The sequence below is a fragment of the Geothrix limicola genome (assembly GCF_030268085.1).
Classification (GTDB): Bacteria; Acidobacteriota; Holophagae; order Holophagales; family Holophagaceae; genus Geothrix; species Geothrix limicola.
The window spans coordinates 507107-563991 of sequence record NZ_BSDE01000003.1 but is presented as its reverse complement, the minus strand read 5'-3'; the positions used below and the strand labels follow the sequence as shown (position 1 = coordinate 563991).

General features: G+C 67.3%; 47 protein-coding genes and 1 tRNA gene (2 of these 48 running past the window's edge). 20 read left to right on the top strand and 28 right to left on the bottom strand.

Annotated elements, in window-relative coordinates:
• Positions 1-1065: the 5' portion of a response regulator gene (locus tag QSJ34_RS10380; protein ID WP_285574815.1), read on the bottom strand. 294 nt of this gene lie to the left of the window's left edge; 1065 of the gene's 1359 nt are visible here — the first part of the coding sequence; the start codon lies at positions 1063-1065; the stop codon falls past the left edge of the window.
• Between the two features lie 132 nt (positions 1066-1197).
• Positions 1198-2541, bottom strand: a complete 1344-nt coding sequence (locus QSJ34_RS10375) for a hypothetical protein (RefSeq protein ID WP_285574813.1) — start codon at positions 2539-2541, stop codon at positions 1198-1200.
• Positions 2542-2568: 27 nt separating this feature from the next.
• Between QSJ34_RS10375 and QSJ34_RS10370 the strand changes: the two genes are divergently transcribed.
• Positions 2569-3093, top strand: coding sequence for a class IV adenylate cyclase (locus QSJ34_RS10370; RefSeq protein WP_285574810.1), 525 nt, complete (start codon positions 2569-2571; stop codon positions 3091-3093).
• A 128-nt stretch (positions 3094-3221) separates the two neighbouring features.
• Here QSJ34_RS10370 and QSJ34_RS10365 read toward each other — a convergent pair whose 3' ends face one another.
• Positions 3222-4376: a trans-sulfuration enzyme family protein gene (locus QSJ34_RS10365; protein WP_285574808.1), complete on the bottom strand. Its 1155-nt coding sequence runs from the start codon at positions 4374-4376 to the stop codon at positions 3222-3224.
• A gap of 70 nt (positions 4377-4446) precedes the next feature.
• Here QSJ34_RS10365 and QSJ34_RS10360 point away from each other — a divergent pair, with 70 nt between their 5' ends.
• A complete protein-coding gene (locus QSJ34_RS10360; protein ID WP_285574803.1) occupies positions 4447-4842 on the top strand; it encodes a hypothetical protein in 396 nt (131 codons plus the stop codon).
• Here the strand turns inward: QSJ34_RS10360 and QSJ34_RS10355 are convergent.
• The 11 genes from QSJ34_RS10355 to QSJ34_RS10305 all read right to left on the bottom strand — a co-directional run bounded on the left by QSJ34_RS10355 (position 4821) and on the right by QSJ34_RS10305 (position 16900).
• Complete coding sequence (locus QSJ34_RS10355; protein ID WP_285574800.1) at positions 4821-6383, bottom strand: serine/threonine-protein kinase; 1563 nt, start codon at positions 6381-6383, stop codon at positions 4821-4823. The two genes, QSJ34_RS10360 and QSJ34_RS10355, sit on opposite strands and share 22 nt — an antisense overlap.
• A gap of 59 nt (positions 6384-6442) precedes the next feature.
• A complete protein-coding gene (locus tag QSJ34_RS10350; RefSeq protein WP_285574798.1) occupies positions 6443-7855 on the bottom strand; it encodes a serine/threonine-protein kinase in 1413 nt (470 codons plus the stop codon).
• Between the two features lie 86 nt (positions 7856-7941).
• Positions 7942-8247, bottom strand: a complete 306-nt coding sequence (locus QSJ34_RS10345; RefSeq protein WP_285574796.1) for a BRCT domain-containing protein — start codon at positions 8245-8247, stop codon at positions 7942-7944.
• A 351-nt stretch (positions 8248-8598) separates the two neighbouring features.
• Positions 8599-10932: an NAD-dependent DNA ligase LigA gene (gene ligA / locus QSJ34_RS10340; protein ID WP_285574793.1), complete on the bottom strand. Its 2334-nt coding sequence runs from the start codon at positions 10930-10932 to the stop codon at positions 8599-8601.
• Positions 10929-12014 carry a rod shape-determining protein RodA gene (gene rodA, locus QSJ34_RS10335; RefSeq protein WP_285574791.1) on the bottom strand — a complete coding sequence of 362 codons (1086 nt, stop codon included), beginning with the start codon at positions 12012-12014 and terminating at the stop codon, positions 10929-10931. Before rodA ends, ligA begins: the two co-directional genes overlap by 4 nt.
• Entirely contained in the window at positions 12011-13912 is a 1902-nt protein-coding gene (gene mrdA, locus QSJ34_RS10330; RefSeq protein WP_285574788.1) for a penicillin-binding protein 2, read from the bottom strand. The genes rodA and mrdA overlap by 4 nt, the downstream gene beginning before the upstream one ends.
• 3 nt (positions 13913-13915) lie before the next feature.
• Positions 13916-14404, bottom strand: a complete 489-nt coding sequence (locus QSJ34_RS10325; RefSeq protein ID WP_285574785.1) for a hypothetical protein — start codon at positions 14402-14404, stop codon at positions 13916-13918.
• A complete protein-coding gene (gene mreC, locus QSJ34_RS10320; protein WP_285574782.1) occupies positions 14401-15237 on the bottom strand; it encodes a rod shape-determining protein MreC in 837 nt (278 codons plus the stop codon). Before mreC ends, QSJ34_RS10325 begins: the two co-directional genes overlap by 4 nt.
• Before the next feature lie 63 nt (positions 15238-15300).
• Positions 15301-16344 (bottom strand): rod shape-determining protein, encoded by a 1044-nt coding sequence (mreB, locus tag QSJ34_RS10315; RefSeq protein WP_285574780.1) that lies wholly within the window; start codon positions 16342-16344, stop codon positions 15301-15303.
• Positions 16345-16429: 85 nt separating this feature from the next.
• Entirely contained in the window at positions 16430-16585 is a 156-nt protein-coding gene (locus QSJ34_RS10310) for a hypothetical protein (RefSeq protein ID WP_285574778.1), read from the bottom strand.
• Positions 16586-16606: 21 nt separating this feature from the next.
• On the bottom strand, positions 16607-16900 hold the full coding sequence (locus tag QSJ34_RS10305; RefSeq protein WP_285574775.1) for a glutaredoxin family protein: 294 nt from the start codon (positions 16898-16900) through the stop codon (positions 16607-16609).
• 55 nt (positions 16901-16955) lie between these two features.
• Here QSJ34_RS10305 and QSJ34_RS10300 point away from each other — a divergent pair, with 55 nt between their 5' ends.
• Complete coding sequence (locus QSJ34_RS10300) at positions 16956-17552, top strand: hypothetical protein (protein WP_285574772.1); 597 nt, start codon at positions 16956-16958, stop codon at positions 17550-17552.
• A 73-nt stretch (positions 17553-17625) separates the two neighbouring features.
• Here QSJ34_RS10300 and QSJ34_RS10295 read toward each other — a convergent pair whose 3' ends face one another.
• From QSJ34_RS10295 to QSJ34_RS10285, 3 genes are all read right to left on the bottom strand, one after another.
• Positions 17626-18213 (bottom strand): hypothetical protein, encoded by a 588-nt coding sequence (locus tag QSJ34_RS10295; RefSeq protein WP_285574769.1) that lies wholly within the window; start codon positions 18211-18213, stop codon positions 17626-17628.
• 115 nt (positions 18214-18328) lie between these two features.
• Positions 18329-18928 (bottom strand): hypothetical protein, encoded by a 600-nt coding sequence (locus QSJ34_RS10290; RefSeq protein WP_285574766.1) that lies wholly within the window; start codon positions 18926-18928, stop codon positions 18329-18331.
• A 102-nt stretch (positions 18929-19030) separates the two neighbouring features.
• A tRNA-Phe gene (locus QSJ34_RS10285) sits at positions 19031-19106 on the bottom strand.
• Positions 19107-19211: 105 nt separating this feature from the next.
• On the opposite strand from QSJ34_RS10285, the gene QSJ34_RS10280 reads away from it, so the two are divergent.
• The 4 genes from QSJ34_RS10280 to QSJ34_RS10265 all read left to right on the top strand — a co-directional run bounded on the left by QSJ34_RS10280 (position 19212) and on the right by QSJ34_RS10265 (position 27918).
• On the top strand, positions 19212-19892 hold the full coding sequence (locus QSJ34_RS10280) for a hypothetical protein (RefSeq protein ID WP_285574765.1): 681 nt from the start codon (positions 19212-19214) through the stop codon (positions 19890-19892).
• A gap of 25 nt (positions 19893-19917) precedes the next feature.
• Complete coding sequence (locus tag QSJ34_RS10275; RefSeq protein WP_285574763.1) at positions 19918-21228, top strand: thymidine phosphorylase; 1311 nt, start codon at positions 19918-19920, stop codon at positions 21226-21228.
• A gap of 202 nt (positions 21229-21430) precedes the next feature.
• Positions 21431-24553 carry a TonB-dependent receptor gene (locus tag QSJ34_RS10270; protein ID WP_285574761.1) on the top strand — a complete coding sequence of 1041 codons (3123 nt, stop codon included), beginning with the start codon at positions 21431-21433 and terminating at the stop codon, positions 24551-24553.
• A 518-nt stretch (positions 24554-25071) separates the two neighbouring features.
• On the top strand, positions 25072-27918 hold the full coding sequence (locus QSJ34_RS10265; protein WP_285574759.1) for a TonB-dependent receptor: 2847 nt from the start codon (positions 25072-25074) through the stop codon (positions 27916-27918).
• 71 nt (positions 27919-27989) lie between these two features.
• Here the strand turns inward: QSJ34_RS10265 and QSJ34_RS10260 are convergent, their stop codons facing one another.
• The 5 genes from QSJ34_RS10260 to leuS form a co-directional block, all read right to left on the bottom strand.
• A complete protein-coding gene (locus QSJ34_RS10260; RefSeq protein ID WP_285574757.1) occupies positions 27990-28547 on the bottom strand; it encodes a cob(I)yrinic acid a,c-diamide adenosyltransferase in 558 nt (185 codons plus the stop codon).
• A gap of 162 nt (positions 28548-28709) precedes the next feature.
• The gene (pyrE, locus tag QSJ34_RS10255) at positions 28710-29351 is read right to left on the bottom strand and encodes an orotate phosphoribosyltransferase (protein ID WP_285574752.1); all 642 of its coding nucleotides are present in this window, start codon (positions 29349-29351) and stop codon (positions 28710-28712) included.
• Between the two features lie 48 nt (positions 29352-29399).
• Positions 29400-30347, bottom strand: a complete 948-nt coding sequence (locus QSJ34_RS10250; RefSeq protein WP_285574750.1) for a PLP-dependent cysteine synthase family protein — start codon at positions 30345-30347, stop codon at positions 29400-29402.
• A gap of 21 nt (positions 30348-30368) precedes the next feature.
• Positions 30369-31307 (bottom strand): formimidoylglutamase, encoded by a 939-nt coding sequence (locus QSJ34_RS10245; RefSeq protein WP_285574745.1) that lies wholly within the window; start codon positions 31305-31307, stop codon positions 30369-30371.
• A gap of 17 nt (positions 31308-31324) precedes the next feature.
• Entirely contained in the window at positions 31325-33772 is a 2448-nt protein-coding gene (gene leuS / locus QSJ34_RS10240) for a leucine--tRNA ligase (protein WP_285574739.1), read from the bottom strand.
• A 162-nt stretch (positions 33773-33934) separates the two neighbouring features.
• Between leuS and QSJ34_RS10235 the strand changes: the two genes are divergently transcribed.
• Positions 33935-36436, top strand: coding sequence for a diguanylate cyclase (locus tag QSJ34_RS10235; RefSeq protein WP_285574735.1), 2502 nt, complete (start codon positions 33935-33937; stop codon positions 36434-36436).
• 14 nt (positions 36437-36450) lie between these two features.
• On the opposite strand, the gene QSJ34_RS10230 is transcribed toward QSJ34_RS10235, so the two are convergent.
• Together QSJ34_RS10230 and QSJ34_RS10225 are read right to left on the bottom strand one after the other, a co-directional pair.
• Positions 36451-37422 (bottom strand): TonB-dependent receptor, encoded by a 972-nt coding sequence (locus tag QSJ34_RS10230; protein ID WP_285574731.1) that lies wholly within the window; start codon positions 37420-37422, stop codon positions 36451-36453.
• Between the two features lie 58 nt (positions 37423-37480).
• Positions 37481-39619 carry a serine/threonine-protein kinase gene (locus QSJ34_RS10225; protein WP_285574726.1) on the bottom strand — a complete coding sequence of 713 codons (2139 nt, stop codon included), beginning with the start codon at positions 39617-39619 and terminating at the stop codon, positions 37481-37483.
• 70 nt (positions 39620-39689) lie between these two features.
• On the opposite strand from QSJ34_RS10225, the gene QSJ34_RS10220 reads away from it, so the two are divergent.
• The gene (locus QSJ34_RS10220) at positions 39690-40376 is read left to right on the top strand and encodes a cupredoxin domain-containing protein (RefSeq protein ID WP_285574721.1); all 687 of its coding nucleotides are present in this window, start codon (positions 39690-39692) and stop codon (positions 40374-40376) included.
• A gap of 18 nt (positions 40377-40394) precedes the next feature.
• Here the strand turns inward: QSJ34_RS10220 and QSJ34_RS10215 are convergent, their stop codons facing one another.
• Positions 40395-41453, bottom strand: coding sequence for a hypothetical protein (locus QSJ34_RS10215; RefSeq protein ID WP_285574718.1), 1059 nt, complete (start codon positions 41451-41453; stop codon positions 40395-40397).
• A 218-nt stretch (positions 41454-41671) separates the two neighbouring features.
• Between QSJ34_RS10215 and QSJ34_RS10210 the strand changes: the two genes are divergently transcribed.
• From QSJ34_RS10210 to QSJ34_RS10175, 8 genes are all read left to right on the top strand, one after another.
• Entirely contained in the window at positions 41672-43153 is a 1482-nt protein-coding gene (locus QSJ34_RS10210) for an aminotransferase-like domain-containing protein (RefSeq protein WP_285574715.1), read from the top strand.
• A gap of 95 nt (positions 43154-43248) precedes the next feature.
• Positions 43249-43728 carry a c-type cytochrome gene (locus QSJ34_RS10205; RefSeq protein WP_285574713.1) on the top strand — a complete coding sequence of 160 codons (480 nt, stop codon included), beginning with the start codon at positions 43249-43251 and terminating at the stop codon, positions 43726-43728.
• 196 nt (positions 43729-43924) lie between these two features.
• The gene (locus tag QSJ34_RS10200; protein ID WP_285574711.1) at positions 43925-44116 is read left to right on the top strand and encodes a hypothetical protein; all 192 of its coding nucleotides are present in this window, start codon (positions 43925-43927) and stop codon (positions 44114-44116) included.
• Positions 44113-44205: a K(+)-transporting ATPase subunit F gene (gene kdpF / locus QSJ34_RS10195; protein ID WP_285574708.1), complete on the top strand. Its 93-nt coding sequence runs from the start codon at positions 44113-44115 to the stop codon at positions 44203-44205. The genes QSJ34_RS10200 and kdpF overlap by 4 nt, the downstream gene beginning before the upstream one ends.
• A complete protein-coding gene (kdpA, locus tag QSJ34_RS10190) occupies positions 44202-45899 on the top strand; it encodes a potassium-transporting ATPase subunit KdpA (RefSeq protein WP_285574706.1) in 1698 nt (565 codons plus the stop codon). The genes kdpF and kdpA overlap by 4 nt, the downstream gene beginning before the upstream one ends.
• A gap of 15 nt (positions 45900-45914) precedes the next feature.
• Complete coding sequence (gene kdpB, locus QSJ34_RS10185) at positions 45915-48143, top strand: potassium-transporting ATPase subunit KdpB (protein WP_285574704.1); 2229 nt, start codon at positions 45915-45917, stop codon at positions 48141-48143.
• 102 nt (positions 48144-48245) lie between these two features.
• Positions 48246-48839, top strand: a complete 594-nt coding sequence (gene kdpC / locus QSJ34_RS10180; RefSeq protein ID WP_285574702.1) for a potassium-transporting ATPase subunit KdpC — start codon at positions 48246-48248, stop codon at positions 48837-48839.
• A 150-nt stretch (positions 48840-48989) separates the two neighbouring features.
• Complete coding sequence (locus QSJ34_RS10175; protein ID WP_285574698.1) at positions 48990-49301, top strand: hypothetical protein; 312 nt, start codon at positions 48990-48992, stop codon at positions 49299-49301.
• Positions 49302-49378: 77 nt separating this feature from the next.
• On the opposite strand, the gene QSJ34_RS10170 is transcribed toward QSJ34_RS10175, so the two are convergent.
• Positions 49379-51271 carry an APC family permease gene (locus tag QSJ34_RS10170; RefSeq protein ID WP_285574694.1) on the bottom strand — a complete coding sequence of 631 codons (1893 nt, stop codon included), beginning with the start codon at positions 51269-51271 and terminating at the stop codon, positions 49379-49381.
• A gap of 186 nt (positions 51272-51457) precedes the next feature.
• Between QSJ34_RS10170 and QSJ34_RS10165 the strand changes: the two genes are divergently transcribed.
• From QSJ34_RS10165 to QSJ34_RS10155, 3 genes are all read left to right on the top strand, one after another.
• Positions 51458-54145: a sensor histidine kinase gene (locus QSJ34_RS10165; RefSeq protein ID WP_285574691.1), complete on the top strand. Its 2688-nt coding sequence runs from the start codon at positions 51458-51460 to the stop codon at positions 54143-54145.
• Positions 54142-54837 carry a response regulator gene (locus tag QSJ34_RS10160; protein WP_285574686.1) on the top strand — a complete coding sequence of 232 codons (696 nt, stop codon included), beginning with the start codon at positions 54142-54144 and terminating at the stop codon, positions 54835-54837. The genes QSJ34_RS10165 and QSJ34_RS10160 overlap by 4 nt, the downstream gene beginning before the upstream one ends.
• A 153-nt stretch (positions 54838-54990) precedes the next feature.
• The gene (locus QSJ34_RS10155; protein WP_285574684.1) at positions 54991-55698 is read left to right on the top strand and encodes a GntR family transcriptional regulator; all 708 of its coding nucleotides are present in this window, start codon (positions 54991-54993) and stop codon (positions 55696-55698) included.
• Here the strand turns inward: QSJ34_RS10155 and QSJ34_RS10150 are convergent.
• Both QSJ34_RS10150 and QSJ34_RS10145 read right to left on the bottom strand, forming a co-directional pair.
• Complete coding sequence (locus QSJ34_RS10150; RefSeq protein WP_285574680.1) at positions 55683-56636, bottom strand: ion channel; 954 nt, start codon at positions 56634-56636, stop codon at positions 55683-55685. The genes QSJ34_RS10155 and QSJ34_RS10150 overlap by 16 nt on opposite strands.
• A gap of 85 nt (positions 56637-56721) precedes the next feature.
• On the bottom strand, positions 56722-56885 hold the 3' portion of the coding sequence (locus QSJ34_RS10145; protein WP_285574678.1) for a methylglyoxal synthase. Its footprint extends 316 nt past the window's final position; 164 of the gene's 480 nt are visible here — the last part of the coding sequence; its start codon lies beyond the right edge, outside the window; it ends in the stop codon at positions 56722-56724.

Below are 56885 nucleotides of genomic sequence, written 5' to 3'. Positions count from 1 at the left end.
CACGTGGGGCGCCGGTCCGGGTTCATGGATCTCCGGAATGGCCTCCATGGTGATGAGCTCTTCCACGGCCGTCGTGCCGTCGGTACCAAGGAAATCCGAAGCCGCGGGAAGGTCCACGAACAATTCATCGGATTCCGCAGAAACCGGGAAGGGAGATTCGGCTGGAGCTTCCAGCGCGGCCGGCTTCGGCGCCGCTTCGGGAGGCGGCATGGGGAAGTCCACCGACAGGGTTTCCAGGTCTTCCAGGCCCGACAGGGTGACCAGTTCCTCTTCGTCCTCGGGCAGGACGAGGCCCGGTTCCAATTCGAGGGTCGTGTGGGAATCGGGCACCGCGGCTGGAACGACGGGGATCTCCGCGACCGGGGCCACAGGAGGCTCAGCCGTCAGGTCCTGCAGACTGTCGAGGTCCAGCTCCTCCAGTTCGAGGTGGACCTCCGGGTGGACCGCCGCAGATGCCGCCGCAGGGGCCTCGGCTTCCGGAAGGGCTGGAGCGGGCGCCTCGGACCAGAGGTCCTCGGCCGTGAGCAGGAGCAGATCCTCTTCGAGGTCGGGCAGATCCAGATCGCCGTCCAGGAGGCCCGCCGGTTCTTCTTCGGGCTCGGGCCTGAATTCGGGCAGAGCCTCCTCGGCGCGCTTCACCAGGTCGCGGGCCGGGGTCGCCGGCACCGTGCTGAAGGGGGAGGGCGTGATGACCACGGGTGTGACCAGGAGGGCCTTCACGCGGTCTCCGAGCTCGCGGAGCTCAATGGGCTTTTTCAGGAAACCCTGGATGGGCGCTTTGGCCAGCTTGGCGGGGTCCACGGGATCCAGCACACCCGCCATCAGGGCGATGGGCATCATGGCGGTGGCATCCATGGCCCGCAGGCGGCCCAGCAGGGTCCAGCCGTCCATGCCCGGCATGGCCGTGTCCACCAGGGCCACGTCGAAGCGCTCTCCGCGTCCAAGACGATCCAGGGCCTCCGCGGCGGAATCCACGCAGACGAGCTCTACATCTGTGTGTGCCAAGAGGGATTCGGCAATCCGGTGGATGCTGGGATTGTCGTCCACGAGGAGGAGACGCGGCATCGGGGACCTCGGGAAGCCGGGAGGAAGAGAGAGTGGCTGGGCACAACGCTACCAGAAATGTGCACTTCGGTAACAATGGATCAGCGAAGGGATCGGTAAGGAATCGGCAACGAGCTTGTCCGAGTCTTCGGCTCAGCGCAGCAGCTTCCTGAGTATCCTCACCCGCTCCACCTCCACGAGGCGCACGAGGAGCACCCGGTCACCCACCCAGACCCAGGCGGCGCCGTAGGGTTCCCGCAGGGCGATCTCGGGCCCCTTGGGCAGCCAGCCTTTCACGGAAGCGCGCAGACCCGTGGCCGAGCGCCATTCAGGGCGGTAGGAATCCAGCAGCGCCTGGCGCTGGCGTTCCGGCGGCAGGGCGCTTTCGTTCCAGCGTTGGTCCCAGGCGTCGAAGGCCCCTCTCCCCGCGCCATTCTCCCGCCAGGCCCAGGCCGCGTCCCAAGCGGGCCAGGGAAGGGCATCGGCGGCCACCTCGGTCCATTCGACCCTGGTCAGAGGGCTCGTCTTCCGCGCCATGCCTTCATCCGGAAGCGGCGCCACCAGGGCCATGCGCTGGGGAGGCTGGGCCGTGAGGAGCCCGCTGCCCACCGCCAGGCGGCGCCAGCGCCCGCCTTCCAGACCCCAGGCCGTCCAGCCCTGGGCGCCGCCGTGCCAGAGCCGATCGGCCCGCGGCATCCAGATGCCGTCCCCACCGTGCCAGGGGATCTCCACCCGGCTGCCCGGCAGGTCCTGGCCGTCCTCGGAAAGGGCCTCGGCCTTGGTGGCGAGCCCCTTGGGCGGCGCCGGCAGATCCGCCTCGTCCCAGCTGGCGAGGGTGGGCTCTCCCGGTTCCACCTCGCAGGGCAAGGCGCTCAGCAGGAACCTCGGTTCGGCGCGGGCTTCGGCGGGCTCGAAGAAGCCGATGAGCGCGGCCTTCCCGTCCCAGCTGAATCGGCTCCATGGGCCCGACTGGGCGGACCAAATGACGCGGCCCTCGGGGACTTCGAGCAGGCGTGTCTCAAAGCGTGCCGAACCCATCTGAAGGGTCACCAGCAGGCGGTTGCCCTTGGCGGGATCCAGGCGGGCCGAACAGATGGGCGCATCGAACCGGTAGTGCCGCCACTCGAGCCCCCGCCACAGCACGATCTCGCTGCGGCCCCCGGGCCCGTTCAGCGCCAGACCCTGATCCGCCAGGTAGGGCGAGGCGGGCTCCCAGGGCGTGCCGAAGCCGCCTTCGTAGGGCCAGGCCTCGGGCTGATCCGGATCCCGCGTGCCCTGGAAGCGCGGCGCCCAGCCGTCCTCCAGGCGGAATTCCGCCAGGGATTCGAAGCCGCCCAGACTCATGACGGCCGGCGCCCCCGCTGACGTGACGCCGCCCTCGCTGACCGGACGCGGCGCTTGCACCACCGCGAAGAGCAGCAGCATGGCGGCGATGAAGAGGGTGGCAATGATGTACCGTTGGGGGATCACGGGGTGCCCAGGACGTTGCATCATCATGCCTCATCCCCGTGGGAGACCGGCCCGATGAAACACAAATCCGCGGTGGAGACCGAACTCAAGCTGCGCATTCCGGCCACGGGCCCCTACCGCGGCCTGCTGCAGGCCCTTGGATTCCGCGAGGTCTCAGCCGCCCAGGCCGAGGTCAGCGTGCTCTGGGACCGGGAGGGCCATCTGCGCGCCGCCGGTTCGGCGCTGCGCACGCGCAGCTATGCGGGCCAGTCGCGCCTGACCTGGAAGGGCCCCAAGGTGCCCGATCCGATCCTGAAGATCCGCCCCGAACACGAGACCGGCATCGAGGACGCCACCGCCCTGGAGGCCATCCTCCGCGCCCTGGGCTACGCGCCCGTGTTGCGCATGGAGAAGGTGCGCGCCGTGTGGGAGCGCGCCGAACTGGAGGCCTGCCTCGACGAGACGCCCTTCGGCTGCTACCTGGAGCTGGAAGGCGATCCCCAGGCCATCCGCGCCGCCATGGAAGGCCTGGGCCTGGCCCCCGATCGCGCCGAGACCCGCAGCTACCCCGAGCTGTACCAGGCCCACGGGCTCGGGTAGACCGCGGAAAAGAAGAACCGCCAACCGCAGAGAACGCCGAGAACGCAGAGGAAAAGAAGAAGGCCTTCCTCTGCGCTCTCCGCGTTCTCTGCGGTGAATCAACCGTCGGGGTGGGTCGGCGCGAAGGTTCAGACCTTCAGCACGCGCTCCAGATCCTCGATCAGATCCTGCACGTCCTCCACGCCGACGCTGAGGCGCAGCAGGTTGTCGTTGATGCCCAGGCGCTGCCGGTCGGCCTCGGGCACGCTGCCGTGGGTCATGCTGGCGGGGTGGCAGACGAGGCTTTCCACACCGCCCAGACTCTCGGCGAGTGCGAACACCTTGAAGGCCGAGGCCATGCGACGGGTGCGTTCGGCGTCGCCCGTGTCAAAACTCACGATGCCCGAGAAGCCCTTCATCTGCTGCTTGGCGAGGGCGTGCTGGGGATGGGATTCGAGGCCAGGGTAGTAAACGGCCTTCAGATCCTTGCGGTTCTCCAGCCAGCGGGCGATGGTGAGCGCGCTCTGGTTGTGGCGCTCCATGCGCAGGTGCAGCGTCTTGGTGCCCCGCAGGATGAGCCAGGATTCCATGGGCGAGAGGATGCCGCCGGCGGCCTTCTGGTGGAAACGCAGGCCCTCGGCGATGTCTTCGCGGTTGGTGATGGCGATGCCGCCGATGGAGTCACTGTGGCCGTTCAGGTACTTCGTCGTGGAGTGGAAGACGAGATCGGCGCCCAGCTCCAGGGGCCGCTGGTTGAAGGGCGTGGCGAAGGTGTTGTCCACCGCAAGCACCGCCTTGCAGCCCATCTGCGTCATCACGCGCCGCGCGCCGGGGATATCGGTAATGCCGAGCATCGGATTGGTGGGCGTCTCCAGCATCACCAGCTTGGTGTTGGGCCGCAGGGCCGCCTTGAAGGCCGCCAGATCGCCCGTGTCCACCTGGGTGTAGGTGAGGCCGAAGCGGGTCATCACCTTGTCCAGCAGGCGGAAGGTGCCGCCGTAGACGTTGTCGCCCAGCACCACGTGATCGCCGCTGGAGAGCTGCTCGAAGATGGCCTGCACCGCCGCCATCCCTGAGCCGAAGGCCATGCCGTGAGCCCCGCCCTCCAGAGCCGCCAGGTTGGCCTCCACGGCGTCGCGGGTGGGGTTGCGCACACGGGCGTAGTCGAAGCCGCGGTTCTGCCCCAGCCCGTCCTGAAGGTAGGTGCTGGTGAAGTAGACCGGCGTCATGAGCGCGCCGTTGGTGGGGTCCGGCGACTGCCCGGCATGGATGCAGAGGGTGTCGAAACGGGCTTCATGATTCATGGCGCTATCCTTCCGTGATTCCACAGTGTGATGAGGTGCCGCCATGAGGAAAAGGATTGCCTGCGTTTGCGTGATCTTTGCCCTGGTGGCTTGCCGATCCGACAAGCCCGAGGACCAGGTGCGCGCGACCTTCGAGACCTGCCGCGCGGCCGTGGAGGCCGGCGACGCCGCCGGGGCCACGGCCCCCCTCGATCCCGCCTTCCAGGGGCCCGAGGGCCTGGACAAGGCCTCGCTGCGCCTCTTCCTCATGGGCACCTTCCGGCAGGAAAAGGTCGGCGTGACCGTCGTGCGCAACGAGGTCGCCGTGCGCGGCAACGAAGCCTTCCAGGAGGTCGATCTGATCCTCACGAGCCGCGGCGGCGGTCTACTACCGCAGGACGCCTCGCACCGCAGCTTCCGCCTGCGCTGGCGGAAGACCGGGAAGGACTGGCGGCTGCTGGAGGCTCAGTCCCTCGACGGGCGCTGAAACCGGGGCTGCAGGGCCCGCGCCCCCGGGCGCAAGGTGCCCACGGGCAGCTCCGCCAGGATGGACTCCCGCACGTCGGGTGGCAGGCGTCGCTCGCGGCGCTCCTCCCGCAGCATGGCCGTGAAGTGGCCGAAGGCCAGGTACTGGACCGGCTTCACGCCGTGCTCCTTGCCCGCGTCCAGCACGCCCGGCATCTCCTGGTAGCGCCCCAGGCCGTACAGCGCCGTGACCTTCAGCGCGTAGGCCCGCGGGTTCATGGGATGGTCGCGAAGCACGCGGTCGCAGAGGGCCAGGCTGCCCTGGGGCTGGTCCACCAGGCCCCGGCCGGCCTCGTTGAGCAGCTCCGCGGCCTCCTCCTCGGTCATACGGGGCGGCGCCTTGGGTGCCGGCCCCGGTTTCGGTGCAGGCTTGGGCGAGGTCGGTTCGACCCGCTCGGTTTTCGGACTGGTGCGACTTTCCGCAGGCGCCGGGGCCGTGGCTGACGGAACGACAGGGGACGAAACAGAGGTGGAGGGCGCGGCGGGTTCGGGCTCCGGCAGCGAGATCACCCGCACGGGCGCGGGCCGGTGCGCCCAGGCCCAGGCGCCCGCACCACCCGCACCGAGAAGCACCAGAGCCGCAGCCCAGGGCCAGACCTTGCGGCGGGGTGTGGCCTGGCTTCCGGACGGAACCGTGGGTCGCGCCAGAACCTTCGTCGGCGGGGTGCCGGCCAGACCCGCCCAGGCGGGATCCATCGCGTCGCGCAGGGCCTTCGCCATGGCTTCGGCGGACTGGAAGCGCTGGGCGGGATCCTTCGCCAGGGCCTTCGCCAGGAGCAGGCCCGCCTGGGGGCTGATGCCGCGGAAATCCGAAGGCGGCAGGGGCGCGGGCTCTTCGTTCACGAGCTTGTAGAGCACGGTGGCCGTCGTGTCACCGTCGAAGGGGCGGTGGCCCGCCAGGGCCTCGTAGAGGATCACGCCCACGGCGAAGAGGTCGCTGCGCGGATCCGGGCGGCCGGTCTGGAGGTACTCGGGCGCCATGTAGCCGAAGGTGCCCAGCAGGGTGCCGGTGCCCGTCATGTCCGAGCCCGCCACCCGCGCGATGCCGAAGTCCATCACCTTGGCGTGCAGGCGCTCGCCGTCGCGGCGCACGCGGATGTTGCTGGGCTTGATGTCGCGATGCAGCACGCCCTTCTGGTGGGCGTAGGCCAGGCCGTCGCAGACCTGGGCCAGGATGTCGAGGGCCTCCACCGGGGCCAGCACGCGATCCCGGAGCATCGCCTCCAGATCCGCGCCGGGCACGTACTCCATGGCCAGGTAGAGCACGCCGTCGGCTTCGCCGAATTCATGGATGGTCACCAGGTTCGGATGGTTCAGGGTGCCCGCGGCGCGGGCCTCCCGGGCGAAGCGGTCCCGCGCCTCGGCGCCCTGGGCGGCCTCGCGGTGGATGGTTTTGAGCGCCACCTCCCGCCCGATGGCGGGATCCTGGCCCAGGAACACCTCGCCCATGGCGCCCTGGCCGAGGCGCTTCAGGATGTTGAACCGGCCCAGCGTATGGAGCATGTCGTCACCTGCAACCTTGGAACCGAAACCATCCTTCTCGGTTGAAGGGGGAAAAAGCTTCAGAGCCCCAGGTATTCCATAAACTCGTTGTGGAGGTCCAGCGGCAGGCGACAGTTCTGCATCTCTTCGGTCACGACCTGTTTGCAGCGGATCACGGCCCGCAGTTCCGAAGACGGGATGCCGCGCTCACGGGCGTGGCGCAGCGTCTGCATCACGGCATCCATCCACCCCAGCCGGTAGTGCGTCACGATGAGCATGCCGTAGGTCTTGCCGTTGGTCGGATCGATCTCCAGGGCCTGAAGCAATTGCCGGCGCGTGGTCTCCAGCACGTCCTTGCGCACCTCGGTCCGGCCGCTGGCGCCCGCGCCCGAACCGATCGCCGCGCCCCGAAGGCTTGGCGCGGGCAGCGGGATGGGCCGAGGGATCGAACCCGATCCCGTCCCCATGGTCCGCAGGGGCGCGGCCCGGTTGGGTGCCGGCCTTAGTGGCGGCGCTGGGATCAGCGGAAGCGAAGCCGGCGAGGCTGGCGCGGGCACGGACGAAGCCGCCATGAAACCGCGCGGGGGCGTCGGCGCCGCTTTCAGCGGAAGGCGCTCCGCCGGGGCGAGGGGAATCTTGGTGGCCGTGGTGGGCCGCTCCTGCTCCCAGCGCCAGGAGGTGTCCTTGGCGGCGCGCAGCACGCGGGCCAGCTCCTCGGCCGTCTGGAACCGGTTGGCGGGATCCTTGGCGAGGGCGTGCTGCAGGATGCCCTGCACGTCGCGGCTGATGCCCTGGAAGACCGTCGGCGGAAGCGGCCCGGGCGTTTCATGCAGCAGGCGGTAGATCACGGAGCCCGGGCTCGGCCCGTCGAAGGGCGGAATGCCCGCCAGCGCCTCGTAGAGGATCACGCCCACGGCGAAGAGGTCGCTGCGGGAATCCGGGCGGCCGCTTTGCAGATACTCCGGCGCCATGTAGTTCACGGTGCCGAACACCGTGCCCTCGTCCGTCGTGTCGGAATTGATGATCTTGGCCACGCCGAAATCCAGGATCTTGGCCTGGAGGAGCTTCCCGTCCCACACCACGCGGATGTTCGAGGGCTTGATGTCGCGGTGCAGCACCTGGTGGCGGTGGGCCACGGCCAGGCCGTCGCAGACCTGCGCCAGCACCTCCAGCGTGTCGCGGGGCGACAGCGTCCCGGCGCGGATCAGGGTGCCGAGGTCCTCGCCCTTCACCAGCTCCATGGCCAGATAGAGCACGCCGTCTTCCTCGCCCAGTTCGTGCACGGTGACGATGTTCGGATGGTTGAGCACGGCGGCGGCGCGGGCCTCGGTGGCGAAGCGCTCCCGGGCCTTGGGGCCCATGTTGGTGGCCGTGTGGATGACCTTGATGGCCACCTCGCGCCCCAGGATCGGATCCCGGCCCACGTAGACTTCGCCCATGCTTCCCTGGGCGAGCAGTCGGATGATTTCGAACTTGCCAAGTCGCGTCAGCACGGAGGTTTCCGGACGTTGAATGTCAGATCATCCACTGGGGCCGAAGCCCCGTCCAGGCCTTTCTTGCCTGCTGGTCCCGCGCAATCTCAGCCTTCCAGCGCGCGGAGCCAGGCCTCGTCCCGCACGGGAATGCCCAGCGCCTCGGCCTTGGCGAGCTTGGAACCCGCCTTTTCACCCGCCAGCAACAGCGTCGTCTTCGCCGAGACGCTGCCCGTCACCTTCGCGCCGAGCTCCTTCAGGCGCGCTTCGGCCTCCTCCCGCGACAGGGTGGGCAGGGTACCCGTGACCGAGGCTCCGTCTCCAAGAGCGCAGACCCGAAGGGACCAGCGATTGGAAGCACGCTCCTGAGGAGCGTGCGATAGACGGAGGCCGACTCGCTCTAGGCGGATCAACCGATTCCTATGGAAGGACCACTTAATCAAGCATCACCCTTGCAAGGGCTTTCTTCCTTTTGGCGAATTCACTCTTGGCCGCCTCAAGAAGAGACTCGGCCTCGACAAGTTTCTCTAGTGCACGCTCCACATCAGTGCCGATAAACATACTGGGTAGATGGGTCAATTGGTCACCATTTCCGCTCACTAGATTCGCCACCTCACCCTTAAGGAGACTCATCCGATGCTTACACACCTGCCCCATGCCCCCCGCGCGACAGGTGCAGGTAGCAGTGAAGTTTGTTCCTTCGCGGCGAAACACTATCCGATATGGCTCTGGTTCGCTTCCTTGGACAAGAAAGGTTAAGTCATTCATAGCCCACCCTGATTCTTCATTTCCATTACCCAGGCCTCATCTCGAATGGGAACACCAAGTTTTTCCGCGTCAGACAACTTAGACCCAGCATCCTCCCCGGCGACTAAATAGCTTGTTTTCCCTGAAACAGAGCTTGCAACTTTGGCACCAAGCTTGATCAACAACTCAGTTGCCTCGGATCGGCTTAGTGTTGGCAGTGTCCCAGTAATTACCACAGTGAGGCCAGTCAGTGGCTTGGATTGATCTTCAATCATGGACATCTGCTCGCGAATCAAATTGATCTGCTTCAGATCTCTAGGAAGATTTGGATGCTCACCAATAAAGGCATATAGCGCATCTACAGCTTTTGATGGCCCTTTTTTGGTATTCCACTTAGGAAGCACCTGCAAATCTTCCTTTTTGCATTTCCAAATACTGTCGACCGTTGGGAACGAATTCAGCAATGATTCAATTTTAACTAATCCAAAATCTGGCAAGGGAAGCGACGAGAGCCACTCCCTCAGTCCAACCCCATCGGCTAAATCATCTTCTATGCTTGGCTGGACTCCATAGCCTTTTAGTTCACCGGGGAGATTGGGATGCTGCGCAATAAACTGCTTCAGAGATATGGACACTTTTTCTCCAATATCTCTGATTGCCCGAAGAGCCCACTCGTCGGCCTCCCAGAGAAGGTCCAGACTGGGAAACGCACGCGCCAGCGAACGACTCGTGGTTTCACCGACATTGGGAATTCCTAAAGCGTGAATCCAGCGCCAAAGTGGTTTTCCATGAGACTGACGAATTGCCTCGAAAAGATTTCTCGCCGATGTCTCGGCAAAACCCTCAAGCGAGCTAATGAAGGCGATTCCGAATAAAGGTTGATCAAGCAATCCCAGCAGTTCCCACGGGTGCTGGAAGCGTCTAGATTCAACCAACTGAATCGCAACGACGTCGCCAATGCCCTCAAGATCCAAAGCCGAACGGCTTGCAAAATGAAGGAAGCGTCCCTCTAGCTTGGCTGGACACTCGGGATTCTCACAAAAATGCGATACCTTCCAATTTCTTTCTTCTGAGGTCTTATTCGAAGCATCATTTCTTACTTCTTTAACCTCCCCACCACAGACCGGGCAGCGGTCGGGTGCAGAAGGTGCAGCGGAGAACTCATTCCCCTGGTCAGGAACCAAGGCGACGACTTTTGGAATGACTTCGCCCCCTTTTTCTATAAATACGCGGTGACCGACATGAATTCCTAAATTACGAATGAATTCAATGTTGTGCAGGGTGGCGCGGCGCACGATGGAACCCGCCACTTCCACCGCCTCCAGCTCCGCCACCGGCGTCAGCTTGCCCGATCTCCCCACCTGCCAGGTGATGCCCAGCACCGTCGTCGTCACCTGGGTCGCCGGGTACTTGAAGGCGATGGCCCAGCGCGGCACGCGGTCCGTGGCGCCCAGGCGCTGCTGCACCGCCGGATCGAGCACCTTCAGCACCACGCCGTCCGTATCGAAGGGCAGGCGCAGGCGGCCTTCGGCCTGCTCGGCGATGAAGGCCAGCACAGCCTCCAGATCCCCCTCGCCCTGGGCCGGCATCACGCCGAAGCCCCAGGTGCCCAGCCGCGCCATGGCGCCCGAATGATCCTCGCCCTCACCCTCCAAACCGAGGGCCTGCCAGGGCAGGAAGGAGAGGCCCCGCGCGGCGACCTCCCGGCTGTCCAACAGCTTCATGGTGCCGCTGGCGGCGTTTCGCGGATTGGCGAAGCGGGCCTCGCCCCGGTCATCCCGCTGGTGGTTCAGCTCCTCCCAGCGCTTGCGGGACAGGAAGACCTCGCCCCGTACCTCCAGCCGCTCCGGGGCCTCCGCAGGCAGCACCAGGGGGATGTCCGCGATGGTGCGCGCGTTCTCCGTCACCAGCTCGCCGGTTTCACCATCGCCTCGCGTGAGGGCCTCGACCAGGCGGCCCCGTTCGTACTTCAGCGACAGGGAAAGCCCGTCCACCTTCAGCTCGGCGGCGTAGCGCGGCGCGGCCTCGGGCGCGAGTTTGCGCCACTTGGTTTCCCAGTCACGCAGCTCGGCTTCCGAATAGGCATTGTCGAGGCTGAGCATCGGCGCGGCGTGGCGGCGCTTCTCGAAGAAGTCCACGGGTGGCGCGCCGACACGATGGGTGGGGCTGTTGGGATCGGCGAGGTCGGGGTGGGCGGCCTCGAGATCCTTCAGCTCCCGCTCCAGCGCGTCGTACTCGGCGTCGGAAAGCTGCGGCTGGTCCAGCACGTAGTAGCGGTGCCGGTGCATCCGCACCTGGTCGGCGAGATCCTTCATGCGCTGACGCAGGTGCGCCCTGTCTTCCGCGTTCATTTCACCCTCGATCGGTGGAGGATACCCATGATGAGGCCCAGCGCCAGGAAGAAGCTCAGCGTGCTGCTGCCGCCCGCGCTGAAGAAGGGCAGCACCATGCCCTTGTTGGGCAGGGCGCCCGCCACCATGCCCACGTTCACCAGCAGGTGCAGCCCGAAGATGCCCGCGGCGCCCGCGCAGAAGTAGGCCTCGGGATTGGTGTGGGCGGCCCGGGCCGCATCCAGGATGCGGCTCATCAGGAGGCCGAAGAGCCCCAGGGCCAGCAGCACGCCGAGGAAGCCGCGCTCCTCGGCCCACACGCTGAACGCGAAGTCCGTCGTCTTCACCGGGAGGAAGTTCAGCTGGGTCTGGGAGCCGCTGGTGAAGCCCTTCCCGATGAGGCCGCCCGAACCGATGGCGATCTTGCTCTGGTTGACCTGGTAGCCCTTCTTCTTCAGATCACTGGAGGGATCGAGGAAGATCATGACCCGCTGCTTCTGGTAGGGCTTCAACGCGAATTTCCACGCGCCGAAGCCGCCCGCCAGGACGAGCAGGACGAGGGCGACGATCCAGCGGGCGCGCAGCCCCTTCATCAGCGGAATGATGAGCAGGATGGGCAGGAAGCTGAGGGCCATGCCCAGGTCCGGCTGGCGCTCGATGAGCAGCATGGGAAAGACCACCAGGCCGATGGCGCCGACCAGCTCCAGGCGACCCACCGTGTCGGCGTTGCGCGATCCCAGACGCTGCGAGAGGTAGAGCAGGGTCACCCACTTCATCAGCTCCGAGGGCTGGAAGGTCTGCCCCGCGATGGAGAACCAGCGCGTGGAGCCGCCGATCTTCTTGCCCACCACGAGCACGGCGGCCAGGGCCGCGAGGCCCAACAGGTAGGCCACGAAGCTGTAGCGGAAGATGCGCCGGGGATCCATGCTCGCCAGCAGCAGCATGAGGGACAGGCCCAGCAGGTTCCACACGCTCTGCTTTAGCCAGATGGTGGCCTGCACCGTGTTCCGTCCCGCGGAATAGAGCGTCAGCGTACCCAGCGCGATGAGCGCCAGCAGCACCCAGAGGAGGCGGGGATCGAGGGCGCGGAAACGCTCCTTCATTCCGAGGCCTCCGGTTCCTGGGGCTGCTGGGGCGCGAAGGGATCCACCATCCTGCCGCGGGGCGGAGGCAGCGGGTTGGTGAGGCGGTCCACGCACCAGTACTTCACCAGCTTGGCCGCAACGGGCGCGGCGGCGGTGGAGCCGAAACCCGCGTTCTCCACCACCACGGCGAAGGCGATCTGGGGATGATCGACCGGCGCGTAACCCGCGAAGAGGGCATGGTCCTTGAGCTTCTTGGCCTGGCGGGCGTAGTGGGCCTTGTCCACGAAGGTGGCCACCTGGGCCGTGCCGGTCTTGCCCGCGAAGGGAATCTCCTTGGCGATCTCGCGAATGAACGGATTGGCCGCCGCTGTCCCGCTCTGCACCACTTCGTGAAGTCCCTCGGCCAGCACCGACCAGATCTTCGGATCGAGGGGCGTATCCTTGAAGGCGGGCACGGCCGCGGGTTCCAGCGCGTTGGTCTGGTCGTCGCGGAAGCCGTAGAACAGGTGCGGCGTGAGCATCTTGCCCCTGGTGGCGAGCAGGGCGTAGAAGCGGGCCAGGCCGAGGGGTGTGACGCCCACGGCCCCCTGCCCGATGCCCACGCTGATGGTTTCGCCGGCGTACCATTTGGGATCGCGGGGCACGGCCTTCCGCTTCCACTCCCGGCTGGGAATGCGGGTGCGCTTCTCCTGGGGCAGGTCGATGCCCGTGCGCTCGGTGAGGCCGTACTTCTCCGCCGTGGCGTAGATATCGTCGATGTCCATGCGCGAGGCCAGCTCGTAGAAGTAGACGTCGCAGCTCTGCGCGATGGCCTGCACCATGTTCAGGCTGCCGTGGCCGGTGGGCTTGTCGCAGCGGAAATCGCGGCCGTAGAAATTCTTCCGTCCGCCGCAGAAAATGGGCGTCTGCGGCGTGATGACGCCCTTCTCCAGCGCCGCGATGGCGATGAGCAGCTTGAAGGTGGATCCCGGCGCATAGATGCCCTGGATGGCCCGGTTCACCATGGGCCGCGTGACGTTGTTGGCCAGGTAGCGATCCACCATGTCCTGGCTCAGCCGGTTGAGGAAGAGGTTCGGATCGTACGAGGGGCTGGAGTACATGGCCAGCACGCCGCCATCCCGGAGATCCAGCACCACCACGGCCCCGGCCTCCTGCCCCATGGCGTCCTCGGCCACCTTCTGCAGTCCCGCGTCGAGTGTGAGGAAGAGGCTGCGGCCCGTCTGGGCGTCGGCCTGACCGAAGTTGGCGACCTCGGTGCCGAGCTGATCCACGAGGATGCGCTTCTGGCCGTCCACCCCCTTCAGCTTGTCGTTGCCGCTGGCCTCGAAGCCCTCCTTGCCGATGGTCTCGCCCAGCCGGAAGACGTCGTGCTTCTCCTTCATCATCTGCTCGTCGACCTCACCGACGTAGCCGAGCACGTGGCCCGCCAGCTCGTCGCCCAGGTAGACGCGCCGCGGCGCCACTTCCACGCTGAGGAAGGGGAAGCGCGCGCGAATGCGCTCGGCGAGGGCGATGCCCACCTCGTCGAGGTTCTCCTTCAGCACGAGAGGCCGCCCCTTGCCCGCCTGCCAGTAGCTCTGGATCTTGCGCGTGAGGGCCGCCGGATCCAGCTCCAGGGCCGCGGCGAGGGAGGCCACGACCTCGGGCTTGGTGGGCAGGTCCTCGCGCTGGATGACGAGGTGCAGGGCCCGCCGGTTGTCCACGAGGCGATTCCCGTTGCGGTCCAGCACCAGCCCACGAGGCGCCGGGATGGGGCGCACCTTCACGGCCTGCTGCAGGGCCTGCTCGCTCAGCTCGCCGTGGCGCACCAGCTGCAGGCGGGCGTAGATGAGCACGAGGAGGCCCACCAGGCTCCAGGTCATCACCCTGAGGACCTCGAGCCTTCGGCGAAGCAGGGGACGCTGCCGCGGATCCATGGCTCAGCGCCGCCCGGATCCCGCGCCCGGGTGGAGCAGCCGCCAGGCCGCCCAGCCCCAGAGCGGCGTCGTCAGCAGGACCCAGAACCAGCCCCAACCCCAGGGATGCGGTGCGGTGGCCAGGCGGACGGCGAGATGCACGAGGATCGCATGCAGCAGGCTGAGGGCCGCGAGCCGCGCCAGCCAGCCCTTCAGGCCTTCAAGGGGCCAGCGTCCGGCCATCCATCCCGCCAGCAGGGCGAGGCTCATGTCCGCCCAGGGCGTGCCTCCCAGATGGGGATAGAGGCGGAGGGAACCTTCCATCGTCCAGCCCGCCGCCAGGGCCCAGAGGGCGCCCATCAGCGGCACGCCGGCCCGCGGCGCCAGCGCAATCACCAGCATGGCGTGCAGGACGAGCTGCAGCCGCGGGAAGGGCGCGCTGAGGAAGATCAGGCCGAGCGCGACCGCGCAGACGAGGTTCTGGCGGGTGAGGGTGGGCGGGGCGATCCTCATGGCGTCCCCTTCTTCTTCTGCGGTTTCTGATCCACCGGCACGAAGGGGGGCTGCACTTCCAGGGGCGGCTGGGGCGGCAGCAGAAGCACGGTGTTCACGCGATCCAGAGGCGCCGCCAGGTTGACGATGACGCGCAGCTCGAGGTCGCCCTGGGCCACTTCGGCCACGTAGCCCACGAGCAGCCCGCGCGAGAAGACGCGGTCCAGCCCGCTGGTGAGGACGGCCTCGCCCACCTGCACGACTTCCTGGTTACTCACGTAGCGGATGAGGGCGCGGCCCGAGCCCAGGCCCTGGAGCACGCCTGTGGCGCGGCTGCGCATGAGCATGACGCCGACGGAGGCGTTGGGCGCGTCCGCGGGCAGCACCTTGGACTGGGTGGCATTGACGGACCACAGCCGGCCCACGATGCCCTCGGGCACGATCACGCCCTGATCGGGTAGCAGGCCCAGGTCCAGGCCCCGATCCAGGATGAGGCCGCCGAAGGTCGCGGGCCGCGTGCTGAAGATCACCCGCGCGGATTTGAGCTCCAGGGGGATCTGCCGCTTGAGGCCCAGCAGACGGACGGCTTCGTCGGCCTCGGCGAGCCGGGGCGCCTCCTGCGCGGCCTGGGTCTTCAGCTGGGCCAACTCCGCGGAAAGTCTGACGTTTTCAGCGCGGGTCTCGGCGAGGGTGCGGCCGGCATCGCGGCGCGCGGTGCGCCAGGCCGCCCAGCGGGAGGCGAGGCCCTGGGAGGGCCGCGAGACGACATCGGCCACGTTCGTCCAGTGCCGGCCGGGCTTGGAACCCAGGATCACCCAGGCCCCGTGGCCAAGCCAGAGGAGGACCAACGCCAAGCGCTGCCACCCCGCGCGGCTCCAACCCCACCTGGCTGCCCGGAGGGCCATGGAAGCGCTCCTCTAGTCGAGGATCTGGATGCGGCGCAGGAGCGGGATGTTCTCCAGCAGCAGCGCGGTGCCGCGCACCACCGCAGTCTGGGGATCCTCCGCGCGGAAGACCGGCAGGTGGGTCTCCTTGCGCAGGCGCTCGTCCAGGCCCTGAATGAGCGACCCGCCGCCCGTCAGGCAGATGCCGCGGTCGATGAGGTCCGCAGCCAGCTGGGGCGGCGTTTCGTTGAGGGCCTTGCGGACCAGGTCGATGATGGCGTTGATGGGCTCGGCCAGGGCTTCCCGAATTTCGGCATCGTTGAGCGTGAGCGTCTTGGGCAGGCCTTCGAACTGGTCGCGGCCACTCACTTCCATGGTGCGCGTCAGTTCCGAAGGCGAGGCGGAACCGAGGGTCCACTTCACTTCTTCCGCCGAGGCCTCGGAGATCAGCACGTTGTACTTCTCGCGGATGTACTTGATCACGGCCTCGTCCATCTCGTCGCCGGCGATGAGGATGGAATCGGAAAACACCTTGCCGTTGTAGCTGATGACGGCCACATCCGTCGTGCCGCCGCCGATGTCGACGATCATGCAGCCGCGCTTCTCGTTGATGGCGAGACCGGCGCCGATGGCGGCCACCATGGTCTGGTCCACGAGGAAGACTTCGCCGGCCTTGGCGTCGTAGCAGACCTGCTTCACGGCGCGGCGGGCCACCTGGTGGGCGCGAGGCGGCACGCTGACGACGATGCGGGTGCGCGCGATGCCGCGGTTGGGACGGGCCTTCTGGATGAAGGAGGCGAGCATCTTCTCTGCCGCGTCCACCTCGAAGATCATGCCGTCCTTCATGGGGCGGATGGTGCGCACGCCCTGGGGGGCGCGACCCAGCAGCTGCTTGGCTTCATCGCCCACGGCCTCCACCTCGTGGGTGAGGGTGTTCACGGCGACGATGGAGGGTTCGTAGATGACAATGCGCCCGGCCTGCTTGGTGTGGATCAGGGTCGAGGCCGTGCCAAGGTCGATGGCCAGGTCTGAATTGAACAAGTTGGACCAGAACTGGCTGGAAAAAATACTGGCCACAGAGGACTCCCGGAGAACCTCTTAGGGTGCCATGAACCGACCCCCCGGGCCACAGCAAGGCCGAAGCGGGCTCCAAGAGGCTAAATCAGACCCCCGCGGCCAGCAGCTCCTCCACCAGCAGGTCACCATCCAGGCGCTGGGGTAATTCCTTGTGGTAGCCCCGGACCCGCGAACCGGATGCGGGTCGCGAGCGGGCAGCCCGGTGGGCTGCACCGAGCGGGGCCCCCGCACCGGCGAGCATCCAGCGCGTGTCCGGGGCGGGTTACTTGCCCGCGGCCAGGAGCTCCTCCACCAGCAGATCGCCGTCCAGACGCTGGGGTAATTCCTTGTGGTAGCCCCGGACCCAGCGCTTTCCACCCACCAGCACGAAGGGGATGGCCCGCTTCCCGGTCTCGGCCTCGAGTTTCTCGGCGGCCCCGGGCACGGTTTCGATGTCGACCTTGGTGTGGGCGATGCCGTGTTCCGCCAACCAGCCCTCCAGGCGCCGGCAGTCCGGGCACCAGGTGGCGCTGTAGACGGCCAGATCCAGGCTCGCCAGGTCTTCAATTCGGCTCATGGGATCCTCCGGGACCTGTCATTCTGGATCCTTTGATGCTCTTCGTGGAGATTCCATGTCCAAGATGGTCCATGTCACCACCCTTCTCGCCGGATCCGCCCTCCTGCTGTCCATGGCCTGCAAGGCCAACAAGGCCGACACCAGCCGCGTGATCGCCAACGTCGGCGGCGAGAAGATCACCGAGGCCGAATTCCGGGAAGTGGTGACCACCCTGTCCCCGGATCCCAAGGAGGCCCAGACCTTCCTCAACGACCCCGCCGCCCGCGAGGATCGCGCCCAGCTGGCCAACCGCATCGCCATGTCCCGCGCCATTTCCGCCTACGCCAAGCAGACGGGCCTGGATCAGGAGCCCAGCGTGAAGCGCCAGCTGGAGCAGCAGCAGGCCAACGTCTACTTCCAGGCCCTGGCGAAGAAGCGCATGCCCACCGCCGAACCCACCGACGAGCAGCTGCTGGCCTTCTACAAGGAGCAGGTCGAGCGCATGAAGGCCCAGGGCGGCACCGCGGTCCCCCCCTTCGAAACGGTCAAGGCCCAGGTGGCCCAGGGCTACAAGCAGCAGCGCATGGCGGCCATCAGCCAGGACATCCAGAAGGAGATCAAGGCCAAGGTGCCCGTCACCCTCGCGGACGACTACCGCCCCGCGAGCGAGTAGCACTCAGGCTTTCCACTCGCATGAAGAAGGCCCCCGTCCGGGGGCCTTCTTCATGCCTTCAACGGCCCACCCCTCAGCCCTTGGCCAGCACCTGCGCGAGGTTCATGAGGTCCTTCAGGGCCTTCTTGGCGGGCTGCGCCTGGCGCTTGGCCGCGCTCTCCTGGAAGCGCTTCAGCGCGTCCTGCACGCCGACGATCGCCACCGCATGCGCGCCGTTGTCCTGTTCGATCAGGGGCTTGAAGGCCACGTCGACGTTGGGCATGGGGGCCCACAGCGCTGCGTCGACCCCGCACCAGGCCATCATCGACACGCGGCTCGCTTGCAGCAGGTCCTGCTTGCGCGAACGGCCCTGGAAACGGCTCAGGGTGGCGGAGATGCCCAGGGCCCCGATGGCCTGCTCCCGCGGCTTCATCTTCAGCATGGCCTTCAGCTGTTTATCGATGAAGGTGGCATCGGGTTCGGGCACGGTCTTCAGCAGCCCGGGTTTCGCCGCGTCCCATCCGGCCTTCGCCTTCGCCACGAGGCCCGTCATCGCGCCGCGCTTCCCCTCGATCAAGGCCTCGGGAATGGCGGTGACCAGGACCTGGACCTGATCCAGCCCCTGGGGCATCGCCGGTGTCTGGGCGACGAGGGCGGCGGGAACAAGCAACCAGAGCGGCATGGGAACTCCTGAGCGCAAAGCATCAGCTTAGCGCCCCAGCCCCCCGCCCTGACGGCAAGCGGGCCGGCCTGTGATCAGGATCCCAATCCCGGCGGCCCCAGTTCGTTCGTTGGCTTCAGTTCTGGAAGGTGATCTCGCCCGCCTTCAGACTCACCTGGAGGCTGTAGCGGCCCGGGCCCTCGCGATGGAAGCTGCGGAACAGGCCCTCCTTCCCTTCTCCGAAGGGTCCCGGCTTGATCTCGCCGGCCCAGACCGAGGCTGAGACGGGGCCGTAGGCGCGGGCATCGCCCACCTGCACGCGCACTTCGCCCGCATGCAGCCGCAAGTCCTTGTTGCCTTCCACGCCCTGGATCTTCACTTCGCCGGCGCTCATCCGCAGGGTGAGATCGATGCTCCGCGGCACCTGGATTTCGAATTCGAAATTGTTGTGCGGGGTGTGGCTCACGCGCAGTTCCGCAGGATTGCCCGCGGGATCGAAGCGCACGCGCAGCCGCGAAAGGTCGATGTCCTTGGTGCCCACGAAGCGCGTCCGCACATGGCCATCCTCGCTGGGCAGGATGCTCACGCCCGCGGCTTCCAGATCGAGGTACAACGTGTTCCCCACGGGCTGACCCAGGTCCGTCCAGGTCCGGTTCATCCCGTGGATGTCCACCCGAGCCTGCGCCGCCAGCGGCGCGCCCACCAGGCTGGCCAGAAGAACCAGGGACTTCCACATGGGAACCTCCATCGACGTGTTGTCAATCTCTACGCAGGCCTGCGGCCGACGTTTATCCGAGTGACATCCAATGGCAAAGGCCCCCGTGCGGGGGCCTTTGCTTGGTGCCTGGAGACGGAATCGAACCGCCGACACATGGATTTTCAATCCATTGCTCTACCAACTGAGCTACCCAGGCAGGAATGACCAGGATAGCAGGCGGAGCCGCATTTTCAAGTGCAGGAGGAGAGGGGATTGGTGCATCCTCAATGATTCGATTGTCGTTTCCCCGAAGAGGTTCTGCATGGCCCGCCCGACCAAAGCCCGCGAAATCCAAGTCCAGAAGCCCGCCCAAAGCCTTGCCCATTTCCAGACCAAGCTGGGCCAGGGTCAGGAAGAAGACGCCGGGCTTCTGAAGCCCATCCTGATCGGCGTCGTTTCGCTGCTGGCGCTGGGCCTCCTGTACGGCGGCTGGTCCGCCTGGCAGACCTCGGTCGCTGAAAAGCACGAAGCCGCCCTTGCGGCGCTTCAGATGGAGGTGGAAGGCGATGGCGTGACCCCGCTGCCCGCACCGGAAATCGAGAAGCGGATGCGCGAGCGCCTCGGCCGTCTCGAAGGTCTCGTCGCCGCGGCGCCGTCATCCCGGAAGGCCGCCACCCTCGGCCTGCTGAACACCTGGCGCCTCACCCTCGACGGGAAGGGCCCAAGCCCCGCCAAGGCCGAGGATGCCTGGGGCCAGATTCGGCTGGCCCAGCGGGCCCTGGCCCTGGGCCAGATCCAGGAGGCCCGCGTCCAGCTCGATCCCCTGCGCGCCAAGGCCACGCCCGGTGAAGCCTGGGCCGAGGCCTTCTGGGCCAGCCAGATGGACGCCGACCGGCTGGCCGGCGACCGTACCCAGGCCCTGAAGGACCTGGCGGACTACAAGGCCCGCTTCAAGGGCCGGGGCGACGCTTCCGCGATGGAAAACCTCATCCGGAGCATCTAGGCCCCTCAGTGCGAGGAGGCATCCCATGCGGATGTACGACCTGATCTACACCAAGAAACTGGGCGGGGCCCTGTCCCCGGAACAGATCGCCTTCTGGGTGAAGGGAGCCGCCGACGGCAGCATCCCCGACGAGCAGAGCGCCTCCCTCCTCATGGCCATCTGCTGGCGCGGCATGAGCACCGAGGAGACCCTCGCCCTCACCCTGGCCATGCGGGATTCGGGTAAGCGGCTCGACCTCTCGTCCGTGCCCGGCCTCAAGGTCGACAAGCACAGCACCGGTGGCGTGGGCGACAAGACCACCCTCATCCTCGGCCCCATCGTCGCGGCCTGTGGCGTGCCCTGCCCCATGTTCAGCGGACGCGGCCTGGGGCATACCGGCGGCACCGTGGACAAGTTCGCGGCCATTCCGGGCCTGAAGGTCGAACTCAGCGAGGCCGAATTCGTACGAAGCCTCGCCGAGACCCGCTTCGCCAATTCCGCGCAGACGGCCGACATCGCCCCGGCGGACAAGAAGCTCTACGCCCTTCGCGACGTCACCGCCACGGTGGAAAGCATCCCCCTCATCACCGCCAGCATCATGTCCAAGAAGCTGGCGGGCGGAGCCGATGCGCTCGTGCTCGACGTGAAATGTGGGCCCACGGCCTTCATGAAGACCCTGGAAGATGCCCGGGCCCTGGCCCAGAGCATGGTGGACGTGGGCACCGCCCACGGCATGCAGATCCGCGCCCTCATCACCCGCATGGACGCGCCCCTCGGCTGGGCCATCGGCAATGCCCTCGAGGTGATGGAGTCCGTCGAGATCCTCCGCGGCGAACACGGCGATTCCGAGTTGGCCCAGATGAGTTTCCGCCTTGCCGCCGAAATGCTGATCATGGGCGGTGCGGCGAAGACCCTGACCGAGGCCCAGGCCAAGGTCCAGGCCTGCATCCAGGACGGGTCCGCCCTGGAAACGCTGCGGCGCTTCGTCACGCTCAACGGCGGCGATGCCCGGGCCCTCGACGATTTCACCCGATTGCCCCAGGCCGGCCAGGTGGTGGAGATCCGGGCCGAGCAGGCCGGCACCCTCGCCGCCATCGACGGAAGGGCCCTGGGCATCCTGGCCATGGACCTCGGCGCGGGCCGGCGGGACCGGAACGACATCCTGGATCTCGGCGTCGGCATCCGGGTGCACGCCACCGTTGGCTCGAAAATTGAAAAAAACGATCTTTTATTTACGGTCTATGCCAAGCGCGAAACCCTGGTAGCATCAAGCCCATACCTTAAGACCATTGAAGTCATCAATGTACCAGCCCCCGAGGTCCCTTGGCTCCTAGACGCCATTGGTTGCAGACCTTAGAAGGGCATTTAAAAAAATCATCGAAAAGTCGGGAACCTGTCTTACTGTAGACGCACGCCCCCTCCCCGGTTCTTTGGTCAGCTTGGTCCCTATTCACTGCGTCGCTCCAACCGAGCGGCGAGAGGCCATTTTCCTAAAGGCCCACGAACGGACGCTCGTTCTCCCCCCCAGCGGCTTTGCCGCGTTCTCCACAGGAGTGCTTATGAATCGAATCTTCACCCGGCTCGGCTTTACCGCCGCCGCCCTCGTCGCTGGGAGCGGCATCGTCGCTCACGCGCAGGACTCCACGACCGGAGCCATCTCCGGCGTGGTCACCGGCCCGAACGGTGCGGTTGTCGCTGGTGCCAAGGTCATTCTCGACGGTGGTCGCGGCCAGGTGGTTCGCGTCACCGATGCCAACGGCACCTTCAAGGCTTCTGCGCTAATCCCCGGTGTATACCAGATCACCGTGACGGCTTCCGGTTTCGAGACCGCCACCAAGCTCACCGCCCAGGCCTCCATCAACATCCTCACGCCCGTCCGCGTGACGATGACGAAGGCTGCCGGCGCGGTCGTCGAAGTGCTCGCCACCTCCCAGGCCGTCGACACCACGACCCAGACCTCGGGCGCGACCTTCACCTCCGAGACCGTCTCCAGCCTGCCCCTCGGCCGTTCCTTCTCCTCCGTTGTGAACATGGCCCCCGGCGTCGCCTCCTCTGGCGTGGATAACAACAACCCCTCCGTCAGCGGCTCCTCGGGCCTCGAGAATGCCTACGTCATCGACGGCGTGAACACCACCGGCACCGGCTACGGCGCCGCCGGCGCCTACTCCATCACCTGGGGTTCGCGTGGCACCGGCATTAACACGGACTTCATCTCCGAAGTCCAGATCAAGAGCTTCGGTCTTGACGCCGAGTTCGGCGGCACCACCGGCGGCATGGTGAACGCCGTCACCAAGTCCGGTGACAACACCTTCCGCGGCCAGGTCTTTGCCTACCTCGACATCGACTCCCTCCAGGCCCGGAATAAGGTCCCCGCGAATCTGGATCCGACCCTGCCCATTCCGAACCGCTTCGACAACTCGGACCGCCAGGAATTCGGCTTCACCGTGTCCGGTCCCATCATCAAGGACAAGCTGTTCTACTTCGTGGGCTACAACCCCATCCGCAACTCCCAGAAGTACACCCAGGTGGACAGCCGCCGGCTCAACTACGGCACGCAATTCACCCGCAAGCAGCAGACTGACACCTACTACGGCAAGTTGAACTGGGTGCTCACCGCCACCCAGAACCTGGAATTCAGCATCTTCGGCGATCCCGGCAAGGATCCCTACCAGGCCCTCAACTCCGCCATGTCCTACCTCTCCAATGACAAGTGGTCTTCCCTGGAATACGGTTCCAGCAACTGGAACCTGAAGTACAACGGCGTCTTCTTCAACGACCTGCTGGTTGAGGCCCACGTCGCCCAGACCAAGAACAAGTTCCACCAGGGTCTGGATCCGGCCGTGAACAATGCCTTCCGCGTGACGGATGTCAACACCGGCGCCCCCATCAACGGTCACGGCGGCCCCGGCTTCTACGAGAACAAGGACGAGAAGAACCGTCAGTACGACATCAAGATCACCAAGACCTTCGGCGACCTCGAACTGAAGGCCGGCTACACCTCCGAGAAGCTGCACTATGAGAGCGGCACGTACTACCAGGGCCCCCACGGCCAGGTGGATACCCATGCCGCGGCCGGCGGACAGGCCTACAGCACCGGCGCCCTCATCAACCAGCGCTACTACATGATCGATCCCAACGCCTACACGACGGATGCCAGCGGCAACAAGTTCACCACGGCTGCCAACATCGCCCCCTACTACCGCGTGACCCGCGCCCGCTTCACTCCTCCTGCCATCGCGGTGGATACCCCCTGGGATGCCTACTTCATCCAGGCCAAGTACTCCCTGAACAACCGCCTCTTCATCAAGGCCGGCTTCCGCTGGGAAGAAGAGGACATGCAGGGCCGCAACGAGACCTACAAGTTCAAGGCCGCCGATTCCATGGCGCCCCGCATCTCCATCACCTGGGATCCGGATGGCAACGGCAAGAACAAGATCTACGCCTTCTATGGCAAGTACTTCGAGAAGGTGCCCCTGGATCTGGCCGTGCGCTCCCTCAGCCACGAAGTGGGCACCAGCCGTTCCGACTGGTATAACCTCGATGCCGCCGGAACCACCCTCTCCAACCCGATCCAGAGTGGCGTTTCGATCACGGATGCGAACCCCACCACCCTCAAGGTCGGCTCCGCCACCACCACCCACTACACGGGCAGTTCAGGCTTCCTGACCCCCGTCATGGAGGGCACCAAGCTCCCCTACACCAACGAGTACGTGTTGGGCTGGGATTCCCAGCTGAGCGAGAAGGTTCGCGTAAGCAACCGCCTCGTCCATCGCACCATCGGCCGCGTCCTCGAGGACATGGGCATCGACGGCGGCAACTACCTGCCCTACTTCATCGCCAACCCCGGCGAAAACTCCTGGAGGATCGCCCAGGCGGCCCTCGCTCTGGAAGCCGCTCCTGCTCCGGACGGCTATGGCGTGGCCAGCCCCAACCTGATGGGCAGCGGCCAGACCGCCACCTGGCCCAAGCCCGTGCGCGACTACTGGGCGTGGGAATTCGAAGCCAACTATAACAGCGCCCACTGGGCCGGCTTCTTCAACCTGCGCCTCTCCCGCCTCGAAGGCAACTACGAGGGCCTGTTCCGCAACGACAACGGCCAGAGCGATCCGAACATCACCTCGCTCTACGACTTCTCCCTCGAATACATGAAGAACTACGAGACCGCCTCGGCGACCGCTCGTTTCCCGAGCTACACGAACGATGGCGACCCCGGTGCCCTCATCAGCCACCCCCGCGGCTTGACGGGTGAGGAAGCCTTCGCTTCCGGCCCCCTGCCCAATGACCGCGCCGTCATCATGAATGCCGGCATGTCCTACAACTGGGACAACGGCTTCGCCACTGGCTTCGTCGTCAAGATCCAGACCGGCTCGCCCCTCAACAAGTTCTACGGCCTGATCGACTACGACAACGCCGGCGAACTGGCGGCCGGTGGCCGCGGCGCCATGGGCCGTACTCCCTCCACCATGAACTTCGACTGGACCGGTTCCTACACCTGGAAGATCAAGGGCACCCAGTCCCTGAACTTCAAGATGGACGTGTTCAACCTCTTCAACGCAAGCAAGGTCACGGCCTACGATCAGAATTACGAGCGTTCCGTGGACACCATCAACGTGAACTTCATGAACATCAGTGGCTACCAGACGGCCCGCCGGGTCCGCCTGGGCGTGAAGTACCAGTTCTAGGTTTCACGCTTTACCCCAAAAAGGGAGGCCGTTTGGCCTCCCTTTTTTTGTACGTCCGTTGCGATCCGAATCAGCTTCCCATGTCATCGATCTCAGCGAGACAGCGGTTCGACGGGCACCGCTGAGGGGCGTCGGATTGAAGCGGGGAACAAGTCAGCCTCAAAGCCGACCGAGGGATGCAGGCAAACGGTTCACCCCTGGATAGGAACCGTTTGCCCCACAACGGTGGTCCACGACACCCACTTGGCCAAAGTGGGTCCATGCACCATTGCCAAGCGATTGAATTTCATTCTCTGCCCACCCGAGGCCCGCGCTGTGATTCGTCCAGCGCTGGCCCTAGGTGGGCTGCTTGCGCCTGGCCCCGCTAAAGCCACCCGATCTCCCCGATCTTTGCCCCACCCCAGCCCCGGCGCCGCCCACACCAACCCTTCGATTCAGGGGGTTGGGAAGGCTGCGGACTGAAGGCTTCCCTTCCCCCTCGGGACACCCCCGATGTCCCGGGCCCACTGGAGGATGCCATGCATCTCTCGAACCCCCGTCTCGGCCGTCTCACGGCCTTCCTCATCCTGGGCGGCGCCGTGCTTCATGCACAGGGCACCCAGACCGGCAACATCGCCGGCACCGTCAAGGAGACCGGTACGAACAAGCCCATCGCCGGCGCCCGCGTGGTGCTGACCACCCAGCAGGGCGATCGCGTCACCACCACCAATGCACAGGGTGCCTTCCGGTTCGCGCTCCTCATCCCCGGCCCAGTCACCGTCAAGGTCAATGCCGAGGGTTTCCTCGGCGCCTCGCTCAATTCCCGCGTCCTCGTCGGCGACACCAACATCACGGATTTCCCCCTCAAGCCTGTCAGCGAGGCCCAAACCACCGTCGTGGTGCTCGCCTCCGCCAACATCGTCGACAAGACCGACGCCAAGGCCGGACAGAACTTCACGCTGGAAAACATCAGTGATCTGCCCGTGAACAACCGCACAGTCGCCAACATCGCCAGCCTGGCCCCGGGCGTGAGCACGGACGCCAACGGCCTCACCATCCGGGGCGGCCAGAGCACCCAGGTGCTCTACCTCGTGGATGGCGCCGATGTCGCCGACCCCGTCACGGGCGGATTCTCCGCCCAGCTGAACGAGGACATGCTTTCCGACGTGCAGGTGCTGAGCGGCGGCGTGTCCGCGGAGTACGGCCGCTTCACGGGCGGCGTCGTAAACACGGTGACCAAGTCCGGCACCAACGATTTCACGGGCATCCTCCGCCTCACGGCGACGGACCCCGCCTGGAACGCCTACAATCCGCTGAACCGCGGCCTCGCTGGCACCACCACCTACAAGGACACCCACAGCATCCAGCAGAACTTCGTGGTGTCGGGTCCGATCATCCGGGACACCCTGTTCTTCATCGTGGGGTACCGCGCCCAGGCCCCCTTCGCGCGCCTGACCGCCAACCAGACCACGGCCGACCCGGTCTATGGCGGCGGGCAGCCTTACTACCTGTCTCAAACGGACGACCGCAAGGACATCAAGATCGATTGGCAGATCACGGCCGATCATCGCGTCTTCTGGCAGTACAACAAGACGCAGATCGATCAGAAGGGCCGCGACTACGGGTTCTTCCTGGGGGGTGGCAGCACGTCGCTGGCCACCCTCAGCAACCAACCCAACACCTTCTCCTACTACACCCTGGGCTACCAGGGGCAGCTCACATCGAGCATGCTCCTCTCGGCCCACTACGGTTACAAGAAGGAGACCCTCGGCGGCCCCGGCGGCGGCGGTCAGGGGGGCCCTGTCCCCATGATGGTGGACAACCAGACCGGCAACATCTTCGATAACGGCTTCTTCGGCGAGGATGGCGATGCCCGGCCCATCCAGAACGGATCCCTCAGCCTCCTGACCTTCCTCAACGGGGCGGGCGAACACGAACTCAAGGTGGGCCTCGACTGGTACGAGTCGTCCCATTCGGCGGCCAATTCCCAGAGCCCCACCAACACCTTCATCTTCTTCAACGGGTTCACCGTCGATCCCAACAGCGGTGGCAGCACGGCCATCTCCAACCGCGTGTTCGACGTGAACAGTCCCGGCACGACCTCCCTGCAGGTCTGGGTGCCCGTCCTCGGCGCCAAGGCCAAGAACACCATCCAGGCCGCCTACGCGAACGACAAGTGGAAGCTGAACGCCAACTGGAGCTTCAACGTTGGCGTGCGCGCCGACAACTTCAAGTCCACGAACGACCTGGGCACCAACAACTTCAACCTGACCACGATCACGCCGCGCCTGGCGGCCATCTGGGACCTCAGGGGCGACGGGGCCTGGATCAGCCAGCTCTCCTTCGGCGAATACGCCGGCCAGGTGCTTCAGGGCGCCACGGACGGCGCCTCCGTCGTGGGCAACCCCGCCGAGTACGACTATGTCTACCTGGGGGGCGATCCGCTCCAGCGCTCGAGCTTCTCCACGACGCCCTTCAAGGTCTACGATCCCGCCCTCTACCGGCATTCCAACATCATCGATTCGAACCTGAAGATGCCGACCATGCAGGAGGTCTCCTACAGCCTCAAGCACGCCGATGGACAGAACGGCTTCTGGAGCCTGGCCTACAGCCGGCGCCGCTGGAAGAACTTCGTCGATGACTTCGTCGACCTCCAGACCAATCCGGTGGACGCGAACGATCTGACCCAGACCACCGTCAAGAACGATCCCAGCCTCTGGCGCACGTACCAGAGCCTCGAACTGCAGTTCCAATCCCAGGTCACAGAGGCCTTCAGCTGGGGCGGCAACGTCACCTTCAGCGAGCTGAAAGGCAACTACGAGGGCGGCCAGGTCGGCACCCAGGAGCAGCTCCACAATTATGGCCCTTTGGCCGGTGAGCCCGGGGCCCTTCCCGGCGCCCTGACCCGCGCCCAGATGTCGCCGGAGGGGTACCTCCTTGCGGACGTGCCCGTGCGAGCCCGCATCACATCCAACTACCTGGTGCACCTCGGGCCCGGCAAGCTGAACTTCGGCGCCATCCTCGCCTACACCTCGGGTGGGGTTTACAACAAGACCGCCTCGGCCCCGACGCCGGCCGGCCTCTCCACCTTCGGCGGGACCTACACCGAGTACTTCGCCCCGCGCGGCGCCTTCCGCTTCCCGGACACCTACCGCATGGACCTGCAGATCGCCTACGAGGTGCCCGTCTGGAGGAAGGCCACCTTCTTCACTCAGGTAAACCTGGTCAACTTCCCCAACCACCAGCTGCAGGCGAGCTGGAACACCTCGGCCTCGGTGGCCGCAGGCAACGTGTGGAGGCCCGGCGCCAACTACGGCCTGGCCCGCACGTCAAACGACTACATCACCGCCCGCGCCGTGCAGGTATCTGCGGGCATCAAGTTCTGAGGAGCCCCCGGGGGGGGGATTCAGGAGGGGGCGCCTCTTCGGAGGCGCCTTTTCATGCCCGGATCGCGAGGTTAGCTCTTCGCCACCCAGACGATGTCGGCCACCCCCGCCGTAGCGTTCTCGGCGCGGGCGAGGGCGAAGAGCCAGTCGCTGAGCCGGTTCAAGTAGGTCAGCACGGCGGGGTTCATGGGTTCTTCGTGGGTGAGGGCCACGACTTCGCGCTCGGCGCGGCGGCAGACCGTGCGGGCCAGGTGTGCGTGCGCGGAGGCGGGCGTGCCCCCCGGCAGCACGAAGGCCGTCATGGGCGGCGCCAGGGCCGTGAGGCGGTCGATGTCGGCCTCCATGTCCGCCAGTTCCCAGGTGGGCCGGTTCATGTGGGCCCCCAGCAGCTCCTGGCGCGACGCGGGCGTGGCGAGGATGGCGCCCAGCACGAAGAGGTCGTGCTGCACCCGCTGGAGCGTGGCCGCGTCCGCGCAGGCGGGCGTCGCGTGCAGGCGCACGAGGCCCATGATGCTGTTCAGCTCGTCCAGCGTGCCGAAGGCCACCAGCCGCAGGTGCGACTTGCTGACCCGGTCGCCGCCGAAGAGGCCCGAGGAACCATCGTCACCGGTGCGCGTGTAGAGCTTCATGGTCGGCCTCCCGAAAAAGATTCACCACGGAGTCACGGAGAACACGGAGGAACACAGAGAGAAGCGCGCTTCGAATCGCTGAGAACCATGCCGAGGATCCTACCTGTCTCTGCTTTTCTCCGTGTTTGAAACGCTGGGATCTCCGTGTGTCCGCGGTGAACTTTAAGCGCCGCCGTGGGCCTGGCTCCAGGCCACGGTATCCGAGCGCCAGGCCTTCAGGGCCGACGATCCGGCACCATCCAGGATGCCGCGGGCCTCGGCTTCGGCCGACAGCGCCTCGAAGGAGCTCAGCACGGCCAGGTCGATGCCGGCGGAGCCGAAGGCCGCTTCGGCCTGGGGCAGGCCGTAGCTGAAGAGCGCCAGCACCGCGGGCACCTCGGCGCCTTCGGCGCGGAGCGCGTCGGCACACTTCAGGCTCGACATGCCCGTCGAGATCAGATCCTCGATGAGCACGGCGCGGTGTCCCTTGGCCAGGGGACCCTCCACCTGGCGTCCCATGCCGTGGTTCTTGGGCGTGGGGCGCACATAGGCCATGGGCAGCTTCAGGCGGTCCGCCACCATGGCGGCCCAAGGCACGCCTGCCGTGGCGGCGCCGGTGACGAGCGTGGGTTTCAGCGCCGCCGCGCTGGCCGCCAGCGCCTCGACGATCTGGTCGCGCACCTCGGGAAAGCCCAGGAGCTGCCGGTTGTCGCAGTAGATCGGGGACTTCAGCCCACTGGCCCAGGTGAAGGGATCCAGGGGCTGCAGGCGCACGGCGCCCACCTGCAGCAGGCAACCGGCGAGATCACGGGGAGACAAGGGCATCACGTACTCCTGCGAACGAGCGCATCAAAGAAATTTCAAGTCGGCCGATCACAGGTCCAGGTCGGCGACGGGCTGCTTGGACATGTAGCGCTCGGCGCCGTCGGGGAACAGGGTCACGACGCGGGAACCCGCGGGCATCGACTTGGCCAGCTCCCGGGCGGCCCAGGCGTTGGCGCCGCTGGAGGCGCCCACCAGGCAGCCTTCGGTGGCGATGAGTTCACGGGCCGTCGCCAGGCTGTCCGCGTCCGAGACATCCATGATGCGGTCGGCGAGGGAGAGGTCGAGGCTGTCCGGGATGAAGCTGTTGCCCACGCCTTCCACCACCCACTCCTTCAGCGGCGCACCGCCGTAGATGGATCCCACGGGCTGCACCACCACGGCGTGGATGGCGGGATTCTTCGCCTTGAGGAAACGGGCGATGCCCGTGAAGGTGCCGCCGCTGCCCGCGCCCAGCACCACCGCATCCACGCGGCCCTCCATCTGCTCCCAGATCTCGGGGCCCGTGGTGGCGAAGTGGCTGTCGGGGTTGCTGGGGTTGGCGAACTGCTGGGGTACGAAGGCGTGGGGGATGCTGGCGGCCAGCTCGGCGCATTTCTCGATGGCGCCCTTCATGCCGAGTTCCTTGGGGATCAGCACCAGCTCAGCGCCCAGGGCCTTCATGAGCATCATCTTTTCGCGGCTGTACTTGGTGGGGACACAAAGGATGCAGCGGTAGCCCAGAGCCTTCGCGGCGATGGCGAGGCCCACGCCCGTGTTGCCCGCCGTGGGTTCGATGATGGTGCTGAGGCCGGGCTTGATCTGGCCCAGGGCCTCGGCCGCCTGGATCATGCCCACGCCGATGCGGTCCTTCACGCTGCCGCCGGGGTTGAGGTACTCCAGCTTGGAGAACACCTGCAGACCGGGCGCGAACCGCGTGAGGCGCAACAGGGGCGTGTTCCCCACCAGATCCAGGACGGAATCGACGACCGAGGGCAGGGCTTTCGAGGCAGTGGGCATGGGAACTCCAGGTTCCCGATTCTACTGCCTCCGAAGGGATGCCTCCAGGAAGGCCGCGGCGAGGAAAGCCGCCAGCTTGGACGTGCGTCCGTCCGGATCGAGGGGCGGGGCCAGTTCCATGAGGTCGAGGCAGGCCACCCCGGGGCTCGCCCCGAAGGCCTGGGCCAGGGCCAGCCCCGCATCCGCCGACAGGCCCCAGGGGTTCACCGCCGAAACCCCCGGCGCGTGGGTGGCCGTGAAGGCATCCAGATCGAAGGTGGCGAGGACCCGCCTTCCCTGCGCCTGGAAGGCCTCCAGGGCCTCGCGCACACGCGCCAGGGAGTCATCCTGCCCGGGCGCCAGGAAGTGCAGGCAGGCCCCCTTGGCCTCGGCGTACTGGCGGTGGGCCGTGGCGTTCACCCAGGGGATCAGGCCCACCTCCACGAGCCGCTCGCCGGGCAGGCCGTGCTCCAGCATGCGGAAGAAGGGGTTGCCGCTGGAGGGTGCGTGGGTGGGCCGCAGGTCCAGGTGGGCATCCACGACGATCACGGCCGGCGGCTCCCCCAACGCGTCGCAGAGGCCGAGGTAGTTCCCGTAGCTGCAGTCGTGGCCGCCGCCGATGACGATGGGTCGCGCACCGCGCTTCACACAGGTGGCCACCACGGCGCGGGCTGCGTCGAGGTAGTCCTCGTAGGCCACGCCCGCGGGCACGTCGCCCGCGTCCCAGAGCCGGCGTGGGCCGAGGCAGGCCGCATCCAGGCGGAAGAAGGCCTTCCGGAATCCCGCCGGCCCCTCTGCCGCGCCGGCTCGCCCGCCGTTGGCGACGACGCCCTGGTCGTTGCAGAGGCCCAGCAGCACGACATCGCCGGGCCCGAGATATTCGGCCTCGGCAAGATCCCGCACGCGCCCGCCCAGGCGATCCGGATCCGTGCCCCGCAGGCGCGGATCCGAAACGGTCAGGGCGGGATGCAGCCTCTTCATCCTTGACGGTTCCGCGCTCAGCCCTTCACCACGATGCTCACCAGCTTGCCGCCGGGGGGCAGCACCACCTTGACGATCTCCTTGCCGTCCAGGTGGGACTGGGCCTCGGGGCAGGCCAGGGCGGCGGCGCGACGCTGATCCTCGCTGGCGCCGGCGGGCACGGTGATGCGACCGCGCACCTTGCCGTTCACCTGCACCACCACGAGCACCTCGTCGGCCTCCAGGTACTGGGCGTCGGCCTCGGGCCAGGCGGCCTGCATGCAGAGACCCGCCTTGCCGAGCTGGCTCCAGAGCTGCTCGGCGAGATGCGGCGCCACGGGCGACATCATGCGCACGAAGGCGTCCAGCGCGTGCTGCAGCACGGCGCCGCGGTGGGGCGCGCCGGCGGGCAGGTCGGAGAGCGCGTTGGACAGCTCCATGAGACCGGAGACGACGGTGTTGAACTGGTAGCGGCGCTCCAGATCGTCCGTGAGGCGCTGGATGGTCCGGTTGAGCTTGATGAGGAGCGCCTTTTCCTCAGGCGCAAGCTGATCCTTGGCGGGCAGCGGCTCGGCGGTGTTTCCGTGATCCTCGACCATGCGCGTGATGCGTTTGAGGAAGCGGCTGGCGCCTTCGATGCCCTCGAAGCCCGTCCAGTCGATCTCCTTCTCGATGGGCGCGGCGAAGATCATGAAGAGCCGCAGCGCATCCGCCCCGTACTTCGAGATCACCTCGTCGGGGTCCACGATGTTGCCCTTGGACTTGCTCATCTTCGAGCCGTCCTTCAGCACCATGCCCTGGCAGATGAGCTTCTGGAAGGGCTCGGGGCCACTGGCCAGGCCCAGGTCGCGCAGCACCTTGTAGAAGAAGCGGGCGTAGATGAGGTGCATGGTGGCGTGCTCGATGCCGCCCACGTAGAGGTCCACGGGCATCCAGGCATCGCTCTCGGCCTTGGCGAAGGGCAACTCGGTGTTCTTGGGATCCAGGTAGCGCAGCCAGTACCAGCTGCTGTCCACGAAGGTGTCCATGGTGTCCGTCTCGCGGCGCGCGGGCTTGCCGCAGGCCGGGCAGGCGCAGTCGAGGAAGGAGCGCGACGTGGTGAGGGGCGAGGGTCCGACGCCCGTGAAGGCCACGTCCTCGGGCAGGCGCACGGGCAGGTTCTCGGCCTTTTCGGGCACGACGCCGCAGCTCTCGCAGTGCACGGTCGGGATGGGCGTGCCCCAGTAGCGCTGGCGGCTCAGGCCCCAGTCCTTCAGCTTGTAGGTGGTCGTCTTCTCGGCGCGGGCGCCGAGCTTGGCGATCATGGCCGTGACGGCATCCTCGCTCTTCAGGCCCGTGAATTCGCCGCTGTTGATCAGCGTCCCGAGATCCCACTCGCTGTCGGAAACGATCACCTGGGGAATGGGCAGGCCGTACTTCTTGGCGAACTCGTTGTCGCGCTCGTCGTGCGCGGGCACGCCCATGACGGCGCCCGTGCCGTAGTCCATGAGCACGTAGTTGGCGGCGAACACGGGCACCTTCTCGCCCGTGAAAGGGTGGATCACCGAGAGCGCCGTGCGGTGTCCCAGCTTCACGTCGCTGGTCATGCGCTCTTCGCGGCTCACGGCGGCCACCTGGTCGCAGAAGGCCTTCAGCGCCGCGTCGCTTTCGGCGGCCTTTTCGATGACGGGATGCTCGGTGCTGAGCGCCATGAAGGTCACACCGAAGAGCGTGTCGAGGCGCGTGGTGAAGACCTCCACTTGGCGGATGCCCGCTGGGATCTGACCGCCGATCTCAAGGTCGAACGCGAGGCGCGCGCCTTCGGACTTCCCGATCCAGTTGCGCTGCATGGTCTTCACGTTCTCGGGCCAGTCCAGGCCGTCGAGGCAGGCCAGCAGCTCATCGGCATACTTGGTCGTCTTGAAGAAATACTGCTCCAGGGGCTTCTGCACGACGGGAAATCCCGTGCGCTCGTCCTTGCCGTCCACCACCTGCTCGTTGGCGAGCACGGTGCCCAGCTCCTCGCACCAGTTCACGGTGCGGTTGGCGCGGAAGACATCGCCCTGCTCCCACATCTGGAGGAAGAGCCACTGGTTCCACCGGTAGTAGTCGTCCTGGAAGCTGGCGATCTCGCGGTCCCAGTCGTAGCTGATGCCCATCTTCTGGATCTGGCCCTTCATCTCCTCGATGTTCTTGCGGGTCCAGATGGCGGGGTGGATGCCATGCTTGATGGCGGCGTTTTCCGCCGGCAGGCCGAAGCTGTCCCAGCCGAGGGGGTGCATCACTTCGTAGCCCTTCATGCGCCGGAAGCGGGCGGTCACGTCGCCCAGGGTGTAGTTGCGCACGTGGCCCATGTGGATGCGGCCGCTGGGATAGGGCAGCATGACGAGCATGTAGAAGGTCTTGGAACCCGGCAGCAGTTCCCCGGACCGCTTGGCGCGGAAAGCGCCGGACTCGAGCCAGCGGCGCTGGATCTCGGGTTCCTGGGTCAGGGGCTGGAACGGCATGGCGATACTCCGGTAGAACCCTTGATTCTACAAGGAAACCCGCCCATCTCCAGCCCGCGGGCCCCTGGACCGGGCTCGGATCGGCCCCGGGAACCGGCCGAAATTCGCAGAAAGGCCCGCCGCGGCCGATCCAAAGGCAACTCCACCCACGCGAGCCTCCCCGTGCAGCCTCGGCCCCCGACGATCCCCTGCCCCCTCTCACCGGAGACGCACCCGGTCCCGCTGCGCCGGCTCCGGACCTGCCTGTGCGTCTTCAGCCTGGCGGCAGGCCTGGCCGCGGCACCGCCCGACAAGGTCACCCTGCAGCTGAACTGGCGGCACCAGTTCCAGTTCGCGGGCTACTACGCGGCCGAGGCCCAGGGCTATTTCCGTGAGGCGGGGCTGGAAGTGGAGATCCGGGATGCGGATCCGAACCTGGACGCCATCCGCGAAGTGGTCGAGGGGCATGCCCAATATGGCGTCGGCAACAGCAGCCTGCTGTTGGCCCGGCAAGCGGGCCAGCCCGTGGTCACCCTGGCGGCCATCTTCCAGCACTCGCCCTTCCTGCTCATCGCCCGGGCGGATTCGGGCATCACGTCCATCCACGACCTGGTGGGGCACCGCGTGATGCTGGAGCCCCATTCCGAAGAACTCCTGGCCTACCTCGCCGAGGAGGGCGTGCCGCTCCAGTCGCTTCAGGTGCAGAACCGTCCCTTCGACCCCCTGGATCTGGACCGCGGCCGCGTCGATGCCAGCAGCGCCTTCAGCACGGACGATCCCTACCGCCTCGACCAGGCCGGCATCCCCTATCTCACCTTCACGCCCCGCATGGGCGGCATCGACTTCTACGGCGACAACCTGTTCACGACGGATGGTGAGATTCGGAACCACCCGGCCCGGGTCCGGGCCTTCCGGGAGGCCTGCCTGCGGGGCTGGAAATACGCCATGCAGCATCCCGAGGCCACCGCCGACCTCATCCGGGCCAAGTACGGCCGGCACCTCGACCGGAACCACCTCCTCTTCGAAGCCCATCAGATGGTCCCCCTCCTCCAGCCCCAGCTGGTCGAGATGGGCTACATGTACCCGGGCCGCTGGCAGCACATCGCCGAGATCTACCAGAAGCTCGGCCTGCTGCCGGCCGGCTTCTCCATGGAGGGATTCCTCTACGATCCCGGCGCCGAAGAACGCCGTGCCCACGAGCGCACACGGACGGTGCTGGCCCTCGTCCTGCCGATCAGCGGGCTGTTCGCCGTCGCCGCCCTGCTCGTGCTGCACGCGAACCGGCGCCAGAAGCGGACCCTGGCCGCCCAGGCCGAGCTGGCCGCCGCCATCCAGGACAGCGAGCGCAAATTCCGCTTCATCGCCGAGCATTCCGCCGACGTCATCTGGATGATGGATGTGGCCACCCAGCGCTTCACCTACGTCAGCCCCTCGGTCCTCCAGCTGCGGGGCTTCACGCCTGAAGAAGTGATGGCCCAGCCCGCCGCCGCCTCCCTGACGCCCGAATCAGCGGCCCGTGTGCAGGCCGCCATGATCGAAACCCTCGCCCAGTGGGATCCCAGTCAGCAGGGCCTGCCCCAGGTGACCGAGGTGGATCAGCCCCACAAGGACGGCCACCTGGTGCCCACCGAGGTGGTGACCACCTTCCACGGCGATGCGGAGGGCCGGCCCCTGGCGGTGCTCGGCGTCACCCGCGACATCACGGCCCGGAGGCGCATCGAGGCGCAACGCCAGCGGGCATGGCACTCCCTGGAGCAGCTCGCGAGCACGGATCTTTTGACCGGCGCCTGGAACCGCCGTCATTTCGAAGAGGCGGTGGAAGCCGAGATGCACCGCGCCCGCCGGCATGGTCACGCCCTGTCCCTGCTGCTGCTCGACATCGACCACTTCAAGCGCGTCAACGACACCTACGGCCATCCAGAGGGGGATCGCGTGCTCCGCCAGGTCGCGGACTGCATCCGGGCGGCCATCCGCCAGTCGGATTCCCTGACGCGCTGGGGCGGCGAGGAATTCATCGTGCTCATGCCCGAAACCGATCCGGCCAGCGCCATGGTGTTGGCCGAACGCATCCGCGAAGGCATCGCCGGGCACCACTTCGAGGGGATCGGGACCGTCACGGCCAGCCTGGGCGTGGCCGAGTACCTGCCCTTCGCGCCGCTGGAGACCTGGCTGGAACGGGCCGACCAGGCCATGTACCAGGCCAAGCGCAAGGGACGCAACCGTGTCGAAGCCGACCCGGCCCGCAGCCGCAGCGCGCCCGTCTCCACGCCTTCAGGGGGCGTCTTCCTGAAGCTGGTCTGGTCCGACACCTACCACTCCGGCCAGGCCCGCATCGACGCGGAGCACGAACACCTGTTTCGCACCGCCAACGGCCTGCTGGACCTCATCCTCGCGGGCGCTCCTGCGGCCGAGGTGCAGGCCTTCGCCCGGAGCCTGCTTTCCGAGGTGGCCCAGCATTTCCAGGATGAGGAAGCGATCCTCAAGGAGACCGCCTTCTCCGGGCTGCCGGCTCACGCGGAAAAGCACGCCAACCTACTGGCCAAGGGCCTTGAGCTGGAACAGGCCTATCGGTCCGGCGCCCTTCCCGTCGACAGCCTCTTCCAGTTCGTGGCGCATGACGTGATCGCCCAGCACATGCTCAAGGCCGACAAGGAGTTCTTCCCGCTCTTCGGATCGCGGGGCTAGCCGGGGCTAAGGCTTTAGAAGGTCCAGTGCAGGCCGAGGGACAAGCTCCACCGCGGCTCGATCTGCAGGCCCGTCACGCGCTGAGCCAGGGGCACCTGGGCGAAAGCGTAGACCTGGAAGGCCCGGTTCACATCCACCGTCAGGCCGGGACTCAGGTAAAGGAGGGTGGCCCCGCTGTTCTCAACATCGGCGTTGGGGCCCGATTCCCGGCCCTCGGCCCGCAGGTTCAACTGCAGATGCGGCGTGAGGCCCCGCCATCCCGTGTAGCGCAGGCCCGCGTTCGCGTTCACGCCGTCCCCGGGCTTGAACCCGTCCTTTTCGGCCAGCGGCTTCTGGAAGAGCACCTGGGCGAAGCAGCCCCAATCCTGGGCGAGGTCGCCGAACGCATAGGCGCCCAGCAGCAGGTCCGTGGTGCCCGAACCGAGCTGCAGCCCGCGATCCAGGGGTTGGCCCGCCTGGGGACCGCCGCTGAAGGCCTGCGTCGTACCACCCGTCGCCAGCTTCAAGCCGGCCTGCAGACCGAAGGCGTGATCCTCGGAAAAGCCCTGGTAGCGACCCAGGAGGCGCACATCCCCCAGCCCGCGACCATCTGAATAGGAGGGATCCACGTCGCCCTCGGCGACGGTCCCGTGGCTTCGGTGGTAGGTGGGTAGCGCCACGGACAGGCCCCAGTCCGCGCTGGGGCTGTAGTCCAGCGTCAGCGTCAGGTTGCGGTTGAGGGTTTCCCGCTGGATCTCCTGCTCGCTGGGCAGGGCGAAGGCGCTCCCATCCACGGTGCGCGTGCCCGTGCGGAGCTGATCCTGGTTGAAATAGTCGAAGCGGAGGTCGGCACGGAATCCCGGTCTCAGCGCGTAGCCCTGGCTGGCCCAATCCGAATTCAGGGTGCACCCGCAGGCGCCGCAGGCCCGCGCGACCGGGGCCGCGAGTAAGCAGAGGAGAAGGGCGGAGCCGAGCCGGTACTGCATGCGGGTGTTCCTTCGACGCAAAGCTCCATTTTGCCTGAAGGCAGGAGGGCGCGCCCGGGCTGGTTTTGGGGCGAGCCGCTCAGGCCAGGGAGGTGGCGCCGCCGGCGGCCACCAGCTTCAGGATCTCGACCACTTCCGCCGCGGACTGGGGACGGTCGCCGCGCTGTTTCGCCATGAGGCGTCCCACGAGGGCGCTGAGCTCGAAGGGAAGCTCCGGCATGGCCTCTCCGAGCGAGGGCACGGGCGCCTCCAGGTGCAGCCTCAACAGGTCGTTGATGCGCGGGCTGTCGTAGGGCGCCAGGCCCGAGCAGAGTTCGAAGAGCATGATCCCCAGGGCGTAGAGGTCCGTGCGCGCGTCCACCGCATCGCCCAGGATCTGCTCGGGCGACATGTAGCGGGGCGACCCGATGAGATCGCCGGCCTCCTTGCCCATCGTGGCGGCGACGGGCGCGGCCAGGCCGAAATCCATGATCTTGGCGTCGCCCCGCACGTCGAACAGCACGTTCGCCGGCTTGATGTCCCGGTGCACCACGCCCACGGCGTGGGCGGCCTCCAGCCCCTCGGCCACCTGCCGCGCGATGCGCAGCACCAGCTGCAGGGGCAGGCGGCCCCGCCCATCCAGCAGGCTGCGCAGCGTGATGCCCTTCAGATACTCCATCGTCACGAAGGGGACGCCTTCGAACTCGCCGAAATCGTGGGTGCGAAGCACGTAGCGGTGCGTGATCTTGCGCGCGAGGCGGATCTCCTGCTTGAGCATGTCGAGGAAGGCCGGGTTCGAGGCCAGGCCTGCGCGTACCACCTTGAGCGCCACGTCCTCATCCAGCTGCAGGTCGCGCACCTTGAGCACCACGCCCATGCCGCCGCGGCCCAGCACGCTCTCGACGCGGTATCGCGAGGCGAAGATCTCGCCCGCCTCGAAGGAGAGAGGGAGGGCCTCTGCGCCTTCCACCAGCGCATGGTTGCGGGTCAGCCGCCGCGTATCGGCGAGGGCGGGCCCCTGGTCCGCCGGGGCGGCCCCGGGCGCGCCGAGCCCCTTCCGGGTCGTTTCCAGGAGGGCCAGCAGATCCTCCTTGGCCCGCAGTTCCGCCAGCATGGATTTGAAGGTGCGCGTGAGCACACCCACCTCGTTCTCCGTGGGCACGAGGGCCAGCGTGTCGGGATGCTCGCCCTGGGCCAGGGTGCCGGCGGCCTCGGCCAGCGCCTTGAGCGGGGCCGTGACCTTGCGGGCCGAGCGCAGGCTCAGGCCCAGGGCCCCCAGCAGGCCCAGCGCCCCCACCACCAGGATGGCCCGCTGCAGGTTGCGGAAGGGCGCCAGCAGCGGATCCACGGGCATCAGCAGCACCTCGGCCATCTCCAGATCGAGGGCGTTCACGCCGCGCAGCGGCGAGATCATCCCCAGGTAGTTCCGCCCGTCCACCCGGAAGGGCAGCACGCTGGAACGCTGGCCGTCCAGCACCTGGGAGCGCACCGCCAGGCAGGCGGGATCGCGGGCCAGGAGCCTATCCAGGCCTTCGGCGCCGGGAAAGGTGGCACCCAGGGTCTTGAACTGGCTGAGCAGCGCCAGGTGGGCGGAAGGGTCGCCCTTCTGGGGCCCCGCGATGGCCAGGCGTCGCAGATCCTCGGCGGCGCGGTCATCCACCGGCACGCCCACCAGCATGGCGCCCAGAGGCCTTCCGCCCGGCGAACTCAGGGGCCGCGCGACGGCGTGGTAGAGGCCCGGATGATCGCCCCAGTCCACGCGGAGGAAGCCCCGGTAGAAGGGCCCCGCCTGGCCCACGGTCTTGGCTTCTTCAGGCGCCAGGGCCATCTGCAGGATCCCGCTGTCGGGCAGGCTCTGGCGCCCGCCCTTGGCGGTGCTCGCCAGCACCGAACCATCGGGCCGCACCACGAGGGCGATGGTCGCGCTCAGGCGCGGGAGGTTTTCCACGAGGGTATCGATGAGGCTGCTGGGCGCGCCGGATTCGAGGGAACGCTCGATGAGGGCCACGTTGCCCGAGTACTGCGTGAAGACCTCGAGCCCCGCATCCATGGAACGGCCCTGCTGTTCGAAGGCCCGGTCCACCACGTAGCCGCCCGCCGAGAGGCTGGCGCTTGCCGTGCTGCGCGCGCCCCGCTCCGCCTCGCTGTAGGCCACCCACAGGATGATCGACAGCAGGCCCAGGATGGCCGCCGCCTGCCGGATGAAGAAGGTCCAGGCCAGCGTCTGGTACCACCTCATGGTCGGCTGCATGGAATACCCCGGGGACGCGATCGCTATACTGGCCTCGAATCTACCCTGGATGTCCAACATGATTCGAGCGTTTGCAACCGGCCTGTGCCTCGCGACCCTGGCCGCGCCGCTCATCGCGCCACTCTCCGCGGGAAGCCTCCAGGGCCCCGTGCGGCTGCGCGAAAAGGACGGCCGGCTGCGGCCCAGCCTGAAGGACTGCGTGGCCATGCTGGAGCCCCTGGAAGCCGCCGTGCCCGCGGCGGGGCCATCCAAACCCGTGACCATCCGCACGGTGGGAAAGCAGTTCATCCCGCGCGTCGCCCTCGCCACGCCGGGCACCGAAGTGGCCTTCCCCAACCTCGACCACATCCTGCACAACGTCTTCAGCGTGACCCAGGGCAACCGCTTCGACACCGGCCACTACAAGCCCGGCGACGCGCCCAAGGTGCGCGTGGTGAACCCGGGGCTGGTGAAGCTCTACTGCAACGTGCACCACCAGATGAACGCCTTCTTATGGGTGGTGACCACACCCTTCGCCCAGCTTCTGGACGGCCGCACGGGACTCGCCTTCGACCAGGTGCCGCCAGGCACGTACCGGCTGCGACTCTGGCATCCCGAATCCGGCGAGAAGACCTGGACCGTCAAGATCGGCAGCGGCCTCACGCAGGGCGCCTGGGATCTGGACGCCTCCCGGCCGCCGCTGGAGCCGCACAAGAACAAGTTCGGCCGCGACTACGCCCCGCCCGCGGACGACCGGAACTACTAGGCCCGGACCTCGGCCGCCTCAGAACCGTTTCACGAGGACGATCTGCTTCCGCGTGACGTCGTAGTCCTCGCCGTCGGCGCGCTGCCGGAGGTAGACGAGGGTTGCGAGCCAGTGCCCGGGCAGGGGGAGGGAGAGGTCCGCCCGGTGCCCCTTGGCGCGGCGGTAGAACCACCACTCGTCGCCGTTCACGGGGTAGAGCGTGCCCGTGGACGAGAGGCGCTGCCAGGTGATCGAAAGCTGGGGCCAGTAGAGCCGCTCCCGGCTGCCGGCCGTGGCCTGCACCTCTTCGCTGTTTTCGCCGGTCCTCCGGTTCTTCGCCTCGAACCAGCGCGCTTCCAGCGGAAAGCGGCAGTTCCACCGGGCCGAGGCACCGACCGCGTCCAGCACCAGCTTCTGCCGCGCGAGGGGATCGGCGCCCGGCAGCGCGCGCAGCCGCTCGGCGCCCGGGTTCCAGGACAGATTCCAGCGCCCCGCATGGGCGGTCCAGGACCAGGGCCCCGTGTCCAGCTTCAGCACCGCCTGCCCCGCCGCCAGATCCATGTCTCCGCCGAGGACGTTGCGCACCCGACCCACGGAGGCGCGGAGACCCGCCTCCTGGACCAGGCCCTCGCTGTCGCGCAGGCCCACCCGTCCCCCCGCGCCCAGGAAGCGGAGGTTGCGGTCCCAGAGGGCCTGGGAACTGAGCAGGCCGTTCTCCTGGAAACCCAGACTGAGGGTGCCGAAGCTGCGCGCGCTGGCCCAGGACAGATCCCCGTGGGCCACGTCCACCTGGGTGCCGTTGGAGGGCTGCTGATCCCAACGGGGCGCGTTGAAACGGTTCCCGTCCGAGCCCATCGCGGATCGCGTACCCGCCTCCAGATGGAGCGCGTCCAGATCCCAGGACCAGCGCAGGCGCAACTGCAGTGCGGTACGGCGGAAGCTGTCGCCCGCGTCGACCGGATTGTCCAGCCGGTCGCCGCGCAGCGTCAGCTCCCAGGCGGGTTTCCGGGGATCGGCGACCTCGGGCTGGAAGGGCGCGGCCTCCTGGCCGAAGGCGATGACGGCAGCCAAACCAAGGGTCCATCGGCGAATCGGCATCATCCTCCGCCCGGGGCGATCCGTGGAGGATAGCCCAGTGTCCGAGCCCGGTGAAGGATGACCCGGTGAAGCGAACCCACCGGATGGGTCGCTCCTTTCAAACCGGATCTGTCCAAAGCCCCGTGCCGCGGGACCCTGGTGGCTCTCACCCGGCGCTTCCCTTGACGGGGGCCCCTCCCAACCCAATTCTGATCCGACCCCCGACCGACGGAGCGCCCTTGGCTCAATGGGACCTCGCCATCGCACTGGATCGATCCCAGGCGGAGCCCCTGTACCTTCAGCTCGTGAAGGCCCTGGAGGAGGGCATCCGCCACGGCCGCTTCAAGCCCGGCGACGCCCTTCCGGGCACCCGCGCGCTGGCCGATCTCCTGGGCGTCAACCGCAACACCACCCTGGCGGCCTACAAGGAGCTCGAGGCCGAGGGCTGGATCGAGGTGGCCGCGGACCGGGGCACCTTCGTCGCCCGCCGGCTGCCCATCGTCGTGGAGGTGCCCGAGGGCATCGCGGCCCAGGACTCGGCCTCGTGGAAACGCGCCACACCGCGCAGCGAGCCCTTCTTCCAGCCCGGCGCGCCGGGCGTCGAATCCTTCCAGCTCATCCCGGACACGCCTGACCTGCGCCTCGCGCCCACGGACGCCATCCACCGCGCCTACGGCCGCGTGCTCAAGCTGCATCCCGAGCGGCTCCTCCAGCCGGGCTGGGATCCGCGCGGCCTGCTGGATCTGCGCAATTCGCTCTGCAAGATGCTGCGCGACATGCGCGGTCTCTCCGTCGAGGCGGGCAACCTGCTGCTCACCCGGGGCCTGATGAGCACCCTCAACCTGGTATCGCGCGTGCTCTTCGCGCCGGGGGACGCCGTCGCCGTGGAGAACCCCGGCTGGTTCCGCGTGGCCGAGGCCTTCAAGGCCGCGGGCGCGCGGCTCTTCCCCGTGCCCGTCGATGCCCAGGGCCTGAACGTGGAAGCCCTCGAAGCCCTCCTCATCCAGGAGCCCATCCGCCTGCTCTACCTCAGCGCCAGCCCCCAGCATCCCACCCAGGTGCGCCTCGATCCCGCGCGCCGCAAGCGCCTGCTGGAGCTGTCGCGGGCCCACGGCTTCCGCATCCTCGAAGGCGATCCCGGGCTCGGATTCCACCGCGAGAAGAACCCCACCCTGCCCCTCGCCAGCGATGACCTGCATGGCCGCGTGCTCTACTTCAGCAGCTTCGAACAGATCCTCGCGCCGGGCCTGCAGGTGGGCTTCCTCGCCGGCGAGGCGGGCCTCATCAAGGCCCTGGCCCAGCAGCGGCAGCTGGTGGACTGGCCCGGCAACCTGGTGCAGGAGGCCACCATCGAGGAGACCCTGCGCGACGGCGAAATCGTCCGGCATCTCCGCCGCATCCGCAAGGTCACCGACGAGCGCCGCGACACGATGGTGGACCGCCTCCTGCTGCACCTGCACCCGGCCATCAGCGTCGAGAACCCCCGCGAAGGGCTTTCCCTCTGGGTCCGCGTGGCCGAGGACGTGCCACTCGAGGCCTGGACCGAGCGCTGCCTCGCCCACGGCGTCGTCTTCTATCCCGGCGGCCTCTACGACCTCCACCGCCAGAACCTGCCCTTCATCTGCCTGGGCTTCGCCGCGCACAACCTCGACGAGCAGAACGAGGCCTGTTCGCGCATGGCCCTGGCCCTGAAGGAAGCCCGCGCCCGGCGCCCCGGATGAACCGGATCCAGCTCCGCGCACAAACCGGATCTGGCGCGCGCGCCGCCACGGCCCATCCTCTGACATCAAGCCCTTCTGCGCCCCAAGGAGCGGACATGAAGCCCACCCAGGAATCCGTCCACATCCCTGCTTTCCGCCGGGCCCTGCCCCGCGCGCTCGGCGTGCTGGTCGCCGGCCTGGCACTGGCGGCCTCCGCGCAGAGCCCCAGCCCTAGTCCCGGTCCCAGTCCCAAGAGCGTCAACCAGCTGAAGGCCTTCTTCCAGCAGAACTGCATCCGCTGCCACGGCGCGGACGGCTCCGCCCACAACGCCGAAGGCAAGAAGCTCTCGGGCCTGGATTTCACGAAGGCCGCCCGGGACTTCAGCGCCCTCAACGGCCCCGCGGCCGACCGGGAGATCCGCGCCATGGTGCACGCCATCCAGAAGGGGCTCTTCTTCGGCCTGTCCATGCCCGCCTGGAAGGACCAGCTCAGCGAGGAGGATTCGACACTCATGGTCCGGGAGGTCCTCCTGAAGGCCGAGCCCGGCAAGCCCATCCAGCCTCAGCCCGAAACCGGGGGCGGAAAGCCCCGCTGAGGGCCATCCCAACGATCTCTTAACGGGCCGGCGCCGTCTCCTAACGGCGCCTTAACGTTCGTCGTGGCCATCCTTTCATGCCGGCCTCTGACCGGCTCGCAGGAGGCGCCATGGGACGCGCGTGTTCGTTGCAGATGAGGGCCTCAGCCCCCTTCCTGGCGCGGGTGCCGGTTGCCCTCGGCCCGGGGGTGTCCCCGTGTCCCTGAATCCCTACCTCTTCCTGCCGACCGCCCTGACCCTCGGCTGGCTCGGCACGCGCGCGGCCCGGCACATCCGCCGCTCCAAGGGCACCAAGGCCGACATCGCGCTCATGTTGACCGTGTGCTGGGCCCCCCTGCTGGTCTGGGGCCTCGCCATCCTCTTGTCTCGATTCGGGAGCCCCTCATGAGCACGACCCTCCTCGTCGCCTCCCTCCTGGCCCTGGGCCTGCTGGGCTACCTCACCTTCGCCCTGCTGAAGCCGGAGAAGTTCCAATGAGCCACGCCTGGATCCAGAACCTCCTGTTCCTCGGCCTCCTCCTCGCCCTCGCCGTGCCCCTCGGCCCCTTCATCGCCAAAGTGATGGAAGGGGAACGCACCTTCCTCCACCCCGTGCTGGGGCCTGTGGAACGGGGCATCTACCGGCTCATGGGCATCTCCGGCGAAGAGGACATGGGCTGGAAGACCTACGCCTGGGCCATCGCCTTCATCAACCTGCTGGGCATCGCCGCCGTCTTCGCGCTGCAGAATGCCCAGGCCGCCCTTCCCCTGAACCCCGAAGCCATGGGCAAGCTGCCCACGGACCTCGCCTTGAACACCGCCGTCAGCTTCGTCACCAACACCAACTGGCAGAACTACGGTGGTGAAAGCACCATGAGCTACCTCACCCAGATGCTGGGCCTCACGGTGCAGAACTTCCTCTCCGCCGCCACGGCCATGGCCGTACTCGTGGCCCTCATCCGCGGCCTGGTGCGGCGCACCTCGAACGGCATCGGCAACGCGTGGGCCGACCTGGTCCGCAGCACCCTCTACGTGCTGCTGCCCCTCAGCCTGGTCATGGCCCTCCTGCTCGTCTCCCAGGGCGTCATCCAGAACCTTGCGGCCTACGTGCACACCGCCTCCGGCCAGGTCATCGCCATGGGCCCCGTGGCCTCCCAGGTGGCCATCAAGATGCTCGGCACCAACGGCGGCGGATTCTTCAACGCGAATTCCGCCCATCCCTTCGAAAACCCGAACGCCCTCAGCAACCTCATCCAGATGCTGGCGATCTTCGTCATCCCCGCGGCGCTCTGCCTCACCTTCGGCCGGATGGTGAAGGACCGCCGCCAGGGCTGGGCCGTGCTGGCCGCCATGTCGGTCATCTTCGTGCTGGCCCTTTCCGTCACCACCTGGGCCGAATCCAAGGGCAATGCCGGCCTGAAGCAGCTCCCCGTCGACCAGGTCGTCTCCGTGCACCAGGGCGGCGGCAACATGGAGGGCAAGGAAGTCCGCTTCGGCAGCGGCGCCACCAGCCTCTTCGCCACCATCACCACGTCTGCCTCCTGCGGGGCCATCAACGGCTGGCACGACTCCTTCAACCCCCTGGGCGGCCTCGTGCCCCTCTGGCTGATGGAACTGGGCGAAGTGGTCTTCGGCGGTGTGGGTTCGGGTCTCTACGGCATGCTCCTCTTCGCGCTGGTGGGCGTCTTCATCGGCGGCCTCATGGTGGGCCGCACGCCGGAATACCTGGGCAAGAAGATCGAGGCCTTCGAAATGAAGATGGCCTCCATCGCCATCCTCCTGCCCTCGGCGGCCATCCTCATCGGCACCGCGGCGGCCGTGCTCTCGACCGCGGCCACGGCCTCCATTTCGAACCCCGGGCCCCATGGCTTCACACAGGTGCTCTACGCCTTCAGCAGCTGCGCCCAGAACAACGGCAGCGCCTTCGGCGGCCTCAACGGCAACATCCCCTTCTACAACTACGGCCTGGCCCTGGCCATGCTCGTGGGCCGCTTCGGCGTCATCTTCCCCGTGCTGGCCGTCGCCGGTTCCCTCGGCCGCAAGAAGGTCACGCCCGAGGGTCTGGGCACCCTGCCGACGCACACCCCGCTCTTCGTGGCCGTGCTGGTGGGCGTGGTCCTGCTGGTGGGCGCCCTCACCTACCTGCCCGCCCTGGCCCTCGGCCCCATCGCCGAGCAGCTTTCGCTTCGCTGATTCCCGGAGACGATCATGGTTCCCCATTCCCGGCAGGACCTTCCCCACCTCGCACATGCGCGAGGTGGGACCTATGGGCAAGCCCGCCCCCTCTTCGAGCCCAGCATCGTGCGCCGCGCGGTCATCGATGCGCTTCGGAAGCTGAACCCCCTGCACCAGCTCCGCAACCCCGTGATGTTCACCGTGTGGATCTGCAGCGCCTTCACCACGGGGCTCTGGGTCCAGGCCCTGGCGGGCCACGGCGAAGGCCGTCCCGGCTTCATCCTCGCCATCTCCCTCTGGCTCTGGTTCACCCTGCTCTTCGCCAACTTCGCCGAAGCCATGGCCGAGGGCCGCGGCAAGGCCCAGGCGGATTCCCTGCGCAAATCCAAGCGCGACGTGAAGGCCAAACGCCTCGTCGGCACCGATCGCCAGGGCCCCCACAAGGTGGTTGATGCGCCGGAACTGCGCATCAACGACATGGTGCTGGTGGAAGCCGGCGAGACCATCCCCGGCGATGGCGAAGTGGTGGAAGGCGTCGCTTCCGTCAACGAAAGCGCCATCACCGGCGAAAGCGCGCCCGTCATCCGTGAAAGCGGCGGCGACCGCTCCGCCGTCACCGGCGGCACCCTGGTGCTCTCGGATTGGCTGGTGATCCGCATCTCCTCGAACCCCGGCGAAAGCTTCCTCGACCGCATGATCGCCATGGTGGAAGGCGCCAAGCGCCAGAAGACGCCCAACGAGATCGCGCTCGATATCCTGCTGGCGGGCCTCACCATCGTCTTCCTCCTGGCCACCGCCACCCTCCTGCCCTTCTCCATCTTCAGCGTGAAGGCCGCGGGCCAGGGCAGCCCCGTGAGCCTCACGGTGCTCGTCTCCCTGCTGGTCTGCCTCATCCCCACCACCATCGGCGGCCTGCTCAGCGCCATCGGCATCGCGGGCATGGATCGCATGATCCAGGCCAATGTCATCGCCACCTCGGGCCGCGCCGTGGAAGCTGCCGGCGACGTGGACGTGCTGCTGCTGGACAAGACCGGTACCATCACCCTGGGCAACCGGCAGGCGGTCGCCTTCCTGCCTGCCGAAGGCGTGGACATCAAGCAACTGGCCGATGCGGCCCAGCTCTCTTCGCTTTCCGATGAAACCCCCGAGGGCCGCAGCATCGTCGTGCTGGCCAAGGAGCAGTACGGCCTGCGCGAACGGGACCTGCACGCCCTCGACGCCCACTTCGTGCCCTTCACCGCCCAGACCCGCATGAGCGGGGTGAACCTCACCACGGAAGGGGGCCAGCGCCAGATCCGCAAGGGCGCGGCCTCGGCCATCGAGGATTACGTCCAGTCCAATGGCGGCAAGTTCCCCGACGACCTGCGCCGCACGGTGGATCAGATCTCCATGGCCGGCGGCACGCCCCTCGTGGTGGCCGAATATTGCCCGGGCCTGATCGGTGCGGGCGGCTCCGCCGACCGAACCAATGGGGGAGCGCGGGGGGACGCAGAGGCCCGCGGGCCGGGCGGTCCCCCCGCGAGAGCATTGGGCGTCATCCAGCTCAAGGACATCGTGAAGGGCGGCATCAAGGAGCGCTTCTCCGAACTGCGGGGCATGGGAATCAAGACCGTCATGATCACCGGCGACAACCCGCTCACCGCCGCCGCCATCGCCGCCGAAGCGGGCGTGGACGACTTCCTCGCCCAGGCCACGCCTGAAGCCAAGCTCAAACTCATCCGCGAGTACCAGGCCGGGGGCCGCCTCGTGGCCATGACGGGCGACGGCACCAATGACGCCCCCGCCCTCGCCCAGGCGGACGTGGCCGTGGCCATGAACAGCGGCACCCAGGCGGCGAAAGAGGCCGGCAACATGGTGGACCTGGATTCCAATCCCACCAAACTCATCGAGATCGTGGAGATCGGCAAGCAGATGCTCATGACGCGCGGGTCGCTCACCACCTTCAGCATCGCCAACGACGTGGCCAAGTACTTCGCCATCCTGCCGGCGGCCTTCGTGGCCACCTATCCGGCCCTGGGCGCCCTCAACATCATGGGCCTGCACAGCCCCGAAAGCGCCATCCTCTCGGCGGTGATCTTCAACGCGCTGATCATCGTCGTGCTGATCCCGCTGTCCCTGCGCGGCGTGAAGTACCGGCCCGTGGGTGCCGCCCAGCTGCTGCAGCGGAATCTGCTGATCTACGGCGCCGGCGGCCTGGTGGTGCCCTTCATCGGCATCAAGCTCATCGACTGGCTGCTCGTCGCCCTCCACTTCGCGGCCTAACCCTCCTCGGGGGGACCGCCTGCTCGCCATGCTCGCGATGTCCCCCCGATCCCCCGCAGTGGGGCTCGGAACAAGTCCGCACCCCACTGCCTTGGAGCTCCCATGAACCTGCAACTCCGTCCCGCCCTCGTCTCCTTCATCGCCCTCAGCGTCCTCACGGGCCTCGCCTACCCCGCCCTCACCACGGGCCTCGCCAAACTCATCTTCCCCAGGCAGGCCGCGGGTAGCCTCATCCACAAGGATGGCCAGGTGATCGGTTCCGAACTCATCGGCCAAGCCTTCACATCGCCGCGGGATTTCTGGAGCCGCCCCTCCGCCACCGTCGACGCCAACGGCAAGCCCCTGCCCTACAACGGCGCCAACAGCGGCGGCTCCAACCTGGCCCCCAGCAACCCCGATCTGAAGAAGGCCGTGGAAGAGCGCATCGCCGCCCTCCGCGCGGCGGATCCCGAAGCGACGGGCCCCGTGCCCGTGGACCTCGTGACGAGCTCGGCCAGCGGCCTCGACCCCCACATCAGCCCCGCCGCCGCCGCCTACCAGGTGCACCGCGTGGCCAAGGCCCGAGGCCTCGACGAAGCCAAGGTGCGCGACCTCGTGGCCGCCCACACGGAACCGCCCCAGATCGGCGTGCTGGGCGATGCCCGCGTGAACGTGCTGAAGCTGAACCTGGCCCTGGAAACGCTCGCCTCGAAATAAGGCCTCAGGCGGTTCAAAGGCCCATCTGATCCCACCGATCCCACGGGGGGACGCACGGAATCCGTGCGTCCCCTTTCCGTCCTTGCCACACTCCCCCGCCCCAAAAGCGCGCCATCCCAGTCACGATGAGGTTCCCAAGCGGAGGATCGGATGATGGAAACCCAGGCCCCCCTCACGCCCGCGCGGATGGCCGAGCTCATCGAAGCTCAGCAATGGCTCACCCTTGGGCACCGCTTCCGGGAGGTGCACCCCGCCGATGCCGCGGAACTGATGTCCCACCTCTCGCCCGAGGCGGAACTCGGCGAAGGGCTCGGCGGATTTGGCGGGAGCCGGGGCTTGGGCCAGCACTGGAAGGCCGACCAGCACGAGAAGCATGAGGGGCGAATTCATCACGACTCCAAAGATCCGGCGCAGATTGCCAGCCAGACAGGATCGCCGTGGCGCCCGTTAAGACGGCGCTAATAGAGGGTCCGCTTGCGTTAAGAAAACATTCGGAAGATCTTTGTCGCCCCATGCCGCGAGCCAGCAAAAGGCCCGGCCTACTCGATCACCGGCTCCACATGGTAGGGAATCGAAATCACGATGATCTTGGGCATGAGCAGAAGGGTGCCCTTGATGCGCCAGGCGGTTTGGTTGTGCAGCAGGTTCGCCCACCAATGGCCGGTTATGAATTCAGGCAGGATCACGGTGATGGTGTATTCCGGTTCCACCTTCCGCATGCGCTCCAGTTCCTGCACGATGGGCTCGACCACCTTGCGGTAGGGGCTGCGCAGGGCCCGCAGGGGAATGCCTTCGCAGTACCTCGGCCAGTCAGACTGCAGCTTGTCCAGCGCCGCGCTGTCGCGGCCGCGCTCATCGGGGAAGTCCACGGTGAGCGCCTCGACTTCGCCGCGGTCCGCGATGACCTTCGCGTAGTTGAGGGCCTGCACCACGCCCGCGTGGATGCCCGAAACCAGCACCACAACTCGGTTCCGGCGCGGACCGACGAAGTCCACACGGCTCGCGGCGAGGATCGACTTGATGCGGATGTAATGGCGGTGGATGTTGAAGAAGGTCATCACCATCAGGGGCACCAGGACGATGACGATCCAGGCCCCGTGGGCAAATCGCGTCACGGCGATCACCAGCATCACGATGCACGTCGTCACGGCGCCCACGCCGTTGATGAGCGCCTTCAGCTGCCAGGCCTTGCCCTTGAGGCGGAACCAGCGGCGCACCATGCCGGTCTGGCTGATGGTGAAGCCCAGGAACACGCCCACGGCGTAGAGGGGCAGCAGGTGGTCTTCCTTCCCGCCGAAGAGCAGGACCAGCACCCCGGCGGCCAGGGACAGGATGAAGATGCCATTGGAAAAGACGAGGCGGTCCCCCTGGCTCGTGAACTGGCGCGGCAGGAAGCCGTCCCGGGCGTGAAGCGCAGCCAGGCGCGGGAAATCCGCGTAGGCCGTGTTGGCCGCCAGGGCCAGGATCGCCATGGTGAAGCCCGTGGTGACGAGGTAGACGAGCCTGGGGAAGCCGTGCTCCGCGCCGCCCAGGATGATGCGGGTGAGCTGGGACAGCAGGGTCTCCGGCGAGTCCGGATGGTAGGTCAGCCCGTAGTGGTTCGTCAGGTAGGTGATGCCCAGGAACATCGTCCCGAGGATCACGACCATCCAGGTCATCGTCTTCGACGCGTTACGCGAGACCGGATCCTTGAACGCCGTCACGCCATTGCTGATGGCTTCGACTCCCGTGAGCGCCGTGCAGCCCGCGCTGTAGGCCCGCGCCAGCAGCCACAGGGCCGCCAGCTTGGAGGTGCCCTCCACGTGGGCGACGGCGGCATGGGCGGTGATGACTTCGTGGCCGGTTGCCACGTTCCAGAAGCCCTTGAGCAGCAGCCCCACGATGCAGACGACGAACCCGTAGGTCGGCAGCGAGAAGACCAGCCCGCTTTCCTTCACGCCCCGCAGGTTCATCAGGGCGATGAAGGCGATGATGCCCTCGGCCAGGAAGATGCGGTGGGCCTCTAGCCCCGGGAAGGCCGAGATGATGGCCGAGACGCCCGCGGATACGGACACCGCCACCGTCAGGATGTAGTCGATCAGGAGGGAGGCGCCCGCCGTCTGGGCCGCGGCTTCGCCGAGGTTGTCCTTGGCCACCAGGTAGGCGCCGCCCCCGCTGGGGTAGGCGTGGATGGTCTGGCGGTAGCTCACGTTGAGGATGAGCAGCAGGCCCACGATGCCAAGGGCCACCCACCAGGACCAGCCCAGCACGCCCGCGCCGAAGATGGCGATGGCCGCCGTGAGGGGCGCCATGATTTCCTGGGTGCCGTAGGCCACCGAGGACAGCGCGTCCGAACTGAACACCGCCAGGGCGATGGGATTGCTGATCTTGGTTTCGTGGCTCTCTTCCGTCGAGAGTCGCCGCCCCAGGAGAAATGATCGGACATTGGGCATGGTGGCTAGGGTTCCGGGAGGGTGGCCGTCGGGTGAGAGGACTGTGCGATCAAGGCCCACTCGGTTCTCGCATTCCCAAGAGCAGCCAACCCTAGAGAATGGCCCGAAGGCGCGTTAAGAAAGTGTTAGGAAGGAGAATCCCGCCCTGGACCTGCCGGAGAGCCCGACCTGCGCTAGGCTGGGCGGGTGCGCGAACCAGGACGGCCCGATCCTGAACCCCTGCTCCGTCGGGTGCAGGAGGAGGAGGCCCGGGCCCTGCGGGCCAAGCTGAAGGTCTTCTTCGGCGCCGCGCCCGGCGTCGGCAAGACCTACGCCATGCTCTCCGAGGCGCAGGAGCGAAGGAAGGAAGGGTTCGACGTGCTCGTCGGCGTCGTGGAGACCCACGGCCGATCCGAGACCGCGGCCCTCCTCGAAGGGCTGGAGGTCCTGCCGCGCCAGGAGCTGGCCTACGCGGGGCAGTTCCTTCCCGAATTCGACCTGGATGCGGCCCTGAAGCGCCGGCCCTCGCTGATCCTCATGGATGAGCTGGCCCACTCGAACGTGATGGGATCGCGCCACGTCAAGCGCTGGCAGGACGTGATGGAGCTCCTGGACGCGGGCATCGACGTCTACACGACCATGAACGTCCAGCACCTAGAGAGCCTGCGCGACGTGGTGGCCCAGATCACGGGCGTCATCGTGCGCGAGAACGTGCCGGACACGGTGCTCGAACGCGCCGACGAGGTCGAGCTGGTGGACCTGCCCCCGGACGACCTGCTGGTGCGCCTCAAGGAAGGCAAGGTCTACCTTCCCGACCAGGCCCGCCACGCGCAGGATCACTTCTTCCGCAAGGGCAACCTCCTGGCCCTGCGCGAGCTGGCCCTGCGCCACACGGCCGAAAGCGTCGACGCGCAGATGCGCCGCTACATGGCCTCCGAAGGCATCCGCAAGACCTGGGCCGCGGGCGACCGGCTGCTGGTCTGCGTGAGCCCAGGCGAGCTTTCCGAACGGCTCATCCGTGGCACACGGCGCATGGCCGGCGCCCTGGGCGCGCCCTGGATGGCCCTCTACGTGGAGTCGCGCCATCATCTGCGTTTCACGGAAGAAGAGCGCGCGCGCATCGAAAGCAGCCTGCGCCTCGCGGAGAAACTCGGCGGCGAGACGGCGGTCATCGAAGGCGCCGGCACCCTGGTCGAAGACATCCTCACCTTCGCGCAGGATCGCAACATCACCAAGATCGTCGTGGGCAAGCCCTCGCGGCCCCGCTGGGTGGAGCTGTTGAGGGGCTCGACGGTGGACGACCTCATCCGCGACAGCGGCACCATCGATGTCTACGTCATCAGCGGGGAACCCGGCCGCGAGCCCGCCGCCCCCTTGTTGAGGCGCGGCATCACGAGTCCCGCGCGCAACTACCTGCTGGCCGCCCTCGTCGTGGGCCTGGCCAGCGGCGCCGCGGGCCTCATCTTCCGCCGCAACGAGCTGGCCGACATCATCATGGTCTACCTCCTCGGCATCCTGATCGTGGCCACGCGCTTCGGCCGCGGCCCTTCCCTGCTGGCCTCCATCCTCAGCGTGGCGGCGGTGGATTTCCTCTTCGTTCCGCCCTACCTCACCTTCGCCGTCACGGACTTCCGCCACGTGGGCACCTTCGCCGTGATGCTGCTGCTGGGCCTCGTCATCGGCAACCTCACCGAGCGCATCCGCGCCCAGGCGCGGCTCGCCCGGGGCCGCGAGCAGCGCACCCACGCCCTCTACCGACTGGGCCAGGAGCTGGCCCGCAGCGCGGGTTCCGCCGCCCTGGTGGCCTCGGCCATCCAGAACGTGGCGACCCAGTTCCAGAGCCAGGGCGTCGTCCTGCAGCCCGATGAACATGGCCGCCTCCAACGGCCCGAGCACCCTCTGGCCTTCCCCCTCAACGAGCAGGAACTGGGTGTCGCCCAGTGGGTCTTCGACCATGCCGAACCCGCAGGCCTGGGCACGCTCACGTTGCCCGGCGCCCGCGCCACCTACCTGCCCCTCAAGGGGGCCCGCGGCGCCATCGGCGTCATGGGCGTGCTGCCCGAAGGCGCGCCGCGCTGGGCCGAGCCCGATCAGCGGCAACTGCTGGAAGCCTTCGCCAACCAGACCGCCCTGGCTCTGGAACGCGCGCTGCTGGCCGAACAGAGCGCCTTCGACCGGCAGCGGGCCGATGAGGAGCGGCTGCGCAACGCCCTCCTCAGTTCCGTCTCGCACGACCTGCGCACGCCGCTGGGCGTCATCACCGGCGCCGTGAGCACGGCCCTGGAGACGCCGGATCTCGCCGAGCCCGCCCGCCGGGAACTGCTCCAGTCCGCCCAGGAAGAGGCCCAGCGCCTGCACCGCCTCGTGAGCAACCTGCTCGACATCACCCGCCTGGAATCGGGGGCCCTGGACCTCCACACGGAATGGATGCCCCTGGAGGAGGTGGTGGGCTCGGCCCTCAACCGCCGCGAGATGGCCGCCGAGGCCCACCGTGTGCGCGTCTCCCTGCCCGAGGACCTGCCGCTCGTGGCCATGGACGGCGTGCTCATGGAGCAGCTGCTGCTGAACCTGCTCGACAACGCCCTGAAGTACTCGCCGCCCGGATCCCCCGTGGATATCAAGGCCTGGGCCGCCGGCAAGTCGCTCACCCTCTCCGTCTCTGACCGGGGGCCGGGCATCCCCCCCGGCGAGGAGGCACGCATCTTCGAAAAGCTCGCGCGCGGGCAGGTCGCCTCCAACCGCCCCGGCGCCGGCCTGGGACTGGCCATCTGCAAGGGCATCGCCATGGCGCACGGCGGACACATCCAGGCCGTCAACCATCCTCAGGGCGGCGCGCAGTTCCTCGTCATGCTGCCCCTCGGCACGCCGCCTTCCCTGCCTGAGGAGGCCCTATGAGCGGCCCCGGTGCCCTCATTCTCCTCGTGGAGGACGAACCGCAGATGCGCCGCTTCCTCCGCGTGTCCCTGGAGGGCAGCGGCTACCGTTATCTCGAAGCCGCCACAGGGCAGGAGGGCCTCAGCCTCGCGGCCCAGCACCGCCCCGACGTCCTCCTGCTGGACCTGGGCCTGCCCGACATGGACGGCCTGGAAGTCGTCTCGCGTCTGCGCGAATGGAGCCAGATCCCAGTCATCGTGATCTCGGCCCGGGGCCAGGAGAGCGACAAGGTCGACGCCCTCGACGCGGGCGCCAACGACTACCTCACCAAGCCCTTCGGCACCCGCGAACTGTTGGCCCGCGTGCGCGTGGCCCTGCGCCACGCCAATCCCGAGGCCGGAGAACAGCCGGTCTTCACGCTGGGGCGCTGGCGCGTGGACCTGGCCAAACGCCAGGTGTTCGTCGAAGACCAGGAGGTGCACCTCACGCCCCTCGAATACAGCCTCTTCACCACCCTCATCCGCCACGCGGGCAAGGTCGTCACCCACCGCCAGCTGCTGAAGGAGGTCTGGGGCGGCGCCGCCGGCGCCCAGCCGCTCTACCTCCGCGTCTACATGACCCAGCTGCGCCACAAGCTCGAAGAAGAGCCCTCGCGCCCTCGCTACCTCAAGACCGAACCCGGTGTCGGCTACCGTCTCTTCCTCGAAGACTAGGCAGGGGATTCCTCGCATCCGGGGATCGCTGTTTAAACGCGCACTCAATATTTCTGACCTGATATTTCTGTTGTATGGTGGTTTCAGGTCTGGCCGCTCGCGGGAAACGCGCAGCCGACTTCCCGTGGCTTTCCCCCTGATGTCGGTGCATCCATGAAACCGTCCAAATCCAATGCCGGCGGGCTTGACGTTCCGGAACCGCCCATCCTCCAGACGCGCTCCCTGCGCGAGCAGGTGCACGATTACCTCCGCGCCGAGATGCGCGCCGGACAGCTTCAGCCGGGTTCCTTCCTCGACCTCAATGCCCTGGCCCAGCCCCTTGGCGTGAGCCGCACGCCCCTGAGGGACGCCCTGCTCCAGCTGGAGGCCGTCGGCTACGTGGAAATCCTCCCCAGGCGCGGATTCCGGGTGAAGCCGCTCACGCTGGACGACATCCGCCACTACTACCAGGTCATCGGGTTCCTCGAATCCATGGCCCTCAGCATCACCGCCCCCAAGCTCGGAAAGAAGGACCTGCAGGGCCTGCGCACCGCCCACGAGGGCATGCTCAAGGCCCTCAAGCGCAAGGATCTCGACACCTACCTCGCCCAGAACGTGGCCATCCACCGGGTCTTCCTGGATGGCTGCGCCAACCCCCAGATCGAGGCCCTCCTGAGGACGCCGAAGGACCGCCTGAACGACCTGCCCCTGCGGCATATCTTCCACAACGAGTGGGAGCAGAAATCCGTGGAGGAGCACTTCGAACTGCTCCGCCTCCTGGAGGCCGGCGAGATCGAGGCGGCCGCGGCCTACCTCCGCGACGTGCACTGGTCCTTCGAGGTCCAGGAACCCTTCATCCGCGACTACTACATCCTGGACTGAGCGCCCTCCGCCGCCTCCACGGCTCCCACGTCGCGAAGGCGGAATTCCGTGCTGCCATCGGGCCCGAGGCTCGCCATGGGCTTGAACCTGAAGCCCCACAGCACCTCGTCGGCGACGTACGAGGTGCGCTGGTAGATGGTCTGGGCGAAGGTGTCGTCGAAGGCCTTGATGAGCACGATGAACTCGGCCTGGGAGCGGCGCAGATCGGCCTCGGTCATGCCGTGCAAGGGACTCGATTCATCGATGGGGTGCACCACGGTCCAGCTGGTGGGGAAGAGGTTGATCTTGCTGCGTTCCAGCTCCAGGGCGACGTAGCGCCGGGTCTGGTTGTCCCCATCGAGGAAGGACATCGACACCGTCGCCTCGACCTCGATGAGCTGGTTGCTGCGGCGGTTGGCGAAGCGGAACATGAAGCCCGTGATGCCGCGGTAGGGCGCCACCAGCGCGTGGTGGCTGAAGCACATCTGGGCGTGGGGACGGGAGAAGCGCCCGTAGAGCAGGCCCGTCGCCAGCGCGAAGCTGAGCAGGCCCAGCAGGGATTCCAGGGCCGCCACGGCGCTCACCAGGTGGCTGTTGGGGCTGATGTGGCCGTAGCCCACCGTCGTGAGCGTCTGGGCGCTGAAGAAGAAGGCGTCCAGCATCTGGTCCAGGCGGGTCGAGCCCCCGGTGCGGATGAAGTGCTCCATGCCCAGGCCCAGGTAGACGGCCGCGAACAGGGCGTTGGTGACGAGAAAGCCGAGGAAGAGCAGGGCCAGGAACTGGAAGCCGCCCATGGTGATGAGGCTGTGGTAGAGCTCGTAGCCGCGGAAGAGGGGCCGGCCCGCGCGCCGCACGTTGAAGCTGCCATCCTTGTTCACGCCTCGCGCGGGGCCCGTGCGCAGACCCAGGCCGAGGTCATCGTTCGGAATCGGTTTGCCGGGGGAGATCAGGGATGCCATGGCGCCTTGAAGGGAGCCGCCGGAACCGCCCGGCGGAATGGCCTAAGATCTCACGGGAGCCATCCAGACCGAAGCCGCGGGGAGGTCAGTCCCCGTCCACCTTGCGCTTGATGTACCCGCTGTAGTCCGTGAGCGCCGGCGCGTAGGCCTTCTTCATGAGGGGCGACGAGATGAGGAAGTCCGCGGTGCTGCGCGTGCAGGCCATGGGGAGGTTGTAGAGCACGGCGATGCGCAGTAGCGCCTTCACGT

What these genes read in the sequence shown, in the direction of transcription:
- QSJ34_RS10225 (WP_285574726.1), bottom strand. Translation starts at nt 39,619, where the DNA reads ATGAGGTGGTACCAGACGCTGGCCTGGACCTTCTTCATCCGGCAGGCG.
- QSJ34_RS10365 (WP_285574808.1), bottom strand. Translation starts at nt 4,376, where the DNA reads ATGAATCATGAAGCCCGTTTCGACACCCTCTGCATCCATGCCGGGCAG.
- QSJ34_RS10215 (WP_285574718.1), bottom strand. Translation starts at nt 41,453, where the DNA reads ATGCCGATTCGCCGATGGACCCTTGGTTTGGCTGCCGTCATCGCCTTC.
- QSJ34_RS10290 (WP_285574766.1), bottom strand. Translation starts at nt 18,928, where the DNA reads ATGTGGAAGTCCCTGGTTCTTCTGGCCAGCCTGGTGGGCGCGCCGCTG.
- leuS (WP_285574739.1), bottom strand. Translation starts at nt 33,772, where the DNA reads ATGCCGTTCCAGCCCCTGACCCAGGAACCCGAGATCCAGCGCCGCTGG.
- QSJ34_RS10250 (WP_285574750.1), bottom strand. Translation starts at nt 30,347, where the DNA reads ATGCCCACTGCCTCGAAAGCCCTGCCCTCGGTCGTCGATTCCGTCCTG.
- QSJ34_RS10280 (WP_285574765.1), top strand. Translation starts at nt 19,212, where the DNA reads ATGGCCCGCCCGACCAAAGCCCGCGAAATCCAAGTCCAGAAGCCCGCC.
- QSJ34_RS10375 (WP_285574813.1), bottom strand. Translation starts at nt 2,541, where the DNA reads ATGATGATGCAACGTCCTGGGCACCCCGTGATCCCCCAACGGTACATC.
- QSJ34_RS10305 (WP_285574775.1), bottom strand. Translation starts at nt 16,900, where the DNA reads ATGAGCCGAATTGAAGACCTGGCGAGCCTGGATCTGGCCGTCTACAGC.
- QSJ34_RS10175 (WP_285574698.1), top strand. Translation starts at nt 48,990, where the DNA reads ATGATGGAAACCCAGGCCCCCCTCACGCCCGCGCGGATGGCCGAGCTC.
- QSJ34_RS10160 (WP_285574686.1), top strand. Translation starts at nt 54,142, where the DNA reads ATGAGCGGCCCCGGTGCCCTCATTCTCCTCGTGGAGGACGAACCGCAG.
- QSJ34_RS10245 (WP_285574745.1), bottom strand. Translation starts at nt 31,307, where the DNA reads ATGAAGAGGCTGCATCCCGCCCTGACCGTTTCGGATCCGCGCCTGCGG.
- QSJ34_RS10370 (WP_285574810.1), top strand. Translation starts at nt 2,569, where the DNA reads ATGAAACACAAATCCGCGGTGGAGACCGAACTCAAGCTGCGCATTCCG.
- QSJ34_RS10170 (WP_285574694.1), bottom strand. Translation starts at nt 51,271, where the DNA reads ATGCCCAATGTCCGATCATTTCTCCTGGGGCGGCGACTCTCGACGGAA.
- QSJ34_RS10295 (WP_285574769.1), bottom strand. Translation starts at nt 18,213, where the DNA reads ATGCCGCTCTGGTTGCTTGTTCCCGCCGCCCTCGTCGCCCAGACACCG.
- QSJ34_RS10150 (WP_285574680.1), bottom strand. Translation starts at nt 56,636, where the DNA reads ATGGCATCCCTGATCTCCCCCGGCAAACCGATTCCGAACGATGACCTC.
- QSJ34_RS10275 (WP_285574763.1), top strand. Translation starts at nt 19,918, where the DNA reads ATGCGGATGTACGACCTGATCTACACCAAGAAACTGGGCGGGGCCCTG.
- QSJ34_RS10270 (WP_285574761.1), top strand. Translation starts at nt 21,431, where the DNA reads ATGAATCGAATCTTCACCCGGCTCGGCTTTACCGCCGCCGCCCTCGTC.
- rodA (WP_285574791.1), bottom strand. Translation starts at nt 12,014, where the DNA reads ATGAAGGAGCGTTTCCGCGCCCTCGATCCCCGCCTCCTCTGGGTGCTG.
- pyrE (WP_285574752.1), bottom strand. Translation starts at nt 29,351, where the DNA reads ATGCCCTTGTCTCCCCGTGATCTCGCCGGTTGCCTGCTGCAGGTGGGC.
- QSJ34_RS10355 (WP_285574800.1), bottom strand. Translation starts at nt 6,383, where the DNA reads ATGCTCCATACGCTGGGCCGGTTCAACATCCTGAAGCGCCTCGGCCAG.
- QSJ34_RS10300 (WP_285574772.1), top strand. Translation starts at nt 16,956, where the DNA reads ATGTCCAAGATGGTCCATGTCACCACCCTTCTCGCCGGATCCGCCCTC.
- kdpA (WP_285574706.1), top strand. Translation starts at nt 44,202, where the DNA reads ATGAGCCACGCCTGGATCCAGAACCTCCTGTTCCTCGGCCTCCTCCTC.
- QSJ34_RS10260 (WP_285574757.1), bottom strand. Translation starts at nt 28,547, where the DNA reads ATGAAGCTCTACACGCGCACCGGTGACGATGGTTCCTCGGGCCTCTTC.
- QSJ34_RS10310 (WP_285574778.1), bottom strand. Translation starts at nt 16,585, where the DNA reads ATGCTCGCCGGTGCGGGGGCCCCGCTCGGTGCAGCCCACCGGGCTGCC.
- QSJ34_RS10205 (WP_285574713.1), top strand. Translation starts at nt 43,249, where the DNA reads ATGAAGCCCACCCAGGAATCCGTCCACATCCCTGCTTTCCGCCGGGCC.
- kdpF (WP_285574708.1), top strand. Translation starts at nt 44,113, where the DNA reads ATGAGCACGACCCTCCTCGTCGCCTCCCTCCTGGCCCTGGGCCTGCTG.
- QSJ34_RS10220 (WP_285574721.1), top strand. Translation starts at nt 39,690, where the DNA reads ATGATTCGAGCGTTTGCAACCGGCCTGTGCCTCGCGACCCTGGCCGCG.
- QSJ34_RS10155 (WP_285574684.1), top strand. Translation starts at nt 54,991, where the DNA reads ATGAAACCGTCCAAATCCAATGCCGGCGGGCTTGACGTTCCGGAACCG.
- kdpC (WP_285574702.1), top strand. Translation starts at nt 48,246, where the DNA reads ATGAACCTGCAACTCCGTCCCGCCCTCGTCTCCTTCATCGCCCTCAGC.
- ligA (WP_285574793.1), bottom strand. Translation starts at nt 10,932, where the DNA reads ATGAACGCGGAAGACAGGGCGCACCTGCGTCAGCGCATGAAGGATCTC.
- QSJ34_RS10265 (WP_285574759.1), top strand. Translation starts at nt 25,072, where the DNA reads ATGCATCTCTCGAACCCCCGTCTCGGCCGTCTCACGGCCTTCCTCATC.
- kdpB (WP_285574704.1), top strand. Translation starts at nt 45,915, where the DNA reads ATGGTTCCCCATTCCCGGCAGGACCTTCCCCACCTCGCACATGCGCGA.
- mrdA (WP_285574788.1), bottom strand. Translation starts at nt 13,912, where the DNA reads ATGGATCCGCGGCAGCGTCCCCTGCTTCGCCGAAGGCTCGAGGTCCTC.
- QSJ34_RS10325 (WP_285574785.1), bottom strand. Translation starts at nt 14,404, where the DNA reads ATGAGGATCGCCCCGCCCACCCTCACCCGCCAGAACCTCGTCTGCGCG.